The organism is Streptosporangium sp. NPDC002544 (assembly GCF_040295965.1).
In the GTDB taxonomy this organism is placed as follows: domain Bacteria; phylum Actinomycetota; class Actinomycetes; order Streptosporangiales; family Streptosporangiaceae; genus Streptosporangium.
In genome coordinates, this window is the sequence record NZ_JBEOWJ010000005.1 from 189,832 (window position 1) to 247,502 (window position 57,671).

45 protein-coding genes and 1 pseudogene (2 of these 46 only partly in view) are annotated in these 57,671 nt (G+C 70.0%); 28 read left to right on the forward strand and 18 right to left on the reverse strand.

What is annotated here, in order from left to right; all coding sequences use genetic code 11:
* The 3 genes from ABT061_RS09555 to ABT061_RS09565 form a co-directional block, all read right to left on the reverse strand.
* On the reverse strand, positions 1-256 hold the 5' end (the start) of the coding sequence (locus tag ABT061_RS09555; RefSeq protein WP_350914551.1) for a hypothetical protein. Its footprint begins 1,283 nt before the window's first position; only the first 256 of its 1,539 coding nucleotides appear in the window; the start codon lies at positions 254-256; its stop codon lies beyond the left edge, outside the window.
* Complete coding sequence (locus tag ABT061_RS09560; RefSeq protein ID WP_350914553.1) at positions 253-573, reverse strand: protealysin inhibitor emfourin; 321 nt, start codon at positions 571-573, stop codon at positions 253-255. The genes ABT061_RS09555 and ABT061_RS09560 overlap by 4 nt, the downstream gene beginning before the upstream one ends.
* 220 nt (positions 574-793) lie before the next feature.
* The gene (locus tag ABT061_RS09565; protein ID WP_350914920.1) at positions 794-1,183 is read right to left on the reverse strand and encodes an ATP-binding protein; all 390 of its coding nucleotides are present in this window, start codon (positions 1,181-1,183) and stop codon (positions 794-796) included.
* A gap of 26 nt (positions 1,184-1,209) precedes the next feature.
* Here ABT061_RS09565 and ABT061_RS09570 point away from each other — a divergent pair.
* A pseudogene (locus ABT061_RS09570) lies at positions 1,210-1,305 on the forward strand (DUF397 domain-containing protein); the annotation flags it as partial.
* A gap of 209 nt (positions 1,306-1,514) precedes the next feature.
* Complete coding sequence (locus ABT061_RS09575; protein ID WP_350914556.1) at positions 1,515-2,555, forward strand: hypothetical protein; 1,041 nt, start codon at positions 1,515-1,517, stop codon at positions 2,553-2,555.
* Positions 2,556-2,820: 265 nt separating this feature from the next.
* Here the strand turns inward: ABT061_RS09575 and ABT061_RS09580 are convergent, their stop codons facing one another.
* Positions 2,821-3,492, reverse strand: coding sequence for a hypothetical protein (locus tag ABT061_RS09580; RefSeq protein WP_350914559.1), 672 nt, complete (start codon positions 3,490-3,492; stop codon positions 2,821-2,823).
* 270 nt (positions 3,493-3,762) lie between these two features.
* Here ABT061_RS09580 and ABT061_RS09585 point away from each other — a divergent pair, with 270 nt between their 5' ends.
* Entirely contained in the window at positions 3,763-4,302 is a 540-nt protein-coding gene (locus ABT061_RS09585) for a hypothetical protein (protein WP_350914562.1), read from the forward strand.
* 305 nt (positions 4,303-4,607) lie between these two features.
* Positions 4,608-6,089, forward strand: a complete 1,482-nt coding sequence (locus ABT061_RS09590; RefSeq protein WP_350914564.1) for a PQQ-binding-like beta-propeller repeat protein — start codon at positions 4,608-4,610, stop codon at positions 6,087-6,089.
* Positions 6,090-6,156: 67 nt separating this feature from the next.
* Here ABT061_RS09590 and ABT061_RS09595 read toward each other — a convergent pair whose 3' ends face one another.
* Positions 6,157-6,414, reverse strand: coding sequence for a helix-turn-helix domain-containing protein (locus ABT061_RS09595; protein ID WP_350914565.1), 258 nt, complete (start codon positions 6,412-6,414; stop codon positions 6,157-6,159).
* Between the two features lie 127 nt (positions 6,415-6,541).
* Here ABT061_RS09595 and ABT061_RS09600 point away from each other — a divergent pair, with 127 nt between their 5' ends.
* Positions 6,542-7,483 (forward strand): DUF5996 family protein, encoded by a 942-nt coding sequence (locus tag ABT061_RS09600; RefSeq protein WP_350914567.1) that lies wholly within the window; start codon positions 6,542-6,544, stop codon positions 7,481-7,483.
* Between the two features lie 62 nt (positions 7,484-7,545).
* Positions 7,546-8,019 carry a GNAT family N-acetyltransferase gene (locus tag ABT061_RS09605; RefSeq protein WP_350914569.1) on the forward strand — a complete coding sequence of 158 codons (474 nt, stop codon included), beginning with the start codon at positions 7,546-7,548 and terminating at the stop codon, positions 8,017-8,019.
* 12 nt (positions 8,020-8,031) lie between these two features.
* On the opposite strand, the gene ABT061_RS09610 is transcribed toward ABT061_RS09605, so the two are convergent.
* From ABT061_RS09610 to pdxR, 4 genes are all read right to left on the reverse strand, one after another.
* The gene (locus tag ABT061_RS09610; protein ID WP_350914571.1) at positions 8,032-8,550 is read right to left on the reverse strand and encodes a nitroreductase family protein; all 519 of its coding nucleotides are present in this window, start codon (positions 8,548-8,550) and stop codon (positions 8,032-8,034) included.
* Between the two features lie 187 nt (positions 8,551-8,737).
* Positions 8,738-10,069 carry a glycoside hydrolase family protein gene (locus tag ABT061_RS09615; RefSeq protein WP_350914573.1) on the reverse strand — a complete coding sequence of 444 codons (1,332 nt, stop codon included), beginning with the start codon at positions 10,067-10,069 and terminating at the stop codon, positions 8,738-8,740.
* A 561-nt stretch (positions 10,070-10,630) separates the two neighbouring features.
* Positions 10,631-13,189, reverse strand: coding sequence for a PKD domain-containing protein (locus ABT061_RS09620; protein WP_350914575.1), 2,559 nt, complete (start codon positions 13,187-13,189; stop codon positions 10,631-10,633).
* A gap of 175 nt (positions 13,190-13,364) precedes the next feature.
* Positions 13,365-14,819: a MocR-like pyridoxine biosynthesis transcription factor PdxR gene (pdxR, locus tag ABT061_RS09625; protein WP_350914577.1), complete on the reverse strand. Its 1,455-nt coding sequence runs from the start codon at positions 14,817-14,819 to the stop codon at positions 13,365-13,367.
* A gap of 127 nt (positions 14,820-14,946) precedes the next feature.
* Between pdxR and ABT061_RS09630 the strand changes: the two genes are divergently transcribed.
* Positions 14,947-16,188, forward strand: a complete 1,242-nt coding sequence (locus ABT061_RS09630; RefSeq protein ID WP_350914578.1) for an MFS transporter — start codon at positions 14,947-14,949, stop codon at positions 16,186-16,188.
* Between the two features lie 1,237 nt (positions 16,189-17,425).
* Positions 17,426-17,773: a hypothetical protein gene (locus tag ABT061_RS09635; RefSeq protein WP_350914579.1), complete on the forward strand. Its 348-nt coding sequence runs from the start codon at positions 17,426-17,428 to the stop codon at positions 17,771-17,773.
* Positions 17,774-17,963: 190 nt separating this feature from the next.
* Here ABT061_RS09635 and ABT061_RS09640 read toward each other — a convergent pair whose 3' ends face one another.
* Positions 17,964-18,587: a DedA family protein gene (locus ABT061_RS09640; protein ID WP_350914580.1), complete on the reverse strand. Its 624-nt coding sequence runs from the start codon at positions 18,585-18,587 to the stop codon at positions 17,964-17,966.
* Between the two features lie 219 nt (positions 18,588-18,806).
* Between ABT061_RS09640 and ABT061_RS09645 the strand changes: the two genes are divergently transcribed.
* Both ABT061_RS09645 and ABT061_RS09650 read left to right on the forward strand, forming a co-directional pair.
* On the forward strand, positions 18,807-19,436 hold the full coding sequence (locus ABT061_RS09645) for a fasciclin domain-containing protein (RefSeq protein WP_350914582.1): 630 nt from the start codon (positions 18,807-18,809) through the stop codon (positions 19,434-19,436).
* A gap of 518 nt (positions 19,437-19,954) precedes the next feature.
* Complete coding sequence (locus tag ABT061_RS09650; protein WP_350914584.1) at positions 19,955-22,402, forward strand: M14 family metallopeptidase; 2,448 nt, start codon at positions 19,955-19,957, stop codon at positions 22,400-22,402.
* A 95-nt stretch (positions 22,403-22,497) separates the two neighbouring features.
* Here the strand turns inward: ABT061_RS09650 and ABT061_RS09655 are convergent, their stop codons facing one another.
* Genes ABT061_RS09655 through ABT061_RS09665 form a run of 3 tightly spaced genes read right to left on the reverse strand, consistent with a single transcriptional unit; the run spans position 22,498 to position 27,686 of the window.
* Positions 22,498-23,811, reverse strand: a complete 1,314-nt coding sequence (locus ABT061_RS09655; RefSeq protein WP_350914586.1) for a maltokinase N-terminal cap-like domain-containing protein — start codon at positions 23,809-23,811, stop codon at positions 22,498-22,500.
* 4 nt (positions 23,812-23,815) lie between these two features.
* Positions 23,816-25,519: a maltose alpha-D-glucosyltransferase gene (gene treS, locus ABT061_RS09660; RefSeq protein ID WP_350914588.1), complete on the reverse strand. Its 1,704-nt coding sequence runs from the start codon at positions 25,517-25,519 to the stop codon at positions 23,816-23,818.
* Between the two features lie 46 nt (positions 25,520-25,565).
* Positions 25,566-27,686, reverse strand: a complete 2,121-nt coding sequence (locus tag ABT061_RS09665; RefSeq protein ID WP_350914590.1) for an alpha-1,4-glucan--maltose-1-phosphate maltosyltransferase — start codon at positions 27,684-27,686, stop codon at positions 25,566-25,568.
* Between the two features lie 350 nt (positions 27,687-28,036).
* On the opposite strand from ABT061_RS09665, the gene glgP reads away from it, so the two are divergent.
* Entirely contained in the window at positions 28,037-30,616 is a 2,580-nt protein-coding gene (gene glgP / locus ABT061_RS09670) for an alpha-glucan family phosphorylase (RefSeq protein WP_350914592.1), read from the forward strand.
* A 54-nt stretch (positions 30,617-30,670) separates the two neighbouring features.
* On the opposite strand, the gene ABT061_RS09675 is transcribed toward glgP, so the two are convergent.
* Positions 30,671-32,542 (reverse strand): flavin monoamine oxidase family protein, encoded by a 1,872-nt coding sequence (locus tag ABT061_RS09675; RefSeq protein WP_350914593.1) that lies wholly within the window; start codon positions 32,540-32,542, stop codon positions 30,671-30,673.
* A gap of 312 nt (positions 32,543-32,854) precedes the next feature.
* Here ABT061_RS09675 and ABT061_RS09680 point away from each other — a divergent pair, with 312 nt between their 5' ends.
* The 13 genes from ABT061_RS09680 (at position 32,855) to ABT061_RS09740 (ending at position 49,756) form a co-directional block, all read left to right on the forward strand.
* Complete coding sequence (locus tag ABT061_RS09680; protein ID WP_350914595.1) at positions 32,855-34,975, forward strand: amylo-alpha-1,6-glucosidase; 2,121 nt, start codon at positions 32,855-32,857, stop codon at positions 34,973-34,975.
* A 34-nt stretch (positions 34,976-35,009) separates the two neighbouring features.
* Positions 35,010-36,152 (forward strand): glycosyltransferase family 4 protein, encoded by a 1,143-nt coding sequence (locus ABT061_RS09685; protein WP_350914598.1) that lies wholly within the window; start codon positions 35,010-35,012, stop codon positions 36,150-36,152.
* A gap of 75 nt (positions 36,153-36,227) precedes the next feature.
* Positions 36,228-36,998, forward strand: a complete 771-nt coding sequence (locus tag ABT061_RS09690) for an enoyl-CoA hydratase/isomerase family protein (protein ID WP_350914601.1) — start codon at positions 36,228-36,230, stop codon at positions 36,996-36,998.
* Between the two features lie 77 nt (positions 36,999-37,075).
* Positions 37,076-37,468, forward strand: coding sequence for a hypothetical protein (locus ABT061_RS09695; protein WP_350914603.1), 393 nt, complete (start codon positions 37,076-37,078; stop codon positions 37,466-37,468).
* Positions 37,469-37,470: 2 nt separating this feature from the next.
* Positions 37,471-38,688: a DUF6395 domain-containing protein gene (locus ABT061_RS09700; protein WP_350914606.1), complete on the forward strand. Its 1,218-nt coding sequence runs from the start codon at positions 37,471-37,473 to the stop codon at positions 38,686-38,688.
* Complete coding sequence (locus ABT061_RS09705) at positions 38,673-39,527, forward strand: M55 family metallopeptidase (protein WP_350914608.1); 855 nt, start codon at positions 38,673-38,675, stop codon at positions 39,525-39,527. Before ABT061_RS09700 ends, ABT061_RS09705 begins: the two co-directional genes overlap by 16 nt.
* A gap of 78 nt (positions 39,528-39,605) precedes the next feature.
* Positions 39,606-41,204, forward strand: a complete 1,599-nt coding sequence (locus tag ABT061_RS09710) for a flavin monoamine oxidase family protein (RefSeq protein WP_350914610.1) — start codon at positions 39,606-39,608, stop codon at positions 41,202-41,204.
* Positions 41,205-41,265: 61 nt separating this feature from the next.
* Positions 41,266-41,799 carry a YbaK/EbsC family protein gene (locus tag ABT061_RS09715; RefSeq protein ID WP_350914613.1) on the forward strand — a complete coding sequence of 178 codons (534 nt, stop codon included), beginning with the start codon at positions 41,266-41,268 and terminating at the stop codon, positions 41,797-41,799.
* Positions 41,800-41,930: 131 nt separating this feature from the next.
* Entirely contained in the window at positions 41,931-44,183 is a 2,253-nt protein-coding gene (locus ABT061_RS09720; RefSeq protein ID WP_350914616.1) for a serine/threonine-protein kinase, read from the forward strand.
* Positions 44,183-46,132, forward strand: coding sequence for a serine/threonine-protein kinase (locus ABT061_RS09725; RefSeq protein ID WP_350914618.1), 1,950 nt, complete (start codon positions 44,183-44,185; stop codon positions 46,130-46,132). Before ABT061_RS09720 ends, ABT061_RS09725 begins: the two co-directional genes overlap by 1 nt.
* Positions 46,133-46,418: 286 nt before the next feature.
* Positions 46,419-47,657, forward strand: coding sequence for a serine/threonine-protein kinase (locus tag ABT061_RS09730; RefSeq protein WP_350914621.1), 1,239 nt, complete (start codon positions 46,419-46,421; stop codon positions 47,655-47,657).
* Between the two features lie 347 nt (positions 47,658-48,004).
* Complete coding sequence (locus ABT061_RS09735) at positions 48,005-48,784, forward strand: electron transfer flavoprotein subunit beta/FixA family protein (protein WP_350914624.1); 780 nt, start codon at positions 48,005-48,007, stop codon at positions 48,782-48,784.
* 18 nt (positions 48,785-48,802) lie between these two features.
* Positions 48,803-49,756 (forward strand): electron transfer flavoprotein subunit alpha/FixB family protein, encoded by a 954-nt coding sequence (locus ABT061_RS09740; protein ID WP_350914627.1) that lies wholly within the window; start codon positions 48,803-48,805, stop codon positions 49,754-49,756.
* Positions 49,757-49,841: 85 nt separating this feature from the next.
* Here the strand turns inward: ABT061_RS09740 and ABT061_RS09745 are convergent, their stop codons facing one another.
* Positions 49,842-51,035: an MFS transporter gene (locus ABT061_RS09745; protein WP_350914630.1), complete on the reverse strand. Its 1,194-nt coding sequence runs from the start codon at positions 51,033-51,035 to the stop codon at positions 49,842-49,844.
* 191 nt (positions 51,036-51,226) lie between these two features.
* Entirely contained in the window at positions 51,227-51,733 is a 507-nt protein-coding gene (locus tag ABT061_RS09750; protein WP_350914633.1) for a TetR/AcrR family transcriptional regulator, read from the reverse strand.
* Positions 51,734-51,845: 112 nt separating this feature from the next.
* On the opposite strand from ABT061_RS09750, the gene ABT061_RS09755 reads away from it, so the two are divergent.
* Positions 51,846-53,009, forward strand: coding sequence for a cysteine desulfurase family protein (locus tag ABT061_RS09755; RefSeq protein WP_350914636.1), 1,164 nt, complete (start codon positions 51,846-51,848; stop codon positions 53,007-53,009).
* A 47-nt stretch (positions 53,010-53,056) separates the two neighbouring features.
* Here the strand turns inward: ABT061_RS09755 and ABT061_RS09760 are convergent, their stop codons facing one another.
* On the reverse strand, positions 53,057-54,103 hold the full coding sequence (locus tag ABT061_RS09760) for a DUF695 domain-containing protein (protein WP_350914639.1): 1,047 nt from the start codon (positions 54,101-54,103) through the stop codon (positions 53,057-53,059).
* Positions 54,104-54,162: 59 nt separating this feature from the next.
* Here ABT061_RS09760 and mnmA point away from each other — a divergent pair, with 59 nt between their 5' ends.
* The gene (mnmA, locus tag ABT061_RS09765; protein WP_350914642.1) at positions 54,163-55,233 is read left to right on the forward strand and encodes a tRNA 2-thiouridine(34) synthase MnmA; all 1,071 of its coding nucleotides are present in this window, start codon (positions 54,163-54,165) and stop codon (positions 55,231-55,233) included.
* Between the two features lie 81 nt (positions 55,234-55,314).
* On the opposite strand, the gene ABT061_RS09770 is transcribed toward mnmA, so the two are convergent.
* A complete protein-coding gene (locus tag ABT061_RS09770; protein WP_350914645.1) occupies positions 55,315-55,956 on the reverse strand; it encodes an MBL fold metallo-hydrolase in 642 nt (213 codons plus the stop codon).
* A 187-nt stretch (positions 55,957-56,143) separates the two neighbouring features.
* Here ABT061_RS09770 and ABT061_RS09775 point away from each other — a divergent pair, with 187 nt between their 5' ends.
* Complete coding sequence (locus ABT061_RS09775; protein WP_350914647.1) at positions 56,144-57,148, forward strand: methionine synthase; 1,005 nt, start codon at positions 56,144-56,146, stop codon at positions 57,146-57,148.
* Positions 57,149-57,248: 100 nt separating this feature from the next.
* A protein-coding gene (ligA, locus tag ABT061_RS09780; protein WP_350914649.1) for an NAD-dependent DNA ligase LigA crosses the window boundary here: on the forward strand, positions 57,249-57,671 show its 5' end (the start). Its footprint extends 1,758 nt past the window's final position; 423 of the gene's 2,181 nt are visible here — the first part of the coding sequence; the start codon lies at positions 57,249-57,251; its stop codon lies beyond the right edge, outside the window.

Here is a 57,671-nt window from a genome sequence, read left to right on the forward strand (position 1 = left end):
ACCGGATGTCGGGACCGCACGGGCCGAGCAGTTCGTCGATCTCCCGCCTCGCCCACCTGACGACGGGCGCGTCCTCCTCCACCAGGCGGTCGGTGAGCCTGTGCGCCTTGGAGAAACGGAGGTCGGTCCAGGAGGGCAGGGAGCCCCGGACGCGTTCGAAGGAGGCGGTGGCGGCCACGACACAGGTCAGCCCGCCGATCTGGATGGCCTGAGCGGCGGAGAGCATGCCGGGTGCCGGAGCGGTCGCCGCCGTCATGTCGAGGGGTTCCCGTCCGCGGCATGGAGCAGGAGCCGGACAAGCGGCAGCACCTCGGGCGGCAGGCTGCCGCTGTGATACCAGTAGGCCCGCCGCTCGCCGTACCTCTCGACGTGCAGCTCGTAGAACGTCGAGTCGGGCACCGGCGGCGGGAACAGCCCGCGAACGTCCTCGGCGGGCAGCGCCCCGACCAGCGCCTCCAGCTCACGCGCCCGGTCGGCCGGCAGGTGGGACGCGTCCAGCAGGCCGTTGATCTCTTCTCCGGCGATTCCGCCGGTGCACCGCAACCGGACCCGTAACGTCGTGTCGTCCACCATGAACACCTCTCGTCCGTCAATCGTCGTCCGTCATCGGGCGCGCGGCGCGGTGGCGACCTGACCGAGGTGTCGCACGGCCGGTCCGGAGGCTCCCATGGGTACGGCAGATCGATTGCACGACACTTACAAACGACCGACCGCACCCGTCTGTCAAGAGGCCGGTTCGACCCGTGCCGACGGGCGGGGGAGAAAGAGCCCTGCCAACCCTTTCCCGGGGCTCTCAAGGCGTGCGGCGACCTCGGTGGATCGGTCGCCCGTGGCTCGCCGGCGCAGCCCGCGCGTCGTCCGGGGGGAGGTACCAGCGGGCCCAGACGGTGTTGGGGAGTGGGGTGACGCCGGAGTCGTGGGCGAGGGCTTCGACGATGGTGAGGCCGCGGCCGTGCGGGGCGTCGGTGTCCAGGTTCAGGTGGCGGGGTTGTTCCGGGTTGTGGTCGGTGACCTGGAGGTGGAGTACGTCGGCCCCGGCCCACAGGGAGAGGGTGACCGGGGGGTCGCCGTGCACGACGGCGTTGGCGAGGAGCTCTCCGGCCACCAGGACGACGTCGGCGGCGAGATGCGCCAGGGCCCAGGCGGTGAGGGTGTCGCTGACCAGGGCACGGGTCTTGGCGATCGTCGAGGGGTCGGGCGGGGCTTCGTGACACGGAGGCTCCGGAGCGGGCGCCGTTCGTGGTGAGTGCGAGTGTGTGGGACGCGTTCGTAGATGGGGCCAAGAAGGGTGAGTTCGACTTCTGACCCTCGTTCCCCGGCGTACGGGAAAGTGCCTGGTCTTTCCCGTACGTCTCTGTCATCGCACCAGAGAGGCGGATGACGCGAGGCCACCAAGAGCGGATCTGACCAGGCCCGGCTGCCTCCTTGCTGTCACCTTCGATCCAACCGGCTTCTCATCACGCTGCAAGTCCTCGCCCGCAGGGTGATCTCGTTGCTTCCTGAAAGGACGAGATATGCGGTTATGGAGTGTCCTGTTGTCGACGGTCGGGCTGTTGCTGGCCGGGGTGGTCCCGGCTCAGGCCGACGCGCTGGCGGACGGCCCGCAGGTTTCGGTGGCGCCGGTCGGGGTGGAGCCGCCGTCGTACAGCGGCGTGTGCTCGCCGGGTGTGCGGTTCACCGTCAGCGCCGCGATCACCGCCAGCGGTCCCGGCACCGTGTCCTACTACTTGCAAAGTGATTATTACCCCTTCCCGAGGCAGGTGACCTTCACAGAGGCGGGGACGAAGACGGTGACCATGGACACGATGCACTATGTCGGCGTGGGCCTGCAGAGCCGGACCGTCAAGGTTCAGGGCGCTAACCAGGCGGAGGCGGCCGTCTCCTACCAGCTGTCCTGCACCGACCCCGTCCCGGGTGAGCCGCAGATACAGCCCGCGACCGACTACATCGGCCGCTGTGGCTCCGACGTCGTGCACACGATCAACGCGCAGATCAGCTCGCCGATCGCGCAGACGGTCCGCTACCGCTGGAGGGGCGCCTACGATCGGCCGTTGCCGGGCCTGGAGGACGAACGCGAGATCGTGTTCACCGAACCCGGCACCAAGACCGTCAGCGCGCCTTTTCAACGCCTTCCCATACCGGGCACCAACGGCGGAGCCAGCGTCGAAGTACAGCTCGTCAGCCCCGGCAGCGCGCAGCACGAGTTTCTGTACTACCGGACGGTCTGTGTGAAGGCGGAGTTCACCTCGATGATGACCGTCGCCGGCAACTGCAGAAACGGGGTTGACTTCAAGTACAAGATGGACGGCTACCTCGAGAGCAACGCGATCGGGCAGATGTCCTACGCCTGGGCGCATCAGCCCCTGGGGGATGATGAGTGGCTTCGTGACCCGTGGAAGCCCCTGTCCTTCACCACCGACAACACTCCCGGCCGTCAGAGCGTCAGTAAAACATGGAGCACTCCCGGGGGCGTGTCGGGCGCGTGGCGCCTGGAGATCGCCGGCTCCGACGGCACCGTCGTCTCGCAGAGCCGCCCCTACAGAGCATGCGGCTGACGGCCCGGCCGGGCACACCCGGCCGTCGCTGACCGCCGGTGCGGCTCGCGCGAGCCGCACCGGCCGTGGCCCGACCCCGGGCTGACAAACGGATGCGCGGTTCGTGGCCCGGCCGGGCGGTTCGCGGGTCCAGGGGGCGCTCACGGTCCGCGAAAAGATCGCAGATCCCCCAGACGTCCGGTGATGCGTCCGGTCACCCGCAGGGACGCTTACCACGGACCGGAGGTGTGGATCGGCGAGCCGCCTCCGCGCCGGGGGCGAACGTTCAGGGCTCCGGCGGCTCCGTCATCATGTCCATGAAGAAGTCGCCGAAGCCGACACGCACCCCCACCACCCGGTCCCAGGCGAAGTCCACCCACCACTGGCCGTACGGCCAGTGATTGACCATGTGTGCCCAGTCGTGGAATTGCATGCTGAAGCGCGGCAACGTAGCGCTGACCTCCACGGATTCGGAGAAGTCGTAGCGTGTCGCTCCTGATTTGAACCGTTCGAGCCCGCCCTCGTCCCACGGGTCCCTGGGGCCACGCTCCTCGGCCAGCAGGTTCAGCACCGCCGTCCCTTCCTCTGCCAGTCGCTCCAGCTCGTCCCGCACGTACCGCGCGACCTGCAGGCCGAGTTGGCCTGGACCGTCGTCCCCGGGTAGCTCGAACTCGATCCCGTCGGATGTGCGCATCCACCAGCAACCTTCGGACGGTTGGGGGGTGGAACCGAAGGTCTGTATGTCGACATGTCCAAGGGCCAGCAGCAGGTCCACCCGATCCCGCTCGGTGGTGAACCAGCGGTCCGGGCAACGCCGCACCTCCGCCGACCACCCGGTGGCCCGAGCGAGCGCGTCCGGCAGCCACTGCTCCTCGTAGTGCACGGCATCCGCGTCCAGGACCTTCTCGGCCTCGGCGCACAACGTTTCCCAGCCCGGCTCCAGCGGTGCCGACATCATCCCTGGCGCTCCCTCTCTTCGATGCCCGTACCCGAGCCGTCCCCACGCGGGCACACCGGTGTGAGCGCCCCGGGTCCGGCCCGGACAACGATGCGCCGCCGCGGCTCAGCGCGACGGACGCGAAAAGCCGTCTGGACGAGGTGGCGTCCGGCCCTGCGACGGGGCTCCACGGGGTCCATGGGTACGGCGGGCCGGTTGCACGGCGCTTACAAACCGCCGACCATCTTGTGGGGACGATCGGATCGCAGGGGCTGACGTGGAGTTCTGAACATGGGTATGCGTGAGGTGCATCTGATGTTCTTCGTCGCGGTGGAGGACGGCGTACGGACGAGAGACGAGGCCGCGACCGCGGTCGGCTACCAGGTCCGCGGTGTCGATGCGGGCAGGTTCATGCAGGGGAGCTGGCGGTCGCTCGACGCGACTGTCTACACAGAGTTGTTCGATGGGTATCAGCTGGTCTCGATCGGGATCTCGGCGCTGACCTTCTCCGAGATCAGGCATGGAGATCATCCCGAGATCTCGGCACCGCAGTTCGCCGACTGGTTCGCCGAGACCGCGTACGAGCTGCACACCGAGATCGGAATGCTCCCGTTTCGCAGCCACCAGAATGAGCCGGAGTGGCCGCCGACGATCTACGATCTCGTGCGGTTCCACGAGATCGGTGCGCTTCTCGATGAGAACTTCGCGTTCCTCTACCTGGCGCGGGGAATCCCGTACGAGGCCTATCTCGGTCCCCAGGAACGCGCCCTGAACAAGCAGGGCGGAGTCCTTCTGTTCGACGCGGACGACTCCCAGTGGGCCGCCGAGTAGGGGAGCCGCGGAACTCGTCAACGCCTTCGATCGGGTGCCGGGCAAGGAGAACATCCTGTTCGCCATCGCCGATGCCTCGCTGTCCGCGCCGGACGGCACGGCAGGCGAAGTGGGCTTCCCGGGGTGCGGGACAGCGAGCAGACGCTGCGCGAGCCGGTGCACGAAAGTCCAAGGGCCCGGTCTACCGACGTACCATGCGGACCACGCTGAAGGCATCCACCGGCGCGGCCTGATCGAACCGGCGCATGGGGAAGTCGAAGTGCGATCCCCGCTCATGCGCCTTCGCCGGTGGTTACCGTGATCCCATGGCGGAGACCTGGGCGGCCGACGGCTTCGATGGTGACGGTTGTTTCCCGCCGGAAGGATCGCCGCCGTCGGCCGCGTCCTCCGGTTCGTCCGTGCCCCCGTCAGCGGCCTCGCCCGCGTCCGGTGCCGTGCCTTCGCTCGCGTTCACGGTGGGTCTACCGCCTGCCTGGCACGACCCGTACCGGACACCGGTGATCGGCGGCGGCCTGGTGCTCGTCGCGTGCGGCTGGCAGCGGGGCACGACGGACGAGGCAGGCCCAGTGCTGGCCGCCCTGGACGCGGGCTCGGGAGTGGAGCGGTTCCGGCTGCGGATCCCGGTGGCGCGCCCGGGGGCGACCGACTGCCAGGTGGGCATCCCGTGCCCTCTGCCGGACGGCCGGATCCTGGTGCCTGTGTACCAGTGGGACGTGTCGCTGGTGGTGTACCTCCTCGCCCCCGACGGCGGCATCACGCGTGCCGACGATCTCGGCGCGGGCCGGGAGGCCGAGCTGCACGTGTTCGGCTCCGACCTCGGCATCAAGCTGTGGCAGGAGCCGCTCGTGGCGGGGCCGGACGCCTATGCCGCCTCGTGGGTCTACCGGGCGCGCGCCTACCGGATGCAGTGCCGTGACCTGGCGACCGGTGCGCTGAGGTGGGAGGCGGACGAGCGGGTGCTGGCCCGCGTGGGTGACGTCGTCGTCACCGAGACCGCTCCCGAGGGGGACGGGGGCGACCGCGGCGCCGTCGTCGGCAGGGCGATCGGTGACGGCGGTGTGCTGTGGCGGCTGCAATCGCGCCCGCTCTACCCCGAGCGGTCCTTCTCGCCGGGCGCCGTGGTGGGGCGGTCACTGGTCCTGGTGGACCGGGGGCGTCGGATGGCCGCGGACGACGCGCGCGAGGAGGGGATCCTCGAGCTCGTGGTGGACTCCTCCGCTGACCAGGTGGACTTCGACGAGCTCGAACGCCTGTGGGATCGGGAGCATCCTCCCCCGGGCGAGGATCTCGTCGGGTACGGATCGGCGGACGGCGGGGAAGAGTGGCGGTTCGAGATGCGCGGCACGGTCACGTCGGTGGTGGCCGGCCCGGCGTCGGTGTGTGCGGTGGTCGTCGACGATGCCGGACGGTGCAGCCTGGAGCGCGTACACCTCGACGGGGCCGTCCCGCGTCATGTGCCCCCGATCGACCTGGCCACCGTCCCCGATCTGGTCACCGCGCTCCGCACCGGTGACCTCGGCGTCGGTGGCATGCGTTTCCGGGCGCATGAGACCGCGCCGATCGTCGCGCACATCGACCACGACCGGCTGCTGCTGGCGACGGACACCGAACTGGTCTGCCTGTCGGTCGCCGATCCACGAGCGGTCATCTGGCGGATGCCGCTTCCGGAGAGCCCGCGGGTCACCCGCCCGACCACCACCGATCGCCGGATCGCCACCGCGTCGATCAGCTGCGGCCAGGGGCTCGTCCACGTCCGAGGGCACGCCGACATCTGGACGTTCGGCTGACGGGAAGGCGTTCGGCAACGAGAGAAGCCCCCGGCCAGGTGGCCGAGGGCTGCTGCCGTCGTACGGGCTACGCCATGGTGTATTCGACGTCGCCGAAGTCGGCCACCGCGCGAAGCCGTCCGCCGAGGGCCTCGACGTAGAAGTGCAAGGCCGCGACCTCGCCGTGTTCGATGGCTGAGACTCTCGGGCCGGAGACTCCCATGGTGGTGGCCACGTCGCACTGGGCCAGATCAGCCCGCGGCTCCGCGAGCAGTCCTACCGGCGTGCCGGAAGCCAGATCGCCGTCCCCCGGCACCGGCCCGATCCTGACCCTTTCGACCGGCACCTCGACGAGGTGTTCCTGGCGTCCTGATCACGCGATCTGGAGCATCGTCGGTGCGGCCCGGTGAAGATCTTGCTGTTTGTGGTGCCGGCCGGGTCTTTGATGTGTATGTCGTGGGAATGGTGGCGTCATGGAGTTGTTCGCCCCGATACCGCTGGACGAGTGGCGGGACACCAAGGCCACGCTGCACCGGTTCTGTCAGGTGGTGGGCAAGGTCCGGCTCACCGCCGAGGTCCGGCGCAACCACTGGTGGAACGTGCCGTTCCATCTCACCGGCAGAGGGTTCACCACCCGCCCGATGGGACAGGCGGACGGCAATCCGATCTTCACGATCGACTTCGACTTCGTCGGCCACCAGCTACTCGTCACCGAGTTGGACGGCCGGGCGGTGTCCTTCCCGCTCTACGGTCAGTCGGTGGCGTCCTTCTACCAGAAGGTCATGCTGGCGCTGGCGGAGCTGGACGTGCAGGTGGATCTGGACAGGCCGTGGCCGTTCGACCTGCCCGACTCCGGGCGGCCGTTCGTCGAGGACACCGAGCACGCGGCCTACGACCCTGCCATGGCCAATCGCTACTGGCAGGTGCTGAGCCAGGTGAACCTGGTGCTGGAGGAGTTCGCCGCGGGCTTCTCGGGAAAGATCAGCCCGGTGCACCACTTCTGGCACACCTTCGACATCGCCTGCAGCCGTTTCTCCGACCGCCGGGTCGACCAGCCGCCGTCGGTCGACTCCGTGACGCGGGAGGCCTACTCGCGGGAGGTGATCAGCTCCGGCTTCTGGTTCGGTGACGACGCCTTCCCCGAGCCCGCCTTCTACTCCTATACCGCCCCCGAGCCCGAAGGGCTGGAGAACGAACCTCTCAGCCCCGGGGCCGCGGAGTGGATCGAGCAGCGAGGCAGCCATCTGGCCGTGCTGCGCTACGACGACGCCCGATCAGCGGCCGACCCGCGCGCCGCGGTCCTGGCCTTCTACGAGAGCGCCTACCAGGCCGGAGCCCGGCGTGCCGGTTGGGACATCGCCTGGCTCGCCTGCCCCGGCGGGATCACCGATCCGCAACTGAGAACCGGACCCTGACCGGGAAGGTTCACCGGGTTAACCGTTGGCTCGGGCGTCCGCCGGCCTTGTAGGTTCCTGCGGTGGATGTCGACGGCAGGACAGTGATCCGGATCGCGGTCGCGGAGGACGCGGCGTCGGTCGCACGCGTCCACATGGCCTCCCGGGCGGCGACCATGCCGTACCTACCTCCGCAGAAGCGCACCCATGACCAGGTGGCTCGGTGGCTCCGGGACGTCGTCTTCAGGGAATGCCGGGCCTGGGTCGCGGTGCGCGGCGCGGAGGTCCTGGGTTATGCCGCCGTCGAGGGCGACATGCTCAAACACCTCTACCTACGTCCGGACGTCCGCCGCCAGGGGGTCGGCACGCTGCTTCTCGAAGAGGTCAAGCGGAACAGCCCCGATGGGGTCTCCCTGCACGTCTTCCAGCAGAACACCGATGCCCGCGCGTTCTATGAGCGTCACGGCTTCACCGTCCTCGACACCGGCGACGGCAGCCGCAACATGGAGGCGCTGCCCGACATGACCCTTCGCTGGACCCCGCACAGCACCCGGTGAGGGGACATCCGCTCAGGGGCCGATCCAGCGGACCAGCTCGTCCAGCGGCAGGCGGCCCGAGGGGATCGCGGACCTGCCGCGAGGCGCGGGCGCGGGGTGGCCGAGGGAGATCGCGGTCCTGACCTGCCACGGAGCCTCGACGCCGACCATCCGGCCGGCCCGCTCGGCGTTGGAGGCGGGGAAGAACGAGGCCGGGCAGCTTCCCAGGCCGAGGTCGTGCGCGGCGAGCATGAGGCTCTGGGCGGCCCGGCCCGCGTCGAACTCCGCGTCCTCGCCGCCCGTGCCGTGGTCCACCGCGAGCAGGACGACCACGGGAGCGGCGGCCAGGTGAGCCGCGTAGCCTCCCAGCAGGCTCAACCTCTGCTGCAGGCCGCGGTCCCTGACCACGACGAACCTCCACGGCTGGCGGTTGCGCGCCGACCCGGTCCAGCGAGCCGCCTCCAGCACCCGCACGATGTCGCCCGTCGGCACCGGTGTGTCAGCGAACCACCGGGTGGCCCGCAACGGCCCGCCCCTCTGCCCCACGCTCATCTCCCCGATCCTCACAGCGTCCTGCGCTCATCATCTCGAAAGACCGGTTCGGCCCCGCGACCGCCGCCGGTCAGCCTGGACGATCGTTCCGCCGCGAGCAGGCGCGGCGGTGGGTCTGGAAGGCCGATGGCATCCGTACGCCGATCACGGCCCCGTCCGGGATGTGTCCGGCGGCGACGTCCTGAGGCTAGCGGTCGCTCCACTTGATCTCGTAGGGCTGGAGGGCGAACGACTTGCCGTCCACGGTCGTGGTGGTCTTCGCGTCGGTGGTGTTGACCAGCAGCAGCCGCTGCGGCTGCGCGAGCACCCGGACCTTGGGGTCGGAGGAGGTGACGTGCTCCAGTTCGGCTCCGGCCGGGAACCAGGTGGTGAAGTCGGCCACCAGCTTGCCGGTCGGGAGCTCGGCACCGGTCCGCGGGTCCCACATGCAGCCCTGGCAGGTGCCCTCCTTGACCTGCGGATTCCAGTACAGCGCGGTGGCGGCGCCGCTCTTGGCGAACTCGATCATCGAGGCGGCCTGGACGGCGAGCCGCATCGGCTCCGGCCAGGTGGTGTTGTCCTCGGGGACGAAGTACCACTCCGACCACCAGACCGGCAGGTCGCCGGTCTTGTCGCGCAGCCAGGTGGTGACCGCGCTGAACTTGCTCAGCGCTCCGAACGCGTCGGGCAGCAACTCGTGGGCGTCGGTCAGCGAGGCGCCGTCGACCACGATGAAGTCGGCGCCCTTCTTGTTCTCGAACCAGTAGTTGAAAGCGTCCAGGGCGTTCTGGTTGACGACTCCCCAGGCGCCCCGCAGCTCGGACTTGCCGGTCCTGTTGCTGTCGAAGCCGAGGTAGGGGCCGCCGATCTTGGCGTCGGGACGGACCGCCTTCACCGCGTCGTAGACCTTGTTGTAGAGGTCGGTGTAGCCCTTGAAGTCCGCGGGTTTGGAGTGGTCCTTCCAGAAGCCCTTGAACTCGTTCCAGACCATGAAGTACTCGACGTCGCGGTACTTCGCGGCGACGGTCGCCGACAGCTTGGCGAAGTCGTCGAAGTGCTTGGGGTAGGGGGCGTCCTCCAGGTGCTCGGCCCAGGCCGAGTCTGCGGTCGGGCCCTCGGGGCCGCCCTTCATCCAGTCAGGGGCGCAGCAGAGCGTGATGATCTGTGTGCCGCCGGACTGCCTCATGAGGTTCGTTCGGCTGTCCAGGTCCTCCCAGTAGAACTCCTGCGGGCGCGGTTGGGGGTTGAGCGCCCCGAACCCCATGATGTGCTGGTTCTGCAGCATCGGGGTCTGGGCGAGCCTCCGGCTCACCTCCTGCTCGAACTGCGGGGTGACGTTGTTGGCGCTGACCCCCGTGTGGGTGAACCCCCAACGAGGCCACGCGGGGTCCACCGCCGGCGCTTTCTGGATCTTGCTGTTGGACGCCGCGGTTGAGGGGCCGGCCGCCGCCGTTGAGGGGGCGTCGGCCTGTCGCGCGTCGGGAACCGCCCGGTCCGGAGTGCCGCCGAAGGAACAACTCGCCGCCAGCATCGCCGTCATGACGGCTCCCGCGGCTGAGGCGACCGCCCGCCCAGAACGCCACCATGTCGATCCCCCAGTACTCGATGCCACCTGATCCCCACTCGATCTTCGTCGTCTGCTTTGCCCAGAGCGTTCCACAGGCCGAGTAAAAGCGGCGTATGGGGATGTGGTTCGCAGGCAAACGTTATGACGGATCCGAAAGGCGGGCGCGCTCGCCGGTCACCGCGGGTCGTCGCCGCCTTCGCGGTGTCGTCGTGAGCCGGGCCGAGGGCCGGTCGCGCACGACGACACCGCCAGCACGAGCCTTCTGTCACAACAGGTCGTGCCACACTCCCAGCATGAAGCTGCATCGCGACCTGGATCGCGGACTTCTACAACACACGCGGGCGACACAGTGCCAACGACGGGCTGCCGCCGGTCACATTCGAGTGTTGGCGTTTGCCGGCCGCCGCCCCACTCCGCCGGCCAGGTCGGCCGCGGCGGCGGACAGCCGATAGGGCAGGGCGGGGCTGAACTTTAAGAGCCCGCCTCGGACGCCTTGATCGGCGAACGAGGCGGGCCCTCACATCAGATCAGCGGTCAGTTGTGCACCTGCACCGATCCCGCGGTGATCTCTTGGGGATCGGCCAGGTCCAGGTCGTACTCCAGCGAAGGCCGGTTGTCGTAAAGCTTGGCCCGTACCGGGTAGGCCCCGGTCTTCAGGTCCCACACCACGAGCCTGAGCCGTCCGGGATCGTAGCCGTACAGGACAAAGCCTCGCCCGTCCGCCGTTTCGCCCTTCACGGCGAGCCGGTCGTCGGGGGTCACGACCAGCCATTCGAGACGGTCCGATCTGATCTCGAAGTCCGTTCCCTGCACGCGGACGGTGACCTTGCCGTTGCCCGGCTCGGGCCCCTGGTCGGCGGGCAGGTACTTCGGGTTGAACTGGAAGTGTGCCTTGCCCTCGACGGGTGCGGGCGAGACGAGGTGGCCGCCGCCGGTGGCGAATCCGGCGTCGGGGTCGTAGGCCACGACCATGGTCTGCCGGTTCCTGGTGCCCAGGTCGTCGTCGGTGACGGTGACGGTGATCGTGTACATGCCGGGGTGGGCGTAGCGGTGCGTGCGGTCGCAGCGCTTGCCCGTGGCGGCGAACTCCTCCCTGACCCCGTCGTCCCAGACGACCACGCAGGTGTGGGTGTCGTTCGTGCCGGGGTCGCTGACCGGCACGGTGACGGTGACGTCGGTGCCGGCGCGGTAGACCGACCACGGTTCGGGGCCGAAGCCGTTGAGGTCGGCGGTCGCCGAGCCGCGCAGCGAGCCGCCGGAGCCGGAGACCCTGGGGGCGACGTTGCGTACGGTCACGCTCGCGCGGTCACTGACCGGACCGTTGACACCGTCGCCGGCCGTCAGCGTCGCCACGAACTCACCGTCGTCGTTGCACGTGACGGTGGTGCGGGCGGCGTGCGGTTCGGCCACCACGCAGGCGGCGCCCGCGTCGGTGCCGGAGACGGGGCTCACGGTCCAGGTCAGAGCGGGGGTGGACTCGCGGTCGTGGGCGTAGCCGTTGAGCGTGATGCGGGCGCCCTCGTCACCGGTGACATCGGGCCCGGCGTTGGCCGTGGGCGGTTCGTCGACAGGGGCGGGCAGCGAGCCACCGCTGCCGCCGTCGGTGATGTTCACCCAGAACTCGTCCTGGACGGGCGCGTTGGGGTCGGTCGAGGTGTACAGGATGCGGTCGCCGGTGTAGTAGGCACGCAGCCTGCCGCCCGCGACGGAGTTCTGCCGCTGCGGTACGGGCCGGACCGAGAAGTCCCAGTCGGGGTGTGCGGCGCCCTCGATCGTGGAGGCGAAGGGGTACTCGTCGCACTGCTCGGCGGGCGGCTGGGGTGGCGTGGGCAACCACAGGTCGAAGTACCAGTCCCGCTCGGTGCCGGTGCGGTAGCAGGCGGCCTCCTTGTGCGCCTCGTTCGACCTGGCGACCGTGGTGTTCGCGGGGTCGTAGCGGTGCAGGCCCGGGTCGCTCTCGCTGCCCAGACGGCCGGGCATCTTCTTGTCGCGCGGGCTTGGCACGCCCGGCGGGACGAGTAGCGGGTAGGTGTCGTTGGGGAAGTCCTGGGCCGTCTTGATGTGGAAGGCGACCAATTCGAGATCCCTGTCGCCGGTGGAGTAGGTGATGTGCGGGAGCACCTCGCTGAAGACGCAGGCATTCGGGGCGTGCTGGAAGTAGGTGGCCGAGTCACAACGGATCATCCGGTCAGGAGTGTGGATGTCATCGATCATCTTGAACTCTCCCTCCTCGCCGGAGGTCAACCTGATGAACCACTTGTGGTACAGCACCTTGTCCTGGTAGCTGGACTGGTCCTCATGGGAGTAGATGTCCCACTTGGCCCAATCTCCGCGATCCCAGTCCCCCCAGGTGCGGTCGATGCCGGAGAACGCACCGTGGCAGTAGGTCGGCGACTCCTGGCAGTCGCCGACCGCGACGAAGGACTGGCCGGGCGCGGTGACCCAGTTGTCGATCAGGCCCCAGTCGTAGTCGACCGAGTCCTTCTCGATCCTGAAGTAGATCCGGGCCTTGCGTGTCTGGTTGCTGGACAGGCCGATGATGTTGTACTTGGCCTCGGTCGTTCCTTCGTGCTCCGGCGGCTTGTTGGGGTAGATCTTCCAGTAGTCGAAGATCATCGTGCCGCGCTGGCAGTACTGGAACCTGTTGTGGATACGGCCGACCGCGCTCTCCGCGCCCGGCAGCGACAGGCAGGTGTCGACGAAGCCGCTGTCGGGCTCGTCCGGCGGCTCGGCCAGGGCCGCGATCCTGCCCGCCTCCTCTTCGCCGTCACCGAACTCGGCGGAGTCGCGGTAGGACTTCTGACCGGTGGCGACCGCGACCTGCTTGGCCTCGCGCTGTGCCTGCTCTGGCGTGAGCGGCTCGGTCGCCTTCGCGACCTTGGTCCGTAACTGATCCGCGGTGAGCGTGGTCCCGTCGGCGTACCTGAAGCTGACGCGGACCTCGCGCTCGGTCTTTGGCTCCTCGGCCGCTGCGGGCGTGACCGAGGGGGTGACCTGAGGTGACTCTGCGATGGCCGGTGGTGTGAGTGCTGCCCCCAGCACGACCACCAGTGCTAAGACCAGGATTTTTCGCTTCGAGCGACGTTTTCCCATGTGCCGTCTCTCTTCAGTTAAAGAAGATCAGTAAACGAAACGGCATCAACGTAACATTGATGATTTTGGTCATCAATACATGATTTTTCAGTTTTTGACGGCGATTGTCAGTCCAGTAGGTAAAGGACTTCGGCCCACCGCTGGACAGCGGAATCTCCAAGCCGTCCGAAGAACATCACCCCTGAAAGTCCCGCGAGTCCGCCGCGGCGCGAAAGCTCTCCGCCAGGTGCCGCAGGCCCGGTTCGATCCGCTCCGCCGGGATCGCGCCGTACCCGAGCACCAGTCCCGACCGCGCGGGGGGCTCGCCGTAGTAGGGGGCGAGGTCCTGCAGCGCGATCCCCGCCTGGCTCGCGTACGCCGTGACGCGGTCCATGTCGACTCCGGCGTCCGAGGCCAGGTAGGCGCAGAGGTGCAGGCCGGCGGCCGAGGGGATCGGCTCCAGCCAGTCGCGGAAGTCCCGCCGGAGCGTGGCGAGAATCCGTTCGTGGCGGGCCGCGTACTCGCGTGTCGCCTTGCGGACATGCCGTCCGAACAGGCCCTCGCCGATGAACCCGGCCAGCGCCGCCTGGGTGGGAAGCTCGCCGTACCAGTCGGTGAGTTGCCTGGCCCTGCGGAGCGCGGGCTGGAGCGAGGCGGGGGCGACCAGGAAGCCCAGCCGCAGCATCGGCAGCATCGTCTTGGAGAAGGAGCCGACGTAGATGACGTGGCCGCTGCGGTCCAGGCTCTGCAGCGGTTCCAGCGGGCGGTCCTCGAAACGGAACTCGCTGTCGTAGTCGTCCTCGATCACCACGGCACCCCGCCGCTCGGCCCATTCGAGCAGTGCGGCACGGCGGCCGAGCGACATCGGCGTGCCCAGTGGGAACTGGTGCGAGGGCGTGACGTAGACGAGGCGGGCGGAGTCGGGGAGGGCGGACACATCCAGGCCCTCACCGTCGACCGGCACCCCGGTGACCCGCGCGCCCAGTGACCGGAACAGCATCCTGGCCGGCGGGTAGCCCGGTTCCTCGACCGCCACGCGGCAGCCGGGCTCGATCAGCACGCGGCCGATCAGGTCGAGCGCCTGCTGGGCTCCCTGGGTGACGAGCACGTCGGCGGCGCTCGCCCGTACCGAGCGGGAGATCCCGATGTGGCGGGCGACGGCCTCCCGCAGGCTCGCATGTCCTGAGGGGTCGCCGTAGCCGGCGGAGCGCACCAGCGCCGGGCGGAACTCGCGGGCGACGAGCCTGCGCCACGTTTCGAGCGGGAACAGCCGGGCGTCGGGGACGCCCACCCTGAAGTCGTAGACCGGCTCCGTGGCCGGTTCGCCCGGCGGGGTGGGCAGGGACCGCCAGAGGTGGCGAGGGCGCACGCCGCTGCCCGCCGGCGCGGCCCGGGAGCGGGTGCGGCCGAGGGGCTCGGCGCACACGAAGGTGCCCGCGCCGACCTGGCCGACGAGGACGCCCTCGGCGGTCAGCCGCTCGTAGGCGACGGCCACGGTGTTGCGTGACACGCCGAGCCGTCGCGCCAGCTCGCGGGTCGGCGGCAGGCGCTCCCCGGAGCGCAGGCGGCCGTCGAGGACGGCGTCCAGGAGCTGCCGGTAGATGCGGGCGGACAGATCGCCACGCCCGGCGAGGCTCACATGGAAATCCACCCGACCACCCTTGTATTGGCCCAATGACTTCGCCCTCTATTGGATCTTATATGGGACCAATCTGCTCAATAGAGTCACGCTGCCCCCAACGCGGAGGACCTCAGCGCGGCGACGACCAAGGAGTCCCATGTTCAGCCGGATCATGCCGCCTTCCGGGCCGCCCAGGATCCTCGCCCTCGCGCAGCTGGCCAACTCCATCGGAGACGGCGCCTACTACGTGTGCTCAGCGCTCTACTTCATCCGGATCGTGGGGCTGTCGCCGACCCAGGTCGGCTTCGCGCTGACGTTCGGCTGGGCCGCCGGGTTCGTGGCGGGAGTTCCGCTCGGACACCTCGCCGACCGCCGGGGACCGCGCGGCACGGCGGTCCTGCTGGCCGTCGCCACCGCCGTCGCGGTCGGCTCGTTCCTGTTCGTCCGGTCCTTCCCGCTGTTCGTGCTGACCGCCTGCCTGTACGCGATCGCCCAGTGCGGTCTCGCCGCCGCCAGGCAGGCGCTGCTCGCCGGGCTGGTGGACAGGGCACGGCGGACCGGGGTCCGTGCCCACCTGCAGGCGACGGTCAACGCGGGGCTGGCGGTCGGCGCCGCGCTCGGCGGGGTGGCGCTGCATCTCGACACCCCGGCGGCCTACCTGGCGGTCCTGACGATGGACGCATTGAGCTTCCTGCTCTCCGCGCTGATCCTGCTCCGCCTTCCCCCGGTGCCGTGCACGCCGGTCACCGGAGCGGGCCGGCCGGCGTTGGCGGTGCTCAGGGACAGGCCGTACGCGCTGATCTCCCTCCTCAACATGATCACGCTGCTGAACATGCCGCTGCTCAGCCTGGTCATCCCGCTGTGGATCGTCCAGCGGACCCAGGCTCCGAGCTGGATGGTCGCCGCACTGCTGGTCCTCAACACCCTGGGCGTCGTGCTGTTCCAGGTACGGGTGGCCCGGCGGGTCAGTGACCTGGAGACCGCCGCCCGGTCCGTACGGCTGGCGGGCATGGTGCTGCTCGCCTCGTGCGCGGTGTTCGCCCTGTCGTCGGCCGGGTCCTCGGCATGGCTCGCCGGAATCGTCCTGCTTGTGGCCGCCTGCCTGCAGGTGCTCGGCGAGATGATGCAGGCCGCCGGCTCCTGGGAGATCGGATTCGACCTCGCCCCGGCCGACAAGCAGGGCCAGTACCAGGGCTTTTTCGGATCCGGTGCGGCGGTCGCGAGGATGCTCGGCCCGCTGTTGCTCACCACGCTGATCGTCACCTGGGGGACTCCGGGCTGGCTGGTGCTGGGCGGCCTGTTCCTGCTCTCCGGCCTGGCCATGGGACCGGCTGTGCGCTGGGCGCTGCGGACCCGGCGGCCGGTCCCCGCCGAGCCGGGAGGCGCGCGGGCCGTCTAGCGGCTGCTCGGATGCTTTGAGGCCACGGCCGCCGGGACGACAGGGGCCTCGGCGGCCGTGATCTCAGGCGACGGTCGTCCCGATGGTGACCGGGTACGGGGGAGGGGCGACGGCCTCGGCTCGGCCGACGCATCCTGCCGCACGGCTCCCGTGATACCGCGTTCGGTGTATTTCAGGGAATAGAGCCGTAGTAACTGGCATTTTAAGTTGAATTGTCTACTCGCACATAAAATGCGAAGAAGTCCCGTCGAGGTGGATTTGTTTTTCCTTGAAATGCCATCTGTTTGCTGACCCGAAAATGGGGGATGTGTTTTCCTTTTTGGCGTGCGGGTATTTTCGATTTGGATCACTGGAAATGATAAAAAATCGGATTCTCACTGAAAAGGGAAATGCGTTGATTCCTCATGGGAGCGAGCCGGCCGGGGGTCCTGTCAGCCGCCGCCTCTTGAAGTGTGCCGTCGTCGTGACCACGGCGGGGACGGTGCTGTTGAGCCAGGCGCTGGTGAGTGCGATGGCCGGGCCCGTGCCGGGCACCTCTGCCGGAGCGGTTGTCAAGGGTGGCGGTCCCGTCGCATCCGTCGACCACCGCGGGGAGTGCCGTCACAGACCTTGCCGCCGTTGTGGCCGTCCGTGCCACCGTTGTCACAGATTCTGTGAGCGCGGACGGCGGGGACGTAAGGGGATACAGGGCGTTCCAGGACCTCGAGGTCCGGAGGGGCCGGCGGGTCCGGAGGGCGAGCGAGGCCCGATGGGTTTCCCCGGACTGCGGGGTGAACGGGGCCCGGAAGGTAGGAAGGGCCCACAGGGTGAGCAGGGTTCTGTGGGTCCGCGGGGTGAGAAGGGTGAGCAGGGTTCTGTGGGTCCGCAGGGTGAGAAGGGTGAGCAGGGTTCTGTGGGTCCGCAGGGTGAGAAGGGTGAACAGGGTCCTGCAGGTCCGCATGGGGTGCGGGGTCTGGTGGGTCTGCAGGGTCTGCAGGGTCTGACAGGTCTGCAAGGTCCGGCTGGTGCTCAGGGCGAGAAGGGTGATCCGGGTGCTCAGGGTCCGGCGGGTCCGGCGGGTCCTCAGGGTGAGGAGGGTGAGGAGGGCGACCCGGGCCCGCAGGGTCCCCCGGGGCCGGGAATCGATATCGATTCGGCTTTCAATGACAACACCGAATACCTCGGTTATGTCCCCGGCGACGGCCGGACCCTTCTTCGGGATCCGAGAACCACTCCGAACTGGCACGACCTCTCGTCGGTGGCCGGTTACCCCGGCAACGTGCTCGGTGTCACCCTGGCGGCGTTGGGAAGGCGCCTGTACGTCACCGTGCTGAGCGGCAACGGCAGGGTCGCGCAGACGGCGTGCGTGGTCAACCCGACCCCCGGCAGCGGGGAGAACCCGGCATGGCCCGGCAACTGCGGTGCCTTCGCTTATCTGACGCCGCCCACGGGGCGGACAGCCGGGACGCGGATCAACTGGACCGTTTACGAGGACGCGGACGCGGACGCGGACGAGGACGCGGACACGGACGAGGACGCGGACACGGACGGGAAGCGGCTGAGAACACGGAGGCAGCCGAACACAGCGGGGGCACGGGCCTCCTGAACCGTCCTGTGACGCCGCAGGCGGATGATCACGAACATCCCTTCGTGATCATCCGCCTTTTCGGTTACCGGGGAGGCCGACCGTCCGGCCCCTCCGCCGTCGTGGTGGTCCTCGAAGGCGGTGAAGGCCGCCTCCTGCCTCCCGTCGGCTCCAGCCTGGTCGCCCACCATGGTCGACGCGCTTTCCGGTGTCACCGGCGGTCGCGGCGGTGGCGTAGCAGGTGCCGGGCGATCAGTCCGGCGGCCAGGACGACCAGGGCGAGGAGCAGGTAGGTGGAGTAGCGGGCGATCTCGTCGTACACCTCGCCGATGTAGTTGCCCACGGTGTATCCCAGCACCGTCCACACCGTGACCCACAGCACCGCGCCGAGGGTGTTGAACGCCAGGAAGCGGAGCCAGGGCATGCCGATGGTGCCCGCGACGATGCCGTTGACCTCGCGCAGTCCCGCGATGAAGCGGGCGACGACGACGACCTTGCCGCCGTGCTGTTCGAAGAACCGCTCCGCCTTCTGGAAGCGTTCCGGGGGCAGCAGGACGTAGTGGCCCCAGCGGCGGATGAAGGCGCGACCGCCGGTGCGGCCGATCAGGTAGCCGAGGTTGTCCCCGGCCACCGCGGCCAGCACCGCGATCGGCACGATGGCGGCGAGGTGCAGTTGCCCGGCCCCGGCGTAGATCGCGGCGGTGAGCAGGATCGTCTCCCCGGGGACGGGAATGCCGAAATCCTCCATGAAGATCAGCGTGCCGACGGCCAGGTAGCCGTAGTGGTCCAGCAGCGGTGCCAGGTGGGCCAGCGGGCCGGGTAGCGGTGGAGCCATGATGTCACTCTATGAGGTTGTTTGATTACTCTGTGCCCCGATTCGGTGTGGGGGTGACCTGAGGTGCCGTCTTACTGGTGAACATTCTGATCTGTTTTAGGCATTTAATGGCTATATGCCCGATAGATGGCTATTTGGGGGGAATGTGGCCAGTGAGCAGGCGGCATGAACCGTCGGGGCGTATAGCCGGCGGCTCATGCATCCGAATCAGGAGGTCCCATGAAGAAGGAACTTCTCGTCTCCGGGCTGAGCGTGCTGATGTTGAGCGCGCTCCCTGTCGCCGCGGGGGCGGCCACCCACTCCGCGCCCACCCCGACGCCGTCGGCGTCCTCCCCGGGCCATACGTCGTCACCTTCGGCCGGCGTGAGCGGCAAGCCGGTCGGCCCCGGCTGCTCGGCCCTGCCGCCCACGGGCAGGGGCAGCCTCGGCAACGCGGCCAGGGAGCGGGTCACCACCGCGGTGGCCGAGAACCCGGAGCTGTCCACCCTGAGCACCGCCATCAAGGACGCGGGTCTGACCAACAAGCTCTACACGGCCAAGGGCATCACGGTCTTCGCCCCCAGCAACGCGGCCTTCGACCAGCTGCCGCCCGGCACGCTCAAGAAGCTGATGGCCAACAAGCCGCAACTGGCCAAGCTGCTGACCTACCACGTGGTCGAGGGCAAGAAGAGCCCGTCCGAGCTGGTCGGCGCGCCGCTGAAGACCATGCAGGGCGGCCAGATCACCGTCAAGGGCTCGGGCCAGAACTTCATCGTCTCCGGCAGGGCCAAGGTGCTCTGTGGCGACATCGCCACCAAGAACGCCACCGTCTACATCATCGACAAGGTGCTGCTGCCCCGCTCGAAGTGAACCCGTGGGCGCTCGCGGTGACCATGAATCCTCGCCGGCTCTCCGAGGCGGCATGCCGGTGAACGTGGCTCACCGCGTCGGCGCGGACACTCCGTGAGCCCGGGGCCGAGTCTGGAAACCGTCCGGAGGGTCCCGTGCGGGCGGGGTGCCGCCGGTTGGAGCGCACGCCGACGCCCTGGGCGCGGAGACCCGCGTCCTGTGGCGGGCCGCGCTGCGGCCGGCCACTCGGCGAGAAGGCAGCAGCGGGGGCAGGATTACCCTCAAACCATCTTAAAAGCGACAAATTAGATTATATCCGGCAAAATTTGAGGTTGAGAGCTACGGCGGCTACATCTCAAAACATGTACCTTATGTATAAATTTCACATAAATTTTACCCTAAAGTTGTTGGATGCGTAGAATGCATTGATTTGAGGCCTTGACGAAGATCCGTCCTCTGGTGAAGATTCTTGCCAATTGCGTACTTTCTACCGGGCTGACCCAATACCCGGAGGCGTGCGCCAACTGGAGGCATCTCTCATGAGGAGTTCTCTCAATGGCAGGAGGCTCGGCCGTATCGCGGTCGTGCTCGCTCTTCCCGTTGCCTTGAGCTTCAGCTCGTTCCCCGTTCTCGCCGAGCCGTCCCCGCCGGCCAGCGAGGTTGTCCCCGACCGTCAGTCCAGCACCGAACAGAACGGCGTGGCGCTGCTGCGCGTCATCGTCCCCGACGAGGCCGGCATCGACCGGCTCAACTCCATGGGCGTCGACCTCGCGGAGTACAAGAAGCCCGTCGACGGCGGGTTCGAGATGCACGCGATTCTGAGCCCAGAGGAGGCTCAGAACCTCCGCGATCTCGGATTCAACATAGTCGGCAAGATCTCCGACCAGACGGAGGTCGCCGATAACCTGATCCAGCGGCGGGGCGCCGTCGCGGCCGAGATCCAGGCGGCGGCGGAGGTCGACACGCTGACCCCGCTCCGCGCCGAGTGGTTCACCAGCCTCGACGACCAGAACTTCCTGTCGATCGAGGTGAAGTCGAGCGCCATCGACGCGGCGACGGTGCTCACCGTCACCTGGGACAGCGGCAAGGGGACGGCCCCCGACTCGGGCGGCACCGCGACGATGTCGCGCTTCACCGACGCCGGCCAGTACATGTACCACCGGTTCAGCGCGCCGCTGGCCCTCACCGCGGTTCCCACCCAGGCCACGATCACCAGCAACCGCGGCGGTACGGCCACGGTTCCGGTGACCAAGTGGCTGGGTGAGAAGCGCAAGGCCCCGAAGAAGCACTACGTCGCGGACTTCGTCGACCGTTACATGGACCCGACCGAGGTGACCAACCGGATCTCCGGCCTGGCCCAGGAGTTCCCGAAGATCTCGCAGATCATCGACCTGCCCAACAAGACGAACGGCTACCGCCGGCAGGCGCAGGCCCAGTTCGGCACCGTCGCGGCGAGCACGCTCTACGTGACCTCCAAGGCGTACGGGCACGAGGGCGGCAACGACCTCAGCGTCGCGCTGGTGAAGCCGGACGCCGCCTCGGCCGCGCTGAGCGTCTCGGTGAGCGGCAAGGACGTCGTGGTCAACCTCGGCACCGACGCGTCCGGTGCCATCAACAGCACCGCCGCCCAGGTGGTCACGGCGCTCAACGGCAACGCCGCGGCGTCGGCGCTGCTGACCGCCGCCACCTACCGGGGCAACGCCGGTGCCGGTCTCGTCGCCGCGGCCGTGGCGACGAAGCTGACCGACAACCTCAAGGCGCCGGCCACCGTCTCGCGCGACCCGTTCCAGATGAAGGCGCTGCGCATCGGCAAGCAGCGGGACGGTTCGAAGGTCGGTGTGTTCCTCTACTGCCAGGAGCACGCCCGCGAATGGGTGACCCCGCTGACCTGTGTGGAGACCGCCGAGCGGCTGCTGCGCAACTACGCCCGTGACGGGGAGACCAAGAAGCTGGTCGACAACCTCGACATCTTCATCATGCCCACGGTCAACCCCGACGGCGGGCACTACAGCGTGTACGACTACAACATGCAGCGCAAGACCATGACCAACCACTGCCCGGTCAACGCGGCCGACCCCGCGAACCGCAACGCCTGGGGTGTGGACCTGAACCGCAACTTCTCGGTCGGTTCGTTGTTCGACGGCTACAGCGGTGCCTCGGCGACCTGCACCAGCGGCACCTACGCGGGCCCGGCCGAGCTGTCGGAGCCGGAGGCGCGCAACGAGGTCTGGATCACCGAGCAGTACCCGAACATCAAGTTCGCGATGAACACGCACTCCTACGGCGGCTACTTCATGTGGGCTCCGGGCGCGTACAAGACCGCCGGGCGCGAGACGCTGCCGCGGCCCGACTTCGGTACGGAGAACTTCTTCTGGAGTGCCTCCAACCACATCCTCTCCAGCGTCCAGTCCTGGCGCGGCAACGGTATCTGGCCGGGCCGCACCGGTCCGATCCCGGACGTGCTGTACTCCGCGGCCGGTAACAGCGCCGACGAGCACTGGTACAACCGGGGCATCATCGGCTGGAGCTTCGAGGTCGGCGCGGACGTCTACAACCCGCAGACCAAGCGTTTCGAGGCGGTCGGCTTCCAGCCGCCGTTCGCCGAGGGCCACGAGGAGGCGATGGAGTTCTCGTCCGGCCAGATCGGCATCCTGGAGGTGGCCCGTGAGTACGCCGATGACAAGAAGAAACCCGCCTCCACGGTGAAGGTGACCGACCGGACCGACACGTCGACCACGTTCACCTTCGAGGTCGACGAGCCCGCCAACGTCTACTACACCCTGGACGGCAGCCGGCCGACGCTGAACTCCACCAAGCTTCTCGCCGCGGGAATGCGCGAGGGCTCCCAGCAGATCACGCTCGACAAGACCTCCAACGTCCACTGGTTCGCCGTGGACATCGCGGGCAACGTCGAGAGCAACTACAAGCCCGAGGGCAATGGCAACAACTACCGCAAGGAGAAGGTGGAGGTCCGCGACGCTCGCTGACCCCGCCTGACGTTCGCACGGCCGCCGGTCCACCGACCGGCGGCCGTCCCGATGAGGGGCGACGCCGACGATCTCCGCGCGCCGCGGGCGGGCGCCTAATGGCCGGTTCTGAAGGCGGCCATCGGGATGTGCAGCCAGGTCGGACGGTTGCGGGCCTCGTAGACGACCTCGTAGGCGGCCTTGTCGAGTTCCAGGGCGCGGAGCAGGACGGCGTCCTCGGCGCGCAGATGGCCGCCTCCGGCGGAGTAGCCGGCCAGGAAGGAGGAGCGGTTGAGCTCGGCCCACTCGACCGCGCGGGGGCGCAGCTCGTCGGCGTCGACATGGTCGGCCAGCAGGTGGCGGGCCGCGTAGTCGAAGGAGCGGAGCATCCCGGCCACGTCGCGCAGCGGTGAGGCCAGGGCCCGGCGCTCGGCGATGGGCTGTCCAGGCTCGCCCTCGAAGTCGAGGATGATCCAGTCTGTGGGGGTCCGCATCACCTGGCCGAGGTGGTAGTCGCCGTGGACGCGCTGGACCGATATCTCCCTGGCCACCTCGGAGACCCGCTGGTACGCCTCCTCGGCGACATGGGCGTGCGCGCGGAGCTCGGGCACCTCGGCGACCGCGACGGCCAGGCGGCGGCCGAACTCCTCGACCATCCGCTTGACCTCCTGCGACTCGATCACGTCGACGGGGAAGGCGGCGGCCAGCTCGTGGTGGACCTGGGCGGTGGCCACGCCGAGGCGGAAGGACTCGGCGCTGAAGTCGCCGCCCGCCTCCGAGGCCGAGGACTCCAGGGCGCCGTAGAGGTCGCGGACGCTGGCCAGTGCCAGCGCCCAGCCGTCGTTGGAGTTCGACAGGAACTCCTGGGTCATCGCCAGCGTGGTGGGCTCGCCGTCGAGGTCGGTCTCGATCCAGCCGTACGGCCGCGCGATGTGGGTGCCGTCACGGAGGGCCAGGGCGGTGACGATCTCCAGTTCCGGGTTGACCCCGGGGGTCAGGCGGCGGAACAGCTTGCAGATGTAGGTGTCGCCGTACACCAGGGAGGTGTTGGACTGCTCGGCGCTGAGCACCAGGCTCCGCAGGGAGGTGTTGATCTCCACCCCGTCGAGGTGGCGGAAGCGGAGCGGGCCCAGATCGCGGTTCTCCGCCATGCCTGTCAGCAGGACGCAGGTGAGGTCGGCGTCATAGGCGGCGTCGTAGTAGTCCTCGCCGATGTGGGCGGGCTTGAAGCGGTACTCATCGGGCGCGTCGGTGCCGAGCAGCAACTGGTACCGGTCGCGTGCCCCCGCCTGGTGCACCGAGATGATCAGGTGGCGCAGGCGTGGTCCGAGTTGCACGTCCGAGTCGACGACGAGATTGTCGATCGGACGCCCCTTACCGGCGAACCATCGTTGATGGGTGATCCAACCGGTAAGGAGCTCCGTCAACACGGCTTTACGCCTCCTGGGATACGGGCGGCAGGGTGAACCAGTAGAACCCATGCCCAGGGAGCGTCAAAAGATACGGAAGTTCGCCAATCGGTGGGAAAGGAACCCCGCCCATCGTCTCCACCGGAATCGATCCCTCGAAGCGGCGGAGGTCCAGCTCCACCGGTTGCGGGAATCTGGAGAGGTTGTTGACGCACAGGATCCGGTCGTCGCCGAGCTCCCGTACGTAGGCCAGGACGCTCGGATTGGAGGAGTTCAGCTCGGTGAACGCGCCGAGGCCGAAGACCGAGTGGCGCTTGCGGATGTCGATCATCCGCTTGGTCCAGTGCAGCAGCGAGCCCGCGCTCCGCTGCTGGGCCTCGACGTTGAGCGCCTGGTAGCCGTAGATCGGGTCCATGATGACCGGGAGATACAGCCGGCCGGGGTCGCAGTCGGAGAATCCCGCGTTGCGGTCGGGGCTCCACTGCATCGGGGTACGGACCCCGTCGCGGTCGCCAAGCCAGATGTTGTCCCCCATGCCGATCTCGTCGCCGTAGTACAGCACGGGAGAACCGGGCAGGGAGAGCAGCAACGCCGTGAACAGCTCGATCTGGTTGCGGTCGTTCTCCAGCAGCGGCGCCAGCCGCCGCCGGATGCCGACGTTGGCGCGCATCCGGGGATCCTTGGCGTACTCCGAGTACATGTAGTCGCGCTCGTCGTCCGTCACCATCTCAAGCGTGAGCTCGTCGTGGTTGCGGAGGAAGATGCCCCACTGGCAGTTCTCCGGGATCTTCGGCGTCTGGGCCATGATCTCCGAGATCGGGTAACGCGACTCCCTCCTGACCGCCATGAAGATGCGTGGCATCAGCGGAAAGTGGAACGCCATGTGGCACTCGTCGCCACCGGTGGCGGGGTCGCCGAAGTACTCGACCACGTCGGCGGGCCACTGGTTGGCCTCGGCCAGCAGCACCCGGTCGGGGTAGAGCCGGTCGACCTCCGCCCTGACCCGCTTCAGATACTCATGGGTCCTGGGCAGGTTCTCGCAGTTGGTGCCGTCCTGCTCGAACAGGTACGGGATGGCGTCCATCCGGAACCCGTCGATGCCGAGGTCCAGCCAGAAGCGGAGCACCTCCAGCATCGCGTCCTGCACGTCGGGGTTCTCGTAGTTGAGGTCCGGCTGGTGCGAGAAGAAGCGGTGCCAGTAGTACTGTCCCCGGACCGGGTCGTGCGACCAGTTGGACGTCTCGGTGTCTATGAAGATGATCCGGGCGTCCTTGTAGAGCTCGTCGTGGTCGTTCCAGACGTAGAAGTCGCCGAAAGGACCCTCGGGGTCGTGCCGGGAGGCCTGGAACCACGGGTGCTGGTCGCTGGTGTGGTTCATCACCAGGTCGGCGATGACCCGCATGCCGCGCTTGTGCGCCTCGTCGACCAGCTTCACGAAATCTCCGAGGTCCCCGAAGTCGGGAAGGATCTTCATGAAGTCGGCGATGTCGTACCCGCCGTCGCGCAGCGGTGACTCGTACAGCGGCAGCAGCCAGAGGCAGTCGACGCCGAGCCACTGGAGGTAGTCCAGTTTCTGGATGAGACCGCGGATGTCTCCGGTGCCGTCGCCGTTGGAGTCGGCGAAACCCCGGATGAGAACCTCGTAGAAGACGGCGCGCTTGAACCAGTAGGGATCGCGCGGCTCTTCCTCGTCGAAGGTGTTCGGAATTGGCTCAGGTAGCTGACTCACCAGTGGACTCCCCGCTGTTCTGCCGGTATACGCGTACCCGGCCGGCTCACCGCTGGTTCGCCGCCGCTGCACGCAGAGTGAAGACGTGCGCTGGGTGGATGTGGGGATCGAGGCGCACGTAGTTGTCCTGCCGCCATCGATACGACTCGCCCGACAGCTCGTCGTCCACGACGAACTCGGCTTGCCAGTCGAGACCGAGGGCGGGCATGTCCAGCGACACCGTCGCCTCGTGGGTGTTGTGCGGATCCAGATTCACGACCACGAGGACCACGTCGCCCAGGCCGTGCCGTCGTGTGGCCGTGTCGTAGGCGCCGGGCAGCCGCTTGGAGAAGCAGACCATGTCCGGATGGTTAACGCTGTGAAACCGTAGATTACGCAGTTCCTGGAGCGCCGGGTGCGCTCTTCGGAACAAATTGAGTTGCGTGATGAACGGGGCAAGGCTACGTCCCTCCCGCTCAGCCCCTACCCAATCGCGGGGTTTGTATTGATATTTCTCACTATCTAGATATTCCTCACTGCCTGGTCTAACCGGTACATTCTCCGCAAGTTCATAACCTGCATAGACGCCCCAGGTCGGCATCGCCGTCGCCGCAAGTACTGCTCTGATGAGGAATGCCGGGACTCCCCCATGTTGAAGGTACTCGTGGAGAATGTCCGGAGTGTTAACAAACACGTTCGGCCGCATGTACGACGACGTCTCGTGGGAGAGCTCGCTCAGGTACTCCTCGACGTCCGAGCGCGAGTTCTTCCAGGTGAAGTACGTGTACGACTGATGGAAACCGACCTTGGCCAGCGTCCGCATCATCGCCGGCCGGGTGAACGCCTCGGCCAGGAACAGCACGTCCGGGTCCGTGGCGTTGATGTCGGCCAGCAGCCTCTCCCAGAAGGCCACCGGTTTGGTGTGCGGGTTGTCCACCCGGAAGATCCGCACGCCGTGATCCATCCAGAGCCGCACCACCCGCCTGATCTCCTCGTAGATCCCCTGGGGATCCTTGTCGAAGTTCAGCGGGTAGATGTCCTGGTACTTCTTCGGCGGGTTCTCCGCGTAGGCGATCGAGCCGTCGGCGCGGATGTTGAACCACTCCGGATGCTCGGTGACCCACGGGTGGTCGGGTGCGCACTGCAGGGCCAGGTCGATGGCGACCTCCATGCCCAGCTCGCGGGTCTTCGCCACGAAGGCGTCGAAGTCCTCGAAGGTGCCCAGGTCGGGGTGGATGGCGTCGTGACCGCCCTCCTGCGAGCCGATCGCCCAGGGCGAGCCGGGGTCGTACGGTTCGGGGGTCAGGGTGTTGTTGCGCCCCTTGCGGAAGCTCTGCCCGATCGGGTGGATCGGCGGCAGGTAGACGACGTCGAAGCCCATCTTCGCGACGGCCGGCAGCCGCTTCGCGGCAGTCTGGAAATTTCCGGACTTGGGGGCTGCGTCCCGCTCGATGATCGCGCCCTCGGAGCGCGGGAAGAACTCGTACCACGACCCGAACAGCGCCCTGCGGCGGTGGACCACCACCGAGCGCGGCGACGACCTCGTGATCAGCGCGCGCAGGGGGTGCGCGTGCAGCAGCGCGGCCGTCTCCGGAAGCTGGGCGACGGTGAACCGGGCACGCGGGTCGATCCGGGTGTCACGGAGCCTGGCGGCCACCGCCTGGAGCGCGGCGCGGTGCCCGCACGCGTGTGCCTGCGTGACCTTGCCCCGTCTCGCGGTCCTCGCCGCGGGGGTCCTGCCGCTCACCGGCCTGCCGGTCGCGACACTGCCGGTCGCCGGCCCGCAGTCGGCGGCCCGTACGGCTCTCGCCGCGCGGTCGAAGAGCCGGGCGCCCTCCTCGCACATCAGGTCGGCGTCCAGGTCGCGCGGGATCTTGATGCTCGCGTCGTGCAGCCAGGTGGCCAGGGGGTCACCCCAGGCCTCCACCCGGAAGCGCCACTCGCCCTCGGTGGGCAGCGTCACCTCCACGCCCCAGCGGTCGGTGCCGGGCCCGAGCTCGCCCATGGGCAGCAGCGGCCCGCGCACGCCGTCGGGGCCGGTGAACACGACCCCTGCGGCGACCGCGTCGTGTCCTTCGCGGAACACGGTCGCGGAGATCTCGAAGGTCTCACCCGCGGCGGCCTTCGCGGGGTAACGCCCGCATTCGACCGTGGGGTAGATGTCCAGGATTGGGATTCGTCCGATCATCGCGTCTCAAGGTAGCGGCGGCACGCCCGGTACCGCCGGGGAAGTCAGCAAGGAAGGATCTTCGATTTTCAAGCGTCCCCGGCGGCCGTTCTCGGGGCAGGGCGGAACCCTGCCCTGCCGGGACGGCCGGTTCCGAGGGCAGTGCATTCTGGCTCGTATGTCCGGTGCCCTAATAGTCCATCTTCATGCGTGCCGGTGGATAGAGTGCGGGACCTCTTACTCTTCGGCGAGTTGTCCTAACAGGCGATCACCTGCCTTTGATGTGTTTGGGGGTGATTGATAACGGTGAGAGGGAGACGGGTGAGTGTTTGAGTCGCCCTCGTGGCGCTGAGTAACTAGGGTCTGGCACCGTGAGAGCTATTCGCAGGTTTACCGTCCGCACCGTCCTGCCCCCCGAGCTGGCCTCCCTCGGGGAGCTCGTGCTGAATTTGCGCTGGTCGTGGCACCCGGAGACATTGGATCTGTTCGGCGAGGTCGATCCGGCGATCTGGGGGCGTGTCGGGTACGACCCCGTCGCCCTGCTGGGTGCGGTGGAGGCCGAAAGGCTCCGCGAGCTCGCCGCCGACCGCCGCTTCCTGCGGCGGCTGGCCGACGCGGCCGACGATCTCCGCGAATACATGACCGCTCCCCGCTGGTACCAGACCATCTCCGACGCTCCCCGGAGCATCGCCTACTTCTCGCCCGAGTACGGCATCGCCGCCGCCCTGCCGCAGTACTCCGGCGGCCTCGGCATTCTCGCCGGCGACCACCTCAAGGCGGCCAGCGACCTCGGCGTGCCCATCCTGGCCGTCGGCCTGCTCTACCGGCACGGCTACTTCACCCAGTCCCTCTCGCCCGAGGGCTGGCAGCTTGAGCACTACCCCTCCCTCGATCCGGGCGGCCTGCCGCTGACCCTGCTGAAGGAGCAGGACGGCACCCCGGTACGGATCAAGCTCAGCCTTCCCGAGCAGCGCACGCTGCACGCCCAGGTCTGGGTGCTCCAGGTCGGCAGGGTGCCGCTGCTGCTGCTCGACTCCGACGTGGCCGAGAACGACACCGCGGCCCGAGACGTCACCGACCGCCTGTACGGCGGCGGCACCGACCACCGCCTGCTCCAGGAGCTGCTGCTCGGCGTCGGCGGCGTCCGCGCCATCCGGGCCTACTGCCGGGTCACCGGGCACGCCGAGCCCGAGGTGTTCCACACCAACGAGGGGCACGCCGGCTTCCTCGGCCTGGAGCGCATCCGCGAACTCACCGAGGCCAGGCTCTCCTTCGACGAGGCGCTGGAGGCGGTGCGGGCCGGCACCGTCTTCACCACGCACACCCCGGTGCCCGCCGGGATCGACCGCTTCCCCACGGAGATGATCGCCCGCCAGTTCGGCGGCGACAACGCGTGGCCCACGGTCCCGGTCGACCGCATCCTCGCGCTCGGCGCCGAGGACGAGCCGGGCAAGTTCAACATGGCCGCGATGGGCATGCGGCTGGCCCAGCGCGTCAACGGCGTCTCCGAGCTGCACGGCGCGGTGAGCCGGGAGATGTTCCAATGGCTCTGGCCCGGCTTCGACGCCGACGAGGTCCCGATCGGGTTCATCACCAACGGCGTGCACGCGCCCACCTGGGTGGGCCGCGAGATCATGGAGCTGGCCGGCCAGGAGCTGCCCACGCTGGTCGAGCAGGCCCAGGGCTGGGAGAGCATCACCAAGATCTCCGACGGCGACGTCTGGGGCATCCGGGGGAGGCTGCGCGAGAAGCTGGTCAGGGCGGCTCGCGCCCGGCTCCGCCAGTCGTGGCTCAACCGGGGCGCCTCCCCGCCAGAGCTCGGCTGGATCGACGAAGCCCTCGACCCCGAGGTGCTGACCATCGGCTTCGCCCGCCGGGTGCCCTCGTACAAGCGGCTCACCCTGATGCTGTCCGACCCCGAAAGGCTCCGGGCGCTGCTGCTCGACCCGGTCAAGCCGGTCCAGATCGTGATCGCGGGCAAGGCGCACCCGGCCGACGAGGGCGGCAAGAAGCTCATCCAGCAGATCGTGAAGTTCGCCGACGCAGAGGATGTGCGGCACCGCATCGTCTTCCTGCCCGACTACGACATGGCCCTGGGCCAGCTGCTCGTCCAGGGCTGCGACGTGTGGATGAACAACCCGCTCCGCCCGCTGGAGGCGTGCGGCACGTCCGGCATGAAGGCGGCGCTCAACGGCGGGCTCAACCTGTCCATCCGCGACGGCTGGTGGGACGAGTGGTACGACGGCACCAACGGCTGGGCCATCCCCACCGCCGACGGCGTCGCCGACCCCGACCGCCGCGACGAGCTGGAGGCCACCGCCCTCTACGACCTGATCGAGCACGAGGTGGCCGACCGGTTCTACGACCGCGCGGACGGCCTGCCCCGGCGCTGGCTGGAAATGGTCAGGCACACCCTGACCTCGCTCGGCCCCAAGGTGCTCGCCGGGCGGATGCTCCGCGACTACGTGGTCGGTCTCTACGCCCCCGCGGCCTCCTCCGCGCGCGCCCTGTCCGGTGACGGGTACGAGCAGGCCAGGAGCTTCGCGGCGTGGAAGCTCAGGGTCGGCAGGGCCTGGCCGGGCGTGCGGGTCGAGCACGTGGAGGCCTCGGGTCTCGGCGACACCCCCGAGCTCGGATCGTCCCTGGGGCTGAAGGCCACCATCGTCCTCGGCGAGCTGGAGTCCGGTGACATCCGGGTCCAGGCGGCCTACGGGCGGGTCGGGGACCACGACGACCTGGCCGCCCCCGCCTACGCCGACCTGACGGTCGAGAACGTGGGTGACGACGGCAGGGCCGTCTTCGGCGGGACCATCCCGCTGGAGCGCACCGGCCCCTTCGGCTACACGGTCCGGGTCGTTCCCGACCACTCCCTGGTGGCATCACCCGCGGAACTCGGCCTGGTCACGGTGCCGGAGGAGCCGGTGGGCATGACCAACGGCACCCTCCGTTGAGTGCGCGTCCACCCGGCGCGTGCGCCGGGTGGACGCGCCGGGTGGACGGCGCCGTCAGGCGTTGGCCTCCAGAGCCGTACGGACGGCCGACTCCAGGGCGCCCTCGATCCAGGAGTGCTTGAGCGAGGTGTGCTCGCCCGCGAAGTGCAGCCGCCCGACGGGTGCGGTGATGGCGGGGTGGATCTCGGTCATCTGGCCCGGGGTGAAGACCGCGGCCTCGCCGAAGGCGTAGCGGTTGCGCAGCCAGCTCTGGGTCTGGCCATGGCCGGTGTAGAAGTCGGCGATGCGCTCCCCGTGCACCTCCTGCAGTCCGCGCAGCGCGTGGCCGTAGCGCTCGGCGTCGTCCATGGAGTCCCACCGGGAGGCGTCGTCGGCCCATGCGTAGCTGGCCAGCACGACGCCGCCCTCGCTGCCGCGCACCGGGTGTGAGGGGAAGTAGATGAACCTGTTGGCGTTGTCGGTGACCGAGCCGCCGCCCGTCACGTGGCTCGCGGGCCCGGGGCGGTAGCGGGGGCCCAGTTCGCGCTTCCAGTCTCGCTCGTCGAACTCCCACCAGCGTCTGCGGAACTCCAGCAGCACCTTGGTCGCGGAGTCGTAGTGCAGCTCGATCACCGCGCGTCGCTTCGGGTAGGGCAGAGCCGGGGTGATCTCCACGTGGCGCAGCGCGGAGAACGGGATCGTGATGATCGCGAGATCTCCCTCGAACGTCTCGCCCCTGCCCTGGGGCCGGAAGACGGACTCGGTGCTGCCCGTCTCGGTGACCGTCTCGACGCGCACCCCCCGGGCGGTGTGCTGGATCCGCACGGCCCGGCGGTCCATCCGGATGTTCCTGCGCAGCCCGGGCTCCAGCCGGTAGGGCAGCTCCCGGCTGCCTCCGGCCATCTCCCAGTAGGTCGCCGACGGGTTGACCAGGCTCCGGGTGAGGAAGGTGTGCATGAACGACAGCGGCAGCCGGGAGGTCAGGTTCTCGATGGTGCCGATGGCGTCGATGGCCGCGTCGCTCAGCTTGGCGTGCTCCCGGAGGAAGCGGTTCATGGAGTGGTCGTCGAAGTCGTACAGCACGCGGGCCCAGCCCTCGATCAGCTCGGGCAGCGGCTTGTCGACCCGCTCGGAGCCGCGGACGACGGAGAAGTAGTCCCTGACCGGATCCAGCGCCTCGTCCAGGATCCTTCCCGCGGTCCTGTCGTCCCTGAGCCCGAACGAGGCGTTGATCTTTCGTGGGTCCCTGGCGTACTCGTCGCGCCGTTGCGAGATGCCGTTGACCCGGATCCAGGTGTGGTTCGCCCGCTGCGGTGCGGTGAACTCCCCACGGGACGGCCCGGAGCGCCAGACCGGTCCGCGGCGCGAGGTGTAGACGACCGGCGGTGTCGGTCCGCTCGCCGCGTCGCCGGGCCGCACGTCGACGTTGTAGAACAGGCGGCGGGAGATGCCGAGCTTGTCGATCAGCGCGAGGGTGAGCGGATGGAAGTCGGGGATGCGCATCGCCCCCGCCTCGGCGTACTGCCGTCGGTCGGCGAAACCGGTCCGGAAGGTCTTGATCCGGCCGCCGATCCGGTTGCCGTTGGCCTCGATGACGGTGACCCGGTGCCCGGCCCGCTTCAGCAGCGTGGCGGCCACCAGGCCGGAGATCCCGGCGCCGACGACCAGGATCCTCTTGGGGCTGCGGGTCCTGGGCAGGCCCTTGTCGATCAGCACCTTGAGGTATTCGAGTTTGAGGTCCGCGCCGTCCTCGTCGATCAGCAGCAGATCCCGTGCCACCTTCAGGCAGGTGTCCCAGCGCTCTCCGTCGCGCGGCTCCCGCCGGGGGCCGATGGGGGCCGGGGCGGCCGAGGCCGTGGGAGCCATGGGGGCCACGGCGGAGCCCATGGCCCCCACCGCGCCCAGCCCTGCCAGCCTGGCGAATCCTCGCCGGTCGATACCTGTCACGGCATCCTCCTGTCGCTAGTCACTCTAGGTAATGAGATGACTACTATCGGTTTGCCTTCCGGTGTGCCAGGATCTTCCAAGCTGTGACTCCAACCGATGTGACGGAGCCTGTTTTTTTGCGGTTTTTGTCGCAATGGACGAACGGAGGGCCGGTGGGTGGGTGATGGCGCCCGGGGGCGGAATATCAAGCCGGATCGGACAAAAGCTCTTTTATCGGGCAAAACGTGATAATGGACCTCTTTTGCCTAGTTCTCTCTCCTTTTATGTGGGAATGGCTAGATAGCCGACATATCGCACAAGCTGGAGTGAGCATTGAACGCATGGACGTTCGAGGGGCAACCGGGTCCGCTGGGCGACACCACGGTCACCCTGGTCGAGGGCGGCTCCTTCTGCGTGTGCGCGCGTAACGGCGACATCCGGCCCGGCGGGGCGCAGGGTGTCTACCACGCCGACACCCGGCTGCTCTCGCGCTGGGAGCTCAGGGTGGACGAGACGGTGGTGGAGCCCCTCAGGGTGCTGCCGGCCGAGCCGTACCACGCGACGTTCCTCGGCAGGGCCGGCCCCCGCCCGGGGCGGGCCGAGAGCAGTCTGCTCGTGATCAGGGACCGCTACGTCGGCGGCGGCCTCCGTGAGGACCTGACCCTGCGCAACCTGGCCGACGAGCCCGCCGGATGCGTCGTCGACATCCACGTGGCCTCCGACGTGGCGGACCTGTTCGAGGTGAAGGCGGGCCGGGTCAGGCACGTGGCCGACGTGGAGATGACGGCCGACAGATCGGGGCTGCTGATCATCTCCACCTGCCGCTCGCGCGGTACCAGGGTGGTGGCGGAGCCGGCGCCGTTCGCCGTGCCGGGCATGCTCATCTTCAGGGTCGTGGTGCCCACCCGGGGCGAGTGGACCGTCAGCCTGCAGGTCAACCCGATCCTGGAGGGCGAGGAGTCGCCGGCCTGGTTCTCCACGCGCTATCCCCTGGAGCACGCGGAGCCCGCCAGGCGCCGGGCCGACTGGGAGCGCCTCAGCCCGGTCGTCGTCACCTCCGACCGCCTCCTGGCAAAGGTGCTGGAACGCTCCAAGGAGGATCTCGGCGCGCTCCGGCTCTTCGAATCCGACAGGCCGGAGGAACCGCCGACCATCGCCGCGGGCGCACCGTGGTTCATGACCCTGTTCGGCCGCGACTCGCTGCTGGCCTCGTGGATGGCGCTTCAGATGGACCAGTGCCTGGCGCTGGGCACCCTGCGCCGCCTGGCCAGGCTCCAGGGCACCGTCAACGACCCGCTCACCGAGGAGGAGCCGGGCAAGATCCTGCACGAGCTCCGCTTCGGGACCCAGGTCGGCGCCACGCCGCAGGCCGGCCGCGCCTACTACGGCTCGGTGGACTCGACCCCGCTGTTCGTGATGGTCCTGGGCGAGTTGCGCCGATGGGGCATGCACGGGGAGGCCGTCGAGGAACTCATGCCGCACGCCGACGCCGCCCTCGACTGGATCAACAGGTGCGCCGACCCGTTCCTGTCCTACCGGCGCAAGACCGACCAAGGACTGATCAACCAGGGATGGAAGGACTCCTTTGACGGCATCAACTTCGCCGACGGCACCCTCGCCCGCCCGCCCATCGCCCTGGCGGAGGTCCAGGGCTACGTCTACGCCGCCTACATCGCCCGTGCCCACTTCGCCCACGAGGTCGGCGACGCGACTCTGGAGGAGCAGTGGACGGCCCGCGCGAGCCGGATCAGGGACGCCTTCAACGAGCGCTTCTGGCTGCCGGACCGGGGCTACTACGCCGTCGGTCTCGACGGCGCCGGGCGCGCCATCGACAGTCTCGCCTCCAACATGGGGCACTGCCTGTGGGCCGGCATCGTCGACGAGGACCGGGCCGCACAGGTCGCCGAGCGACTGCTCTCGCCGGAGATGTTCACCGGGTACGGGGTGCGGACCCTCGCCTCCACCATGGGTGCCTACAACCCGATAAGCTACCACAACGGCTCGGTCTGGCCGCACGACAACGCCCTGATCGCGTCCGGGCTGATGCGCTACGGCTTCACGCGGGAGGCGCAGCGGATCGCCTACGGCCTGCTGGACGCGGCCGAGGCCTTCGGCTGGCGGCTGCCCGAGCTGTTCTGCGGGTTCGACCGGGCCGAGTTCACCTGGCCCGTGCCGTACCCCACCTCCTGCTCCCCGCAGGCGTGGGCCGCGGCGAGCCCCATCCAGCTGGTCAGGAGCTTGCTGCGCTTCGAGCCGTGGATTCCCTACGGGCGGGTGTGGCTGGATCCGGTCGGGCTGGAGGGCCTGCGGATCCAGGGGCTGCCGCTCGCGGACTCCAGGGTCACCATCGACGTCGGCGCGTCCGGCGCCGCCATCAGCGGGCTGCCGGACGGGGTCACCCTGATCAACGCGCCGCGCAGCCCGCTGACCGCCGCCCTGAGGCAGGTGCACTGACCGTTTCCTTCGTCTCTCTCCAGGTGAGGTCGCCATGGTTTCTTCCAGAGCTGTCCCGGAGTGGTCCGACGGCATGCGCATCCTGATGGTCGCGCCGCCCTGGTACGACGTACCGCCCCACGGCTACGGGGGCATCGAGTCGATGGTGGCGGGCCTCGTCGCCGGGCTGACCCGGCGCGGGCACGACGTCACGATGATCGGGGCGGGCACGGCGGGGACGCCGGCGCGCTTCCTGGCCACCTACGGGCGGGCGCCGTCCGAGCGGATCGGCGAGGCGCTGCCCGAGGTCCTGCACGCCGCCAGGGCGTACGCGATGGGCTCGAAGCTCGTCGTGGACGTGATCCACGACCACTCCCTGGCCGGTCCGCTGACCGCGCCCGCGCAGGCCGTGCCGACCATGATCACCTGCCACGGCGAGGTGGGGGGCGAGTACGGCGAGTACTACCGGGTGCTCGGCGAGGGCATGTCCATGGTCGCCATCTCCGAGGCCCAGCGGCGTATCGCCCCCGACCTGAACTGGGCGGGGGTCGTCCACAACGCCGTCGACGTCGAGGCCTTCCCCTTCAGGGAACGCAAGGAGGACTGGACGCTCTGGCTGGGCAGGTTCAGCGAGGACAAGGGCGCCCACCTGGCCATCGACGCCGCCCGTGCGGCCGGGCGGCGCATCCTGCTGGCCGGCAAGCTCACGGAGCAGACCGAGCACGACTACTTCGACGCCTACGTCAGGCCACGCCTGGGTCCCGACGCCGAATACGTCGGCGAGGCCGACACCGCCCGCAAACGCGAGCTGCTGGCCGCGGCCAGGTGCCTGGTCTTCCCGGTCCTCTGGGAGGAGCCGTTCGGGATGGTGATGATCGAGGCCATGGCCTGCGGCACGCCCGTGGTCGCCCTGGGCCGGGGTGCGGTGCCCGAGGTGGTCGTGGACGGGGTCACCGGATTCATCCGGAGCGCCCCCGCGGAGCTCCCCGCCGCCATCGAGGCGGCCGGCGTGCTCGCCCCGCACGCCTGCCGCTCCCGGGCGGAGCGTTTCTTCGGGGTGGAGACGATGGCCCGCGCGTACGAGGCGATCTATCGCAGGGTGATCGCCGGGCCGTCGAGGCGGGTAGGAGAGCGCGTCGCGGCGAGCGCGACGGAGAGTGCGGCGGGGAGCAGGGACCTGGCCATGCCCGTCAACTGAGCGGCGCTCTATGTTGGATCACGGCGCGGCCGGCATCGGACCGGTCGCGTTGTGAATCTTGATGGAGGGACGTCCATGGGTGAGTTCGTGCGGGTGGAGAAGGCTGACGGGGTCGCGACGATCAGGCTCGACCGGCCGAAGATGAACGCGCTCAACCGGCAGGTCCAGTTGGAGATCGCCGAGTGCGCCCGGCAGGTGGACGCCGATGGGGACGTGAGCGCCGTGGTCGTCTACGGGGGACGGGTCTTCGCGGCCGGTGCCGACATCAAGGAGATGGCCGACATGTCGTACGCGGACATGGCGGTCCACTCGCGGACCCTGCAGGACTGTTTCACCGCCGTCGCGAGGATCGGCAAGCCCGTCGTCGCGGCCGTGACCGGCTACGCGCTCGGTGGCGGCTGCGAGCTGGCCCTGTGCGCCGACATCAGGATCGCGGGGGAGTCGGCCAAGCTGGGCCAGCCCGAGGTCCTGCTCGGCCTCATCCCCGGCGCGGGAGGCACCCAGCGGCTGCCCAGGCTCATCGGCCCGGCCAAGGCCAAGGACCTCATCTTCACCGGACGCCACGTGGCCGCCGACGAGGCGCTGGCCATCGGCCTGGTGGACCGGGTGGTCCCCGACGACGACGTGTACACCGAGGCCCTCGCCTACGCGGCCCAGTTCGCCGGGGGGCCGTCCCTGGCGCTGCGCGCCGCCAAGCAGGCGGTCGACCACGGCCTGGAGACCGATCTGGACACCGGTCTGGAGATCGAGCGCCTGCAGTTCTCCGGCATGTTCGCCACCGCCGACGCCGGGATCGGCATGCGCGCCTTCTCCGAGAGGTCGAAGGCCGAGTTCACCGGCCGCTGAGGCGTTCAGCCGGCTTGCTGGGATCGGTCATGGATGATTAAAAATTGCCGGTATCGTGCCGGATTATGGTGCGGTTGGTGAAGCGTGCGCTGGTGCCCGCTCCGCTGCGGCGGGCGGTCCTCGGCTGGTTCGATTCCCGGTACATCTCCAGGGCGGATCACCGGCAGGACGTCAAGGACGCGCTCTGGGAGGTCCAGACGCTGGCCAGGGAGGTCACCTCGCTGCGCGCGGAGGTCGTCGAGCTCCGCGCGCGGGTGGCCGGGGTCGCTCTCGACCCCGCGCGGGCCGGGCGCTGGGACGACGCCCACCGGCTGGCCCAGGAGACCGCGGTCGCGCTGGACGGGGTCCTCCAGAACGAGGTGCTGCTCTGGCAGGCCGTGGACCGCGCCGCGGGAGAGGGCACGGGCCGGGCGGCACTTCCCGGGGTGCGCGGGAGCGTTCCAGACAGGGCCGCCGGGGGTACCGCGTGAGAGTGACCTGGAGTGCGGACGGCGGCACCTGGCACCTGGCGTTCCGGCTGGACCCCGAGGACGACATCACCGGCCTCTGCGCCGACGGCCAGCCGCTGAAGCTGGCCACGAACTCGTTCCGGGTCGAACTGCCGCGGGCCCCGCGTGACATCCATCCCGACCTGCTCGCCCTCGCCGCGTGGACCGTGGTCGCGCCGTGGACCCGGCGCCGCGTCGTCTTCGACCGGCCGATCTCACCGGAGCTCGCGGGGGCGATCGGCGACGGCTGGGGGATCGAGGCCGGTCCCGAAGGCGGACGGGCGCGGTCGGGTGACAGGCTGGCGATCTCCTACAGCGGCGGGGCGGACTCGGTCGCGGTGGCCGCGATGCTGCCCGACGCGCCCTTCGTGCACTTCCAGAGGGTCTCCCACCCGCGCGTGCCCAACCGGTGGACCCACTACCGCTCCGACGTGCTGGCCTCGCTGGCCGCCAGGACCGGGCGCGAGCTGACCGTCGTCCGCTCCGACCTGGAGTTCACGCTCGCCGAGCCGCGCCCCGGCTACCCCGAGCACCACGCGGTCGCCGCCGGCGCGCTGCTGCTGGCGGACGAGCTCGACCTGGGGGGTCTGGCCTTCGGCTACGAGCTGGGCTCGCGCTGGCTGGGAGGCGACCGCTACCTGCTCCGCTACACACCCGACAACCCGATGTGGGCGCCGCACGGTGCCTGGGGGCGGGCGTTCGCCGCGGCCGGTCTGCACATCGTGCTCCCGGTGGGCGGGGTCAGCGAGGCCGTCACGATGCGGCTCGCCCTCGGCTCCGAGTTGCGCGGGCAGGTCCGCTGGTGCCTGCGCGGGGTGAGCGGCCCCTGCGGGACCTGCGGCAAGTGCCTGTACAAGGAGCTCATCCAGGCCGCCGTCGAGCGCCGCCCGCTCCGCACCACGATCACCGCGGGCCGCCCGGTCGCCCGCAGGTGGCAGCAGCCGCCGCCGTACGGCGGCCAGGAGATGATCGAGTACGGCTGCGCCAGGGTGCCCGGCATCGAGGACACCGTCTTCGGCGCGGCGGCCGGGTACCTGCGCGCGAGCGAGTCCTCCACCGCCTGGCTGGACCGCTGCTACCGGCCCGCGATCGCGGAGATCCCCGAACCGTGGCGCAAGCAGGTTCACGACTTCGTGGATGGGGAGATCGGTTTCATGAACGAGGATGAGGTGCGGCGCGTCGAGACGTGGGGGACGGCGTGAAGGTGTACGTCTCGGTCGACATGGAGGGTGTCACCGGTCTGACCGACCCCGAGGAGATGCGGGCCGGAGGGCGGGGCTACGAGCGTGGCTGCGAGCTGATGACCGGCGACGCCAACGCGGTCATCGAGGGGGCGTTCGACGCGGGCGCCACCGCGGTACGCGTCAACGACGCGCACGGCTCGACCAAGAACCTCAGGATCGACCTGCTCGACGAGCGGGCGACCCTGCTCCGTGGTCCCGGCAAGCCGATGCGGATGGGGCAGGGACTCGACGCGAGCCACCGGGCGGCCTGCTTCGTCGGCTACCACGCGCGGGCCGGTGTCCAGCACGGCGTCCTCAACCACACCTGGATGGGCAGGGAGATCCAGAACCTCTACCTCAATGACGAGGTCTGCGGCGAGACCCGTCTCGTCGCCTCCTTCGCCGGGGCGCTCGGCGTGCCGGTGGCCCTGGTGACCGGGGACGAGGCGGTCTGCGAGGAGGCCAGGGAACTGCTCGGCGACGTGGAGACCGTCGCGGTCAAGAAGGGGATCGACAGGTTCGCCGCCGAGCTCCTGCCACCCGCCGTCGCCCAGGCCCGCATCCGCGAGGCAGCCGCCCGCGCACTCGACCGGGTGGCCGACTTCCGCCTCTGCGCCCCCGAGCCGCCGTTCACCCTCGGCGTCGAGTGGAACTCCACGGCCATCGCGGCCGGATGCGCGATCATTCCCGGCGTGCGGGCGGTGGGCCCCCGGCACACCGAGTTCACCACGGACGACTTCTCGCAGATCATGGCCCTGCTGGGAGTCTTCGCCATGATCGGCGGTCAGATCGCCTGCGGCAGCGGCATTTATGGCTGATCTCCCTCTACGTCCCCTTTGAAATGTCCCCGTTGGAATAGCCCCCCGGACGGTTCCCGATGCCCTTGACGATTTTCGATGAGTGACGAGACGGGGCCTGTCGCCCAGGCCGCCCCGGCCGGCGGCGGAGGACTGACGCGCAGGGCGCTGCTGGTCGGGGTGGGCGCGGCCGGGGGTGCCGGGGCCATGTTCGCGGCCATGGGCGCGCTCGGCCTCGCCCCGGAGTCCCAGGAGAGAGAGTTCACCCCTCCGCAGCCCTCCGACTTCTCCCTCAGCGGCAGAGCGGCGGCCAAGGTGGTCGTCCTCGGCGCCGGTATCACCGGGCTGACCTGCGCCTACGAGCTGGGCAAGGCCGGATACGACTGCATGCTTCTGGAGGCGTCCGACCGGGTGGGCGGCAGGAACCTCACGCTGCGCGCGGGCGACCGGCTGGACGAGCTGGACGGCGAGACGCAGACGGCCGCGTTCGAGGAGGGCACCTACTTCAACGCGGGGGCCGGGCGGATCGCGCCGTGGATGGTCACCATGGACTACTGCCGCGAACTGGGCGTCCCCATCGAGACGTTCGTCAACAACAACGCCTCGGCGTACGTCTACAACGAGAACATGAGTGCCCCGGTCCGGGCGCGTACGGCCCGCGCGGACCTGTACGGCTACGTCGCGGAACTGCTGGCCAAGGCGAGCAGCGCCGGCGCGCTGAACCGCAGGCTCACCGCCGACGACCGTGAGCGGCTGGCGGAGTTCCTGCGGCGCTTCGGCGACCTCGGACCCGATCTCAGCTACCGAGGGTCGGCACGGCGGGGTTTCGAGACCTATCCGGGAGTGGACCAGGGCGTTCCCCTGGGCGCGGCGCCCTCACTGCGGGACGTGCTCGCCGCGGGCACCGGCAGGGCCGTCACCATGGACTTCGGCTACGACCAGGCGATGCCCATGTTCCAGCCGGTGGGCGGCATGGACGCGATCGCCGTCGCGCTCGCCGACGCGGTCGGCCGCGACCGGATCAGGACCGGCACCCGGGTCACCGGGATAAGGAACCTGCCCGACGGGGTGGAGGTGACCCACCAGGGCGGCACGGTCCGCGCCGACTACTGCATCGCCTCCCTGCCACCCCACCTGCTCGCGCGCCTGCCGCACAACCTCGGCACCCCGGTCACCGCCGCGCTCCGCACGCCCGTACCGGTCTCCGCCGGAAAGATCGGGCTGGAGTACGGCAGGCGCTGGTGGGAGATCGACGACCGCATCTACGGCGGTGTCACCGAGACCGACCTGGACATCACCCACATCTGGTACCCCTCCCACGGCTACCACTCCCGCAGTGGCCTGGTGGTCGGCTACTACAACGTCGGGCAGAACGCCGATCTTTACGGCGCGCTCTCCCACCGCGATCGCCGAAGCCGGGCGCTCACCCAGGGCAAGAAGATCCACGGTGAGAAGTACCGCGCCGAGCTGCGCTCCAGCATCTCGATCGCCTGGCGGCGCAGGCCGCACATCGAGGGCGGCTGGGTGGGCTGGCCCTCCCACGAGGGGGCTTTCGCCCTCCTCCAGCGCCCGGCGGGGCGGGTCTACTTCGCCGGGGACTGGCTCACCCAGCTGATCGCCTGGCAGGCCGGCGCGATGGAGTCGGCGAGGAGGACGGTCACCGAGCTGCACCGCCGGGTGCTGAGCGCGACCTCCTGAGTTCTCCGGCGCGGCCGTAAGGTTTTCGGTGCGAAGGAAATCCGAGGGAGATGAGACGGCGATGGCGATCGGAACACTGGACTGGACGAGTGCCACCGAGCGGCTGGACCTGCTGGCCGAGCCGGTGGCGCGGGCGGTCGACGGGCTCGACGGGGTCCTCGGCGAGGTCGAGGTCGCCGAGATCGACCCGGCACTGGCCGACACGGCGGCCTTCTGCGAGCGCTACGGCGTGGACCTGGGCGAGTCGGCCAACTGCGTGATCGTGGCGGCCAGGCGCGCGGGGGAGGTCCGCTACGCGGCGTGCATGGTGCTCGCCACCATGCGGGCCGACGTCAACGGAGTGGTCCGGCGTCACCTGGACGCGCGGAAGATCTCGTTCGCGTCGATGGACGACGCGGTCACGCTGACCGGTATGGAGTACGGCGGGATCACCCCGCTCGGGCTGCCCGAGGAGTGGCCGGTGCTCGTCGACGAGGCGGTGGCGGCCCATCCTGAGGTGGTGATCGGCAGCGGGGTCCGCCGCTCCAAACTGGCGGTGTCGGGCTCCCTGCTGGCCGGGTTGAAAACGGCGCAGGTTCTCCGCCTGGCGAACTGAAGCGAAAATGAGATTAAGTGAGAACGGGAATCGGGAAACCGTCGAGGTTCTGTGAACGTTATTCAGTCGGAAAATGTGGCCCGATGGTTCATCTCATGGGCGGGGTCTAAGCCGATATGGTGCTTCATGCCATGAATCAGGACGACCGATTGGGCCCTTACCGGCTGCTGCGGCGGCTCGGCGAGGGCGGTATGGGTGTGGTTCACCTCGCGGTCGACCCACAGGGCCGACAGGTCGCGGTGAAGGTGCTCCGCGCCGAGGTGGCGGGCGACGACGTCGCCCGTCGCCGTCTTTCGCGTGAGGTCGAGACGATGCGGCGGGTGCGCAGTGAGCACATCGCCGAGGTCATCGACGCCGATGTGACCGGCCACCGCCCCTATATCGTGACGCGATATGTCGCCGGCCAGCCGCTGGACGAGGTGATCAAGCAGGACGGCCCCATGGAGCTGCCCGCGCTACTGCGGGTCGCGCACGGTGTGGCGTCGGCGCTGGCCGCCGTGCACTCGGTCGGCGTGATCCACCGCGACCTCAAGCCCGGCAACGTCCTCATCCTGGACGGCCAGCCGGTCCTCATCGACTTCGGCATCGCCCAGGCCGTCGACGCGACCAGGCTCACCCAGACCGGCATGTTCATCGGCACGCCCGGTTACCTCGCCCCCGAGATCATCGAGGGACACGAGGCCGGCCCCGAGGTCGACGTGCACGCCTGGGCGGGCACCCTGGTCTTCGCCGCCACCGGCCAGCCGCCCTTCGGCAAGGGCACGCTGGAGATGATCTTCTACAACATCACCGCGGGCAAGGCGAACGTCGAGGCCGTCCCGCGTGAGCTCCAGCCGGTGCTGCGGGCCGCGCTTCAGCGCGACCCGGCCAGGCGACCTTCGGCCGCCGACCTAGTGGCGCAGGTGGGGCGCCTGCTGCCGGACACCGGCCGGTCCCGGGTGCCGGACGAGATCACCACGGTCGCGGAGTTCGACGACCCCGCTCCCGGCTTTCGCGGCGCCCCTGACCCGGGTTTCCGCGGTGATCCCGGTTTCCGCGGCGACCCGGGTTTCCGCGGCGACCCCGGCGACGTGCCGACCCCGGTGGCGTCCCGCCCGGCGGTCCCACCCACCCCCTGGCCCCCCGCCCCCGTGGCCCAGCCCCACGAGTACGTCTCGCTGCTCGGCGAGGAGCAGCCCGACCCGTGGCCGACCCGCCGGGTGACCCCCGAGGAACTGCGCCAGGCGGCGGCCCAGCAGTCCGCGCACGACCTGCCCACCGGCATGCTCGCCCCGGAGGACGTGCCCACCCGCACCCCCGGCGCGGTCCAGGGCTCCCCGCCCGTCGCGGGTTCCGCACCCGGCCCCGCCGTCCGTGACCAGCCGGGGGCGAGGGGCGACGACCAGGGCTTCACCGCGCCGGTCCCCGACGGGGACATCCCCACCCAGCGGGTCCGCCCCCAGGACCTGCAGGAATACATCCGCCAGTACACCAACCAGCCGGGCCAGCCGGGCCAGCCGGGCCAGCCGGGCCAGCAGAACCAGCCGGGCCGGCATGGTGGCTACCCGGGGCAGCCGGGTCAGCAGGGCCGGTCGCCGCAGGTGGGCACCCCGCAGCCGTACCCGCAGCGGCAGGCCCCGTTCGATCAGCAGCAGACCCCGCACGTCCGCACCCCCGCACCCCCGCCCTACCCCTACTCACACCCGCAGCCCCCCGCGCAGGCCCAGCAGCCCCCTCAGCAGTACCCCCAGCAGCCCCCCGCGCCGTTGCCGCTCCACCCCGGGCAGCGGCCGGGGCACGCATTGCAGCGTTCCAAGGCGTACGGGGTGGTGAGCGTGCTGATGCTGGTCATCATGACGGTCGCGGCGGTCATCGCCCCGCTGATCGTCGCCGCGGTGGCCATCCCGGTGGCGATCCTGCTTCGCGCCGCCGACATCGCCCAACCGGCCCTGAACGCCCGCAGGACCGCCGGTGAGGCGGCTGCCGACGTCTTCCGGGTGCTCGGCCAGCCGGCCGCGCTCCTGAAGTCGATCGGCATCACCGTCGCCCTGGTGCCGTACGCGCTGATCCTCGGCCTGCCGGTGACGCTCCTGCTCGCCGTGCTGGTCGGGAGCATGCCCATCACCAACACGCTGAGCTGGGGCGCGGCCGTCGCGCTCTGGACCGTCTGCGCCGGACCCGGTGTGGAGGGCCCCAGCCGCCAGATGCGACGTACGCTGGCATCACTGCTGCCGTCACGCGGCGCGGCCATGATCGCCGCCGCGGTGCTGGGCGCGGTGGCGGCGCTGATGGTCTTCCTGGCGATCGGCACCGTGGGAGACAGGGCACGGCCGGCGGTGTGGACGCCGGTCGACGTCGGGACGGTGGTGGACGAACTGAGCGACCTACGAAAGAAGGCGGCGTGATGACGGGGGACACGCGGGCGCCCGAGAGGCTGGGCCCGTACCGGCTGCTCAGAAAGATCGGCGAGGGCGGCATGGGCGTCGTCCACCTCGGGGTCGACGAGGACGGGCGCGAGGTGGCCGTCAAGGTCCTGCACCCGCACGTGGCGGCCGACCTCAAGGCCCGCGACCGGCTCACCCGCGAGGTGGAGACCATGCGGCGGGTGCGCAGCCCGCACGTCGCCGAGGTGCTCGACGCCGAACTGACGGCCAGGCAGCCCTACATCGTGACCCGGTTCGCCCCCGGGCGCACGCTGGAGGAGACCGTCCTGCAGGACGGCCCGCTCCCCGCGGACCAGGTCATCCGGCTGGCGCAGGGCATGTGCGCGGCACTGGTGGCCATTCACGCCGCCGACGTCATCCACCGCGACTTCAAGCCGTCCAACGTGATGATCGTCAACGGTGATCCGCTGGTCATCGACTTCGGTATCGCGCACCTGGTCAACGCGACCAGGCTGACCCAGACCGGCATGTTCGTCGGCACCCCCGGCTACCTCGCCCCGGAGATCATCCGCGACTCCGAGATCACCCAGGCGGCCGACGTGCACGCGCTGGCCTCGACGGTCTTCTTCGGCGCGACCGGCCAGCCGCCGTTCGGCACGGGTAGCTTCGAGGTCGTCTGCTTCAACATCATGGAGGGCCGGGCAAACGTCGACAGGGCCCCCGGGTGGCTGCGCGGCTGGCTCAAGCGGGCACTGGCCGTCGACCCCGCCGCCCGGCCGTCCGCGACGGAGCTGCACCGGATGGCCCGCGCCCTCGACCCGACGGTGACGACCTTCCACGAGACACCGCCCACCGCCGTCCTCGACGGCGGGACGAAGGTCCTCAACACCGACGGCACCAGGATCCTGGACGGCCAGAGCCCGCCGCCCCCGCCGAACGGCACCCGTGTCCTGCCGCAGGACGAGGGCTACGCCGACCTGCTCCCGCCGGTCGAGTACGCCAAGCCGGAGCGGCGCGAGCGCAGGCCGAGGCAGGAGTCCGGCCAGGCGTCCGGCACGGGGACCGCCCCGCCGCCGTACGTCCCGGCCCCCCAGCCGCCGCCCTACGTCCCCGCGCCGCCCGCGGCGCAGGCCAGGGGCGCGGCACCGCCGCCCTACCCCGACCAGCGGGTGGCCGGATACCCGGCGCCGCCGCCGACCGGCCCGTCGAGGCACTACCCGCCGCCGGTCCAGGCACGGCCGCACACCCCGCCGCAGGAGCGGCCCGCGCCCAGGACCCCGCCGCAGGAGCGCTACCGCGCCAGCCACCCGCTGGCCGCGTTCCTGCTGCTGACGATCCTGGTGGCGGTGGCCTGCGTGCTGCCGGTGGTGGTGAGCGTGTTCGCGCTGGCCGCCGCGCTCTGCCTGCGGGTGGGGGAGTACCTGTTCGGGGACCTGGTCCAGCGCCGCTCCATCAGGGGCAGCAGCGCCACCGACCCGCTGCTCGCGGTGCTCGGCACCCCGTGGGCGCTGATCAAGGCCGCGTGCGCGACGCTGGTCACCGCGATGCTCTCCGCCATGTTCGGCATGTGCGTGTGGGGGTTCCTGGTCTACGCGGGCGACATGAACAAGAACCACGCGGCCGCCTACGCGGCCGGCGCCTTCGCGGCCGGGCTGTTCGTCCTCCCCGGCGGCGGCAAGCCGCGCAAGGCCGTCGCCCGCGCGCTGAGCGGGATCATCCGGAGCCCCGGCGCGGGCATGGTGACCACGATCATCCTGGGCACGCTGGCGTTCTTCGCGGTGATGGCCGCGGTGAGCGTGGTGCCCTCCTTCCTCCCGTGGCAGCAGCCGACCGATGTCGTCGACAACCTCACGACGCAGTGGCGGCAGTCGGCGAACGAGGGCGCGATGGGCGTGCTCGATCTCATCGGCGGCCTCCTCGACGACCTGATGACAAGCCTCGGCCTCGGGTTCCTGACGTTCTGGAGGTGACGATCCCGCCGGCGGAGACGGGCCGGTCGGGGGCGTACGCGACGGCCGGTCCCACGTGGCGAGGCCACCCGGACGCCGGTGTTCTCCGGGGCTAGGCCGGCCCCGGCTTCTTGGGCGATTCCTGAAGAGCGATACCAAGCCGGTCCCAAGCCCGGTTACCGGATGTGGTCGATGGGAAACCTCTAGCTTGCATCCCATGTCCGTTGATGGGTGTTTCCTGACATCCAGCCGATGCGGGATCGCCCTCTCTGCGGCACGATGGAGGAGATCCACCGGAAGGAGTCGCATGGTCGCACCGGACGGTGAACGTCTTGGCCCCTACCGCCTGCTGTCGAGACTGGGGGCCGGAGGTTTCGGCGAGGTCCACCTGGCGCTGGACCCCGAGGGGCGTACGGTGGCGGTCAAGATCCTGCATCCCCACGTCGCGGCCGACGCGTCGGCGCTGACCAGGCTGGCCCGCGAGGTGGAGACCATGCGGCTGGTCCGGGGCCCGCACGTCGCCGAGGTCCTGGACGCCTCCCTTGACGGGGCACGCCCCTACCTGGTCACCCGCTACGTGCAGGGTCGCCCGCTCAGCGAGGTGGTCGGCGCGGACGGGCCGATCGTGGGCGACGATCTCGTACGGCTGGCGCGCGGTCTGGCCGAGGCCGTGGCGGCCGTGCACGCCGCGGGGGTGGTGCACCGCGACCTCAAACCCGCGAACGTGATCCTGACCGACGGCGAGCCGGTCGTCATCGACTTCGGCATCGCCTGCGCGCTCGACTCGCCCTCGGTCACCGCCTCGGGGGCGGTGCTCGGCACGCCCGGCTATCTGGCGCCCGAGGTGCTGGAGGGCACCGGGTCAGGTGCCGAGGCCGACGTCTTCGCCTTCGGGGCGACGCTGGCGTACGCGTCCACGGCGCGGCACCCCTACGGCACGGGCCCGGCGTCGGCGATCGGCTACCGCGTCGTCCACCACCCTCCCGACCTCGAAGGCGTTCCCGGCTGGCTGGAGCCGCTGCTGCGGGAGTGCCTGCTGCGCGACCCCGCCGCCCGGCCTGACGCGGGCGCGCTGTCGGCCCGGCTGGGGGCGGCCCCCGCGGTGGGCCCGCCGCGGCCCCGTGCCGTGGTGGAGAGCGGGATGCACGGCCTCACCACCCGGGAGTGGCGGCCGGGCGATCGCCCCCGCCCGCAGAAGGGCAGGCCCACGCTGGAGGAGGCCCGCGAGCGCCGCAGAGTCGTGCTGCACCGCCGCTGGGTCGTCGGCACCGGCCTGCTCGTCTCGCTGATGGCCGCGACCGCCAGGGAACCGCTGCCCGAGGTGGCCCTGCTGCTGCTGACCGGGTACGGCTCGGCGATGCTCATCGACGCGGGCATCGCTCTGTTCGCCCGCAGAGACCGCGGGCGCACGATCCTCGCCCTGTCCGCGGGAGCCGGGGCCGTCGCGCTGTGGGCGGCCCTCAGCACGTTCTTCAGCACGATCACCCTGGCACTCGCGCTGGGCACCGTCGTCTTCGTCCTGGTCGGGATCCTGGTGGCCAGCTGAACAGGCAGGGCTCCCCAGGCCGGTTCCCGGGTACGTTTCCGTAGTGAGGGGCCCGCGCGCAGGTACCGGAATATAGTTCGGTATGGTGGTCGAGGGTCCCCTGGGGGCTCTGGGGTCCCGGTCGTGAGCCGTCCGGCCCGGTGGTTTGCGGCTAAGCTACTGGAAAGTAACATAGGCTCGGGGTAGGGACGGGCGCGTCCCAACCGGGCCACCCGCTGCCACACCGCTCTCGGGCACCTGGCAGTCTTGGCAAAGTGTGCACGTGCCCCGCGTGTACGCACCGAGTATCCGGCGCCAACCGCAGTGACGCGGTGGCGTAAGCGACCACGGGAGGTCGGCCACCAGCCATGAACATCGTCGTCTGCGTGAAGCAGGTCCCCGACACGGCGACCGAGCGCAAGCTGAGGTCCGATGACAAGACGCTCGATCGCGACGCCGCCGACGGCGTCATCAACGAGTTGTGCGAATACGCGGTCGAGGAGGCGCTGCGCCTGAAGGAGGCTCATGGCGGTGAGGTGACCGTTCTCACCATGGGTCCCGACAAGGCGAGCGACACCATCCGCAAGGCCCTGGCCATGGGCGCGGACAAGGCTGTCCACCTGGTGGACGACGCGCTGCACGGCTCGGACGCGCTGGGCACCTCGCACGCCCTGGCGCAGGCTCTCAAGAAGATCAGTTTCGATCTGGTCGTACTTGGCTCGGAGTCGACGGACGCCCGCACCGGGGTCCTCGCTGCCATGCTGGCCGAGCGCCTCGGCGTGCCGCAGCTCACCTTCGCCAATCAGGTCCAGATCGACAAGGGCGCCATCTCCATCCAGCGCGTCACCGACTACGGCTACGACAGGGTCGAGGCCTCGCTGCCCGCCGTCGTCTCCGTGGTGGAGAAGATCAACGAGCCGCGCTACCCGTCTTTCAAGGGCATCATGGCCGCCAAGAAGAAGCCGGTCGAGAAGCTCGGCGTCGCCGAGGCCGAGATCGACGCCTCCCTGGTGGGTCTGGCCGGCTCCTGGAGTGAGGTCGTCGACTTCGCGGCCGCTCCGCCGCGCGCGGCGGGCACGGTGGTCAGGGACGAGGGCGACGGTGGCGTGAAGGCCGCCGACTTCCTCGCGTCGAAGAAGTTCGTCTGAGAGCGGGGGTAGCTGGAAATGTCTGAGATTCTCGTTCTGGTCGAGCACGTCGAGGGCCAGGTCAAGAAGGTCACCCTTGAGCTGCTGACGCTCGCCAGGAAGCTGGGCGCTCCGTCGGCGGTCTGGACCGGCGCGGGCTACGCGCCCGAGGCCGCGGCCAAGCTGGCCGAGTACGGCGCGGAGAAGATCTATGTGGCCGACTCCGCCGAGGTCAGCGACTACGTCGTCGCCCCCAAGGCCGAGCTGCTCGCCCACCTCGTGGCCGAGAAGTCGCCGAGCGCGGTGCTCGTGGCCGCGACCGCCGAGGCCAAGGAGATCGCCGGCCGCCTCGCTATCAAGATCGACTCTGGTGTGCTGACCGACGTCGTGGGCATCGAGGACGGCCTGGTCGCCGACCAGTCCATCTTCGGCGGCGGCGTCAACGTCAGGTCGCGCGTGACCAAGGGCACCCCGATCATCGCGGTCCGCCCCAACTCGACGCCGGTCGAGGCCGCCGCGGGCGCGGGGACCGAGGAGCAGGTCTCCTTCACCGTGTCCGACGCCGCCAAGGGCGCCAGGATCGTGGAGCGGGTCAAGCAGGAGAAGGGCGCGCGCCCGGAGCTCACCGAGGCCGCGATCGTGGTCTCCGGTGGCCGGGGTGTCGGCTCGGCCGACAAGTTCTCGATCATCGAGGAACTGGCCGACTCGCTCGGCGCGGCCGTCGGCGCGTCCCGCGCCGCCACCGACGCCGGCTGGTACCCGCACCAGTTCCAGGTCGGCCAGACCGGCAAGACCGTCTCGCCGCAGCTCTACATCGCGGCGGGCATCTCCGGTGCCATCCAGCACCGGGCCGGCATGCAGACCGCCAAGACGATCATCGCGATCAACAAGGACCCCGAGGCGCCGATCTTTGAGCTCGCCGACTTCGGCGTCGTGGGCGACCTGCACGAGGTGGTCCCGCAGCTGACCCAGGAGGTCATCAAGCGCAAGTGACCCGGCAGGGGTACGGGGTACGCGCGGGGTGATGGGAACGAGACGGCACCGCACGACATGTGCGGTGCCGTCTCGCGTTCCCGGGTCAGGCCGCCATCGAGAGCTCTCGCCTGGCGGTCTCCGCGGGGACGGCCGCCGCGCGGTGGCGGGGCAGGAACCACGCGACCGCGGCGATCAGGACACCGAGCAGCACGGCGATGCCGAGACTCGTCCTGAGCGTGGCCAGATCGGAGAGGAAACCGATGATCACCGGGCCCAGCAGCAGTCCCGCGTAGCCCATCGCACCGGTCTGGGCGATGGCGGGTCCCGGGGTGCCGGTCGCCTCGCCCGCCAGGGACATGGCCATCGGCGAGACCGTCGCCACGGCGACGCCCACGAACAGCATGGCCGCGAGGGCGACCGGTGCGCTGGGGGCCGTGATGACCACGCCGAAGGTCGCGGCGGTGGCCAGGCCCGAGGCGACCATCATGCCGCGGGCGCCGAAGCGGGCCCGGACCCGGTCACCGGCCAGCCGCCCGGCCAGCATGCCCGCCTCGAAGATCGGGTAACCCAGGGCGGCCACCGCCTCCGGGGCACCCAGCGCGTCCCGCAGGTACAGACCGTTCCAGTCGGCGACCGTGCCCTCCACCATGAACGCGCAGAAGGCGATCACGCCGAGCAGGTAGATCACCGGAGGCATCCGGCGGCGGGGCGCGGCGGGGGCGGCGCCGGAGACCACCGTCGGGTCGGGCAGGTAGGTGCGGCTGATCAGGACCGTCGCGGGGAGCGAGAGCAGGGCGATCAGCACCAGGTGGGTGGTGATCGAGAGCCCGGCCGCGATCGCCGCGGTGCCCAGCAGGCCCGCGCCGATCGCTCCGGCGCACCAGCCGGCGTGCATGCCGTTCATCAGCGGGCGGCCGTAGGCGCGCTCGACCACCGATCCCTGCGCGTTCATCGCGACGTCCACCGCGCCGAACGCCATGCCGAACAGGCCGCTCGCGGCCACGGCCAGGGGGAACGACGGCGCCACCGCCAGCAGGGCCAGGGTGGTCGCGGTGAGGGGGGCTGCGACCCGGAGGATGCTCCGGCTGCCGAAGCGCGCCATCACGGCGCGCATCGACTGCATGGTGATGAGCGCTCCCAGCCCCCATACGAGGAGGGTGACACCGACCGACGCCTCGGACAGGCCGAGCTTGTCGGAGAGCGCCGGAATGCGCACGGTCATCGATCCACACATCAGACCGGCCAGCACGAATGTGAGAACCGCCCCGGTTCGAGCCGTTCTCAGGTCGCGGGTCATGCTCAATCCCTTCAATAAATGTTTTGACAAACCGGTGAACGGGCACACCAAAGACGGTCGCTTTCGCGCGTGCGGAAGCGACCACCAATTTGTGTGATGGGTTTTCCCCGGCCGGGCACGCGATCAGGCGCGCGGGCGAGTGAGGGGTGTCCGGGGAACCAGGAGAAGAAGGTGTCAGGGGCCTATCAGGGTCAGGCGGGCAGCATGGCCAGCAGACGCCGTTTCAGACTCTCGTAGTGCTCGTCGTCATAGAGATCGGGGTCGTGGCTCGCCACGTCCCACAGTCCCTCGCAGGCGAGGCGCACGATCTGCGCCGCCTCCGGGTCGGGCTCGCTGTCGAGCCCCTCGCGATGCCATCGGGCCATCGCCACCCGCAGCGGTGCCAGAAGATAGAGGTTGCCGGAGGCTCCGGTCACCACGGCCCAGCGCCGCAGCCTGCCGCTCCGCACGGCGGCGAACGTGGCCGCCAGATAGTTCTTGGTGTAGGTGTCGTGGCCCTGGGCGGCGATGAGCTCGTCGAACTCCTCGATCAGCCGCTCGACCATGCCCTTGATCAGGGCTTCCTTGGTGCTGAAATGGTAGAGCAGGCCGCCTTTGCTGCATCCGGCGCGCTCGGCGACGGTCGCCAGGGTGAGCGCCTGGGAGCCCTGGTCGGAGAGCAGATCCTCTGCCGCGTCCAACAGTTCACCCCGTCTCATGGCCGCTACTGTACCGTCTGGACGGTTTAGCGGTCAACTCCGGGGGTGAGGCCCTTCCCGAGCACGGATACCCTTGGAAGGTTGACAGCGATGTGGGGGAGGGGATGCGGCCGTGCAGTCCGCCTATCTCGATCACGCGGCGACCACGCCGATGCTTCCCGAGGCGATCGAGGCGATGACAGCCCAACTGGGCCAGGTCGGCAACGCGTCCTCCCTGCACGCCGCCGGCCGCCGCACCCGCCAGGTCGTGGAGGAGTCGCGGGAGAGCATCGCCGCCGCGCTCGGCGCCCGTCCCAGCGAGGTCGTCTTCACCGCGGGCGGCACCGAGGCCGACAATCTCGCCATCAAGGGCCTGTACTGGGCCCGTCGCGCCGGGGGCGCGGACAGGATCCTGATCAGCGCCGTCGAGCACCACGCCGCCCTGGACCCCGCGCACTGGCTGAGCGATCACCAAGGTGCGACCGTCGAGCTGCTCGACGTCGACGAGTTCGGCCGGGTGCATCCGCAGACCCTGCGCGAGGCCATCGAGCGCGACCCGGGCAGCGTCGCGCTGGCCAGCGTCATGTGGGCCAACAACGAGGTCGGCACCGTCCAGCCCGTCCACGCGCTCGCCGAGGTGGCCCGCGAGTACGGCGTCCCCTTCCACACCGACGCGGTCCAGGCGGTCGGTCAGATCCCGGTGGTCTTCGCCGACTCGGGGATCGACGCGCTGACGCTCTCCGGTCACAAGGTCGGCGGCCCGATGGGCGTCGGCGCGCTGCTGCTCGCCCGGGGCGTCGACCCGGTGCCGGTACTGCACGGTGGCGGTCAGGAGCGAGATGTCCGCTCCGGCACGCTCGACGCCCCCGCCATCGCCGGTTTCGCCACGGCCGTGCGGACCGCGGTGGCCCGGCAGGCCGAGACCTCGACCCGGCTGGCCGCGCTCCGCGACGACCTGATCCGCCGGGTCCGTGAGGCGGTGCCCGATGTGATCCTCAACGGCGACCCGGTGAACCGCCTCCCGGGCAACGCCCACTTCTCCTTCCCCGGCTGCGAGGGCGACGCGCTGCTCATGCTGCTGGACGCCAAGGGCGTGGAGTGCTCGACGGGCTCGGCCTGCTCGGCAGGTGTCGCCCAGCCGTCCCACGTCCTGCTCGCGATGGGCGCCGACGGCTTCCGGGCGCGCGGCTCGCTGCGCTTCTCCCTCGGCCACACCTCGACCGAGGCCGATGTGGACCGGCTGGCCGAGATCATCGGCCTCGCCGTCGAGCGCGCCCGCCGCGCGGGTCTGAGCTGATCCGTACGGCTCTGAGGGCCGGCACTCAAGACCCGTGCCGGGGATTCCTAGGTCAGGAAGGGCGAGATGGCGATCCAGCCGGGGTCGCCGACCACGTCGACCCGGGGCCGCCCCTCCTCCCAGCTCACGATGAGCTCCTTGGCGTGGATGGCCGTCTCGCTCACCGGGTCGGCGTAGACGTGCAGCACCCGCTGCCCCTCGGCGCTCATGTGCGCGGCGAGCAGGGCCTGGCCGTTCAGCCTGCTGATCCGCCCGGCGAGACGCTCCTCGAAGTCGCGCAGCGCCTCCAGCGAGGGGCCGGTGGGCAGCCCTTCGGCGTCGCGGTGCGCGTACGGCAGCGTGATGGCGATGTGCTGGTCGAACAGCGGGTGGTCGACCGGGCGGAGCGGGTATCTGGCGGTGGCGATCAGGCGGGCGCCGGTGGCGGTCTCACCCTCCAGCAGCGCCCACTGCTCGTCCCGGTAGCCGGAGGCCAGATCGGAGACCACGCTCGGCAGGTGCACGGCGGGCACCGCGTCGATCGGCTCGAAGGCCGCGGCGGAGATGTCACCCACCCAGCGGGCCACGTCGTCCTCGCCGAGCAGCCAGTCGAGGGCGAGCAGCGCCGCCTCGGTGCGCGTCTCGTCGTCCAGGATGGTGAAGATCGGATGGTAGGCGACCACGTCGACCCGGGGGCTGCCGTGCGGGGCGCGCAGGCCGAGCACGAGCTTGTCGAGCGCGAACTCGTAGCCGCCCACGTCGAGCGTGAGGTCCATCGCGTGCGGGTTGGCCCGCCGGGACGGGTGGAACTCCCACAGGCCGTCGGCGGGCGGCGCCGCGGCGGCCCAGCGATGCGCGATGGGGCGCAGCTCGGGGTCGCCGGCCGAGGTGACCACGAGGGCCTGGTCGGCGCTCCGGCCGGGGGCGATCTCCCACACCAGCGACGGGTGGACGACCAGCACCGCGGGCCCGATCCACTCGGCCAGCCGCTCGGCCTCGCCGGCGGCGACCATCGCATCCAGTTCCGGTCTCGCCTCCGCCCACCACGCCCAGAACTCGCCGATACCGTCAGCAGGGTCGGCGGCGGGCTCGTTCTTCCGCCCGAACAGTCGCATGACCCCGGATTCTCCCAGCACGACGGGGTGCCCGCCAACGCGGGTACGCTCAAGGGGTTATGAGTCTTCGTGTGCTTGCCGCCATGTCCGGCGGCGTCGACTCCGCCGTGGCGGCCGCCCGCATCGCCGAGGCGGGCCATGACGTCACCGGTGTCCACCTCGCCCTCTCGGCCAACCCCCAGTCCTATCGGACCGGCGCCCGCGGGTGCTGCACGGTCGAGGACTCGCGAGACGCCCGCAGGGCCGCCGACGTGATCGGCATCCCCTTCTACGTCTGGGACATGGCCGAGCGGTTCCACCGCGACGTGGTCGAGGACTTCGTCAGCGAGTACGCCGCCGGCCGCACGCCCAACCCGTGCCTGCGCTGCAACGAGAAGATCAAGTTCGAGGCGGTGCTCGACCGCGCCCTCGCGCTGGGCTTCGACGCGGTGGCCACCGGGCACCACGCGCGTGTCACCGACGGCGTGCTGAGCCGCAGCCCCGACGAGGGCAAGGACCAGTCGTACGTGCTGGGCGTGCTCACCAGGGAGCAACTCGGTCACGCGATCTTCCCGCTGGGCGACTCCACCAAGGCCCAGGTGCGCGAGGAGGCCGCGCGGCGCGGGCTCATGGTGGCCGACAAACCCGACAGCCACGACATCTGCTTCATCGCCGACGGCGACACCAGGGGCTTCCTCGCCGACCGTCTCGGCGCGGTGCCGGGTCCGATCGTCGACGAGTCAGGCGAGGTCGTGGGCGGGCACGAGGGCGCCTACGGCTTCACGGTCGGCCAGCGCAAGGGCCTGCGCATCGACCGCCCGGCCCCCGACGGCCGCCCGCGCTACGTGCTGTCCATCGAGCCGGTCTCCAACACGGTCACGATCGGTCCGCGCTCGTCCCTGGCGGTCACGGAGATCGTCGCGGGGCGCCCGGTCTGGAACGGCCCGGCCGGCGAGCCGCGCGAGCCGCTGACCTGCACGGTCCAGCTCCGCGCGCACGGCGAGGTGTACGGCTGCCGTGCCCGGCTGTCCGGCGGGGAGGTGCACATCACGCTGGACGCCCCGGCCACCGGGGTCGCGGCGGGCCAGGCCGCGGTGCTCTACCTCGGCGACACCGTGATCGGCTCGGCCACCATCGCCTCGGCCCGCTGAGCCCCCTCCGCCGCCGAGCGGGCACGTCCTCGGCGGCCGCGTCCCCGCGCCCGGTTCCCGGCCCGGGCGAGCAGGTCCGCGTCAGGGCAGGGTGACCGACTCGCCGGGCTTGAGGCGGCGCATCTCGGCCTTCTGCTTCTTCGACTCCATCTCCAGCCACATGTCGACCAGGCCGAGCCCGATGTCGTTGAGCAGGCCGTCGTGGGTGGAGAAGGCCCTGTCCGGGCGGACCTGGCGCAGGTACTCGACCATCTCCGACGCCTTCATCCACGGCGCGTTGGTCGGCACCAGGAGCGTGGGCACCTCGACGCCCGGCGGGGTGAACGCGTCCCCCGGGTAGAAGACCTCCTCGTCCACGAGGAAACCGACATTGCGCACGATCGGCTGGTCCGGGTGGTTGGGGGCGTGCCACTCGCCGACGACCCTCACCCCGAAGCCGGCCGTGTCGAACGCGTCGCCGTGCCGTACCACCTGGATCTTCGCGGGGACGTCGGTCAGCGTGGCGGCCACGCCCTCGTTGGTCCAGATCTCCAAGGACGGGTCGGCCTCGGCCGCCCGGCGCAGCCGGCCCGCCTCCACGTGGTCGAAGTGCTCGTGGGTGATGAGCACGGTCCGTGCCCCGTCGAGTGCGGACTCCTCACTGAAGGAGCCCGGGTCGATCACGAGAACGGAGTCGTCCTTCTCCAGGCGGACACAGGCGTGTCCGAATTTCGTGAGTCTCATTCCCACACCCTACGGGCGCGCCGGTCCATGATCCACGAGGGGGCGGTGCCGCCACGGGCGCTCGTTCCCGGGCGCGTGCCGTCACGGCGCGGCGGGATTCCCCGGGCCGAAGGCGTGATCCGGCGGTCATAAGCTGGCCTGGGCGGGCGGGTCCCGCCTGCCTCCCAACGCGAAACCAGGAGCAGTCTTGAGCCAGTACCCATGGGGTGAGGCGACCGCCACCGGCATCGGGTCGCATCCGGGGGAGGACCACGCCGAGGCGGTCAGGGTGGTCCTCGGCGAGTCGCCCGCGCTGCCGTACCTGCCGGAGCTGCCCGCCCGGGGCGTCGGCGCCGACATGATCGGGCGCACCGCGTCGCTCCTGCTGGAGATGCCCGTGGAGGTACAGCCGTCGGGCTGGCGGTTCGCCGACCGGCCAGGCCGTGACCTCAAACGCGCCCGCGACCATCTCATCCGCGACCTCGACGCCCTGGAGGAGGCGGCCCAGGGGTACGAGGGGCCCTTCAAGATCCAGGTGTGCGGGCCGTGGACGCTGGCCGGAGCGGTCGAGCTCAGACACGGCGACAAGACGCTCGCCGACCCGGGGGCGGTGCGCGATCTGGTGGAGTCCCTGGCCGAGGGGCTCGCCGCGCACGTCGCCGACGTGCGCCGCAGGGTGCCGGGGGCCTCGCAGATCGTGGTGCAGGTCGACGAGCCGGGGTTGCCGGGCGTCCTCGCGGGCACGGTGCCGACCGCCTCGGGCTTCGGGCGGCTGGCCGCGGTCGACCGCCAGGTCGCCGCGGACCGGCTCGGCGCGGTGTTCCCCGCGGGGACGTTCGCCGTCGTGCACTGCTGCGCCCCCGCCGTGCCCTTCCGCGTGCTGCGCGCGGCGGGCGCGGCGGGCGTCTCGCTCGACGCCCACCTGCTGAACAGGCGCGACGAGGACGCGATCGGCGAGACCGTCGAGGCGGGGACGGCTCTCTTCCTCGGTGTCGTGCCGGGGACGGACGCGAGGCTCCCCGACGTCGGAGTGGTCGCCGGACCGGCCGTCGAGCTCTGGCGCCGTCTCGGCTTCCCCGCCGCGACGCTGGCCTCGCAGGTGGTGCTCACCCCGGCCTGCGGCCTGGCCGGGGCCTCGCCCGCCTACGCCAGGGCGGCCCTGGCCACCTGCCGCAAGGCCGCCCGGGTGCTGCAGGACGACCCCGGCGAGTGATCCCGGCCGCCGGGGGCTTCAACTCGGGGTAAGGAAGGACGCGGACTGTCGGTGCTCGAGGATACGTTTGGCTTGGCCGACGACGAGGGGAGAAGCGGCGATGGGCGCTGAGGTCGAGGGCGTGCCGGTGCGGGCGTTGGAGCGGCACGCGGAGCTGACCGAGCTGGTCGAGGAGGCCAACTGGCGCTACCACGTGCTCGACTCGCCCACCGTGAGCGACGCCCAGTACGACGGGTGGATGCGCGAGCTGCGCGAGCTGGAGGAGGAGAGCCCAACCCTCCGCACGCCCGACTCCCCCACCCAGAAGATCGGCGCGCCGATCTCCAGCGATTTCAATCCGGTCAAGCACCTGCAGCGGATGGAGAGCCTCGACAACGCTTTCAACGCCGAGGATCTCGCCGCCTGGCGGGCGAGGGCCGAGCGGCTGGCCGAGCGCGACCCCGCGCCCTACCTGTGCGAGCTGAAGATCGACGGTCTGGCGATCGCACTGGTCTACGAGAAGGGCCGCCTGACCAGGGGGGCC

Excerpts from the sequence above, each read along its gene's own strand:
- ABT061_RS09620 (WP_350914575.1), bottom strand. The coding sequence starts at position 13,189 with ATGGGAAAACGTCGCTCGAAGCGAAAAATCCTGGTCTTAGCACTGGTG.
- ABT061_RS09575 (WP_350914556.1), top strand. The coding sequence starts at position 1,515 with ATGCGGTTATGGAGTGTCCTGTTGTCGACGGTCGGGCTGTTGCTGGCC.
- ABT061_RS09665 (WP_350914590.1), bottom strand. The coding sequence starts at position 27,686 with ATGATCGGACGAATCCCAATCCTGGACATCTACCCCACGGTCGAATGC.
- ABT061_RS09685 (WP_350914598.1), top strand. The coding sequence starts at position 35,010 with ATGGTTTCTTCCAGAGCTGTCCCGGAGTGGTCCGACGGCATGCGCATC.
- ABT061_RS09630 (WP_350914578.1), top strand. The coding sequence starts at position 14,947 with ATGTTCAGCCGGATCATGCCGCCTTCCGGGCCGCCCAGGATCCTCGCC.
- ABT061_RS09740 (WP_350914627.1), top strand. The coding sequence starts at position 48,803 with ATGTCTGAGATTCTCGTTCTGGTCGAGCACGTCGAGGGCCAGGTCAAG.
- ABT061_RS09725 (WP_350914618.1), top strand. The coding sequence starts at position 44,183 with ATGACGGGGGACACGCGGGCGCCCGAGAGGCTGGGCCCGTACCGGCTG.
- ABT061_RS09600 (WP_350914567.1), top strand. The coding sequence starts at position 6,542 with ATGGAGTTGTTCGCCCCGATACCGCTGGACGAGTGGCGGGACACCAAG.
- ABT061_RS09585 (WP_350914562.1), top strand. The coding sequence starts at position 3,763 with ATGGGTATGCGTGAGGTGCATCTGATGTTCTTCGTCGCGGTGGAGGAC.
- ABT061_RS09745 (WP_350914630.1), bottom strand. The coding sequence starts at position 51,035 with ATGACCCGCGACCTGAGAACGGCTCGAACCGGGGCGGTTCTCACATTC.
- ABT061_RS09730 (WP_350914621.1), top strand. The coding sequence starts at position 46,419 with ATGGTCGCACCGGACGGTGAACGTCTTGGCCCCTACCGCCTGCTGTCG.
- ABT061_RS09645 (WP_350914582.1), top strand. The coding sequence starts at position 18,807 with ATGAAGAAGGAACTTCTCGTCTCCGGGCTGAGCGTGCTGATGTTGAGC.
- ABT061_RS09580 (WP_350914559.1), bottom strand. The coding sequence starts at position 3,492 with ATGATGTCGGCACCGCTGGAGCCGGGCTGGGAAACGTTGTGCGCCGAG.
- ABT061_RS09640 (WP_350914580.1), bottom strand. The coding sequence starts at position 18,587 with ATGGCTCCACCGCTACCCGGCCCGCTGGCCCACCTGGCACCGCTGCTG.
- ABT061_RS09760 (WP_350914639.1), bottom strand. The coding sequence starts at position 54,103 with ATGCGACTGTTCGGGCGGAAGAACGAGCCCGCCGCCGACCCTGCTGAC.
- ABT061_RS09715 (WP_350914613.1), top strand. The coding sequence starts at position 41,266 with ATGGCGATCGGAACACTGGACTGGACGAGTGCCACCGAGCGGCTGGAC.
- ABT061_RS09770 (WP_350914645.1), bottom strand. The coding sequence starts at position 55,956 with ATGAGACTCACGAAATTCGGACACGCCTGTGTCCGCCTGGAGAAGGAC.
- ABT061_RS09560 (WP_350914553.1), bottom strand. The coding sequence starts at position 573 with ATGGTGGACGACACGACGTTACGGGTCCGGTTGCGGTGCACCGGCGGA.
- mnmA (WP_350914642.1), top strand. The coding sequence starts at position 54,163 with ATGAGTCTTCGTGTGCTTGCCGCCATGTCCGGCGGCGTCGACTCCGCC.
- ABT061_RS09610 (WP_350914571.1), bottom strand. The coding sequence starts at position 8,550 with ATGAGCGTGGGGCAGAGGGGCGGGCCGTTGCGGGCCACCCGGTGGTTC.
- ABT061_RS09710 (WP_350914610.1), top strand. The coding sequence starts at position 39,606 with ATGAGTGACGAGACGGGGCCTGTCGCCCAGGCCGCCCCGGCCGGCGGC.
- ABT061_RS09750 (WP_350914633.1), bottom strand. The coding sequence starts at position 51,733 with ATGAGACGGGGTGAACTGTTGGACGCGGCAGAGGATCTGCTCTCCGAC.
- ABT061_RS09615 (WP_350914573.1), bottom strand. The coding sequence starts at position 10,069 with ATGACGGCGATGCTGGCGGCGAGTTGTTCCTTCGGCGGCACTCCGGAC.
- ABT061_RS09720 (WP_350914616.1), top strand. The coding sequence starts at position 41,931 with ATGAATCAGGACGACCGATTGGGCCCTTACCGGCTGCTGCGGCGGCTC.
- ABT061_RS09735 (WP_350914624.1), top strand. The coding sequence starts at position 48,005 with ATGAACATCGTCGTCTGCGTGAAGCAGGTCCCCGACACGGCGACCGAG.
- ABT061_RS09650 (WP_350914584.1), top strand. The coding sequence starts at position 19,955 with ATGAGGAGTTCTCTCAATGGCAGGAGGCTCGGCCGTATCGCGGTCGTG.
- ABT061_RS09690 (WP_350914601.1), top strand. The coding sequence starts at position 36,228 with ATGGGTGAGTTCGTGCGGGTGGAGAAGGCTGACGGGGTCGCGACGATC.
- ABT061_RS09590 (WP_350914564.1), top strand. The coding sequence starts at position 4,608 with ATGGCGGAGACCTGGGCGGCCGACGGCTTCGATGGTGACGGTTGTTTC.